Source organism: Mycobacterium asiaticum, assembly GCF_001673635.1.
GTDB lineage: Bacteria > Actinomycetota > Actinomycetes > Mycobacteriales > Mycobacteriaceae > Mycobacterium > Mycobacterium asiaticum_C.
This window is the reverse complement of record NZ_LZMH01000006.1, coordinates 1-57,671: the sequence shown is the minus strand read 5'-3', so window position 1 is coordinate 57,671 and position 57,671 is coordinate 1. Positions and strand designations below refer to the sequence as shown.

Here is a 57,671-nt window from a genome sequence, read left to right as displayed (position 1 = left end):
CGACACCGTTTTCGTGGTGGCACGCGAACCGATGACCGGGGCCGAAGCTGCCACCGCCTTGGAGAAGTTGAAGTAGACCTCAAATAAGCAGCCGCAGGTTCTTGCCGAAGACTCTGCGGCATCAACAAGGAGAAACTGTTCATGTCAGAGCGCGTCATCCTCGCGTATTCGGGCGGCCTGGACACCTCGGTGGCCATCAGTTGGATCGGCAAGGAGACGGGTCGCGAGGTCGTCGCCGTCGCCATCGACCTCGGCCAGGGCGGCGAGGACATGGATGTCGTGCGCCAACGGGCGCTGGATTGCGGCGCGGTGGAAGCCGTCGTGGTCGACGCCCGTGACGAGTTCGCCGAGGGCTACTGCCTACCCACGATCCTCAACAACGCGTTGTACATGGACCGCTACCCGCTGGTCTCGGCCATCAGCCGGCCGTTGATCGTCAAGCACCTGGTCGCGGCCGCGCGTGAGCACGGCGGCGGGATCGTCGCCCACGGCTGCACCGGCAAGGGCAACGACCAGGTGCGGTTCGAAGTCGGATTCGCCTCGCTGGCACCGGATCTCGAGGTGCTGGCACCGGTACGGGATTACGCGTGGACCCGCGAAAAAGCGATTGCCTTCGCCGAGGAGAACGCCATCCCGATCAACGTCAGCAAACGCTCGCCATTCTCGATCGACCAGAACGTGTGGGGCCGTGCGGTGGAAACCGGCTTCCTCGAACACCTGTGGAACGCGCCCACCAAGGACGTCTACGACTACACCGAAGACCCCACAGTCAACTGGAACACCCCCGATGAAGTGATCGTCGGCTTCGAAAAGGGTGTGCCCGTCTCGATCGACGGCAAGCGGGTGACCATGCTGCAGGCGATCGAGGAGCTCAACCGTCGCGCCGGCGCGCAGGGAGTCGGGCGGCTGGACGTCGTGGAAGACCGACTGGTGGGTATCAAGAGCCGCGAGATCTATGAGGCGCCGGGGGCCATGGTGCTCATCACCGCGCACACCGAACTCGAACACGTCACACTCGAGCGCGACCTGGGCCGCTTCAAGCGCCAGACCGATCAGCGCTGGGCCGAGCTGGTGTATGACGGGCTGTGGTACTCGCCGCTGAAGGTTGCGCTGGAGAGCTTCGTCGCCAAGACCCAAGAACACGTCACCGGTGAGGTGCGGCTGGTTCTGCACGGCGGCCACATCGCGGTGAATGGCCGGCGCAGCGCCGAGTCGCTCTATGACTTCAACCTGGCCACCTACGACGAGGGCGACACCTTCGACCAGTCCATGGCGAAGGGCTTCGTCTACGTGCACGGGTTGTCGTCCAAGCTCTCCGCCCGCCGGGACCTGCGGTGACCGTTTCTGCGCGAGCTGGGGGCACCGCCCGCTTGCGGGGGAACGCAAAAGTCCTCGACACGCCGGGCCTAAAGGGGCTTTTGCGTCTGTTCGGCGAAGAAAAATGAGCACCAACCAGGGGTCGCTGTGGGGCGGCCGGTTCGCCGGCGGTCCGGCCGACGCGCTGGCCGCGCTGAGCAAGTCCACCCACTTCGACTGGGCACTGGCCCCCTACGACATCACCGCCTCCCGCGCCCACACCGTGGTGCTCTACCGCGCCGGGCTGCTCACCGAAGACCAGCGCGACGGGCTGCTGGCGGGCCTGGACAGCCTCGCCGAGGATGTGGCCGACGGCAGCTTCGGTCCGCTGGTCACCGACGAGGATGTGCATGCGGCGCTGGAGCGGGGCCTGATCGACCGGGTGGGACCGGACCTGGGGGGTCGGCTCCGGGCCGGCCGGTCCCGCAACGACCAGGTGGCCACGCTGTTCCGCATGTGGCTGCGCGATGCGGTGCGTCGGGTCTCCGACGGCGTATTGGATGTGGTGTCGGCCCTGGCCGACCAGGCCGGCGCCCACCCGACCGCGATCATGCCCGGCAAGACACATATGCAGTCCGCCCAGCCGATCTTGCTGGCTCACCACCTGCTGGCGCATGCCCAGCCGTTGCTCCGTGACGTGGACCGGCTGCTGGACTTCGACAAGCGCGCCGCGATATCCCCGTACGGTTCGGGCGCCCTCGCCGGTTCGTCGCTGGGACTGGATCCCGACGCGATCGCCGCGGACCTGGGTTTCATTGCGGCAGCGGATAACTCGATAGACGCCACCGCCGCCCGGGACTTTGCCGCAGAAGCGGCGTTCGTGTTGGCCATGATCGGTGTGGATCTGTCCCGGCTCGCCGAGGACATCATCATCTGGAGCTCGACGGAGTTCGGCTATGTGACCTTGCACGACGCGTGGTCCACCGGGAGTTCGATCATGCCGCAAAAGAAGAACCCCGACATCGCCGAGCTGGCTCGCGGCAAATCCGGGCGGCTGATCGGCAATGTGGCCGGACTGCTCGCGACGCTCAAGGCGCAGCCGTTGGCTTACAACCGTGACCTGCAGGAAGACAAGGAACCGGTGTTCGACTCGGTGGCGCAGCTGGAGTTGCTGCTGCCCGCGATGGCCGGCTTGGTCGGTAGTCTCACGTTCCACGTCGAGCGGATGGCCGCGCTGGCCCCGGCTGGCTACACCCTGGCCACCGATGTCGCCGAATGGCTTGTACGACAGGGTGTTCCGTTTCGATCAGCACACGAAGCCGCCGGTGCGGCGGTGCGTACCGCCGAGCAGCGCGGCGTCGGGCTGCAGGACCTGACCGACGATGAACTGGCCGCGATCAGTCCCGAACTGACGCCGAGCGTCCGGGACGTGCTGACCATCGAAGGCTCGGTGTCCTCGCGCGATGCCCGCGGCGGCACCGCACCCAGCCGGGTCGCCGAACAACTGACCGTCGTGCGCGAAACGGCCGACCGGCTGCGACACGCGCTGCGGCGTTGACCGGCAGCCCGTTCCTTTGCCGGTCAGATTAGGGCGGACTAAACTTCCAGATCTGAGTAAGCCGGTTGAATCCAAATCAATCGACCCTGCACGTGAACCTGGCGGCCGAGATGTTCGTATCAGAGGGGTGATACCAATGAGCGTCATCGCAGGCGTCTTCGGCGCCTTGCCGCCATACCGGTACTCGCAGGCCGAGCTCACCGATTTCTTCGTCAGCATTCCGGACTTCGAGGGTTACGAGGACATCGTCCGGCAGCTGCACGTCAGCGCCAAAGTCAACAGCCGCCACCTGGTGCTGCCGCTGCACAAATATCCGACGCTGACCGACTTCGGCAACGCGAACCGCATCTTCATCGAAAAGGCGGTTGACCTGGGCTGTGAGGCCCTAACCGGCGCGCTCGACGAGGCGGGCCTGCAACCGCAAGACCTCGATGTGCTCATCACGACGACGGTCACCGGGCTCGCCGTGCCGTCCCTCGACGCCCGGATCGCCAGCCGCCTCGGCCTGCGCAGCGATGTGCGAAGGATCCCGCTGTTCGGCCTCGGCTGTGTGGCGGGTGCGGCTGGCGTAGGGCGCCTGCACGACTATCTGCGCGGCGCCGTGGACGGGGTGGCCGCACTGATCTCGGTCGAGCTGTGCTCGCTCACCTACCCGGGGTACAAGCCGTCCGTGGCAGGCCTGGTGGGCAGCGCGTTGTTCGCCGACGGCGCCGCGGCGGTGGTGGCCGTGGGGGAGCGCCGCGCCGAACAGGTCGACGCACGCGGACCGGCCATCGTGGATTCCCGCAGCCATCTCTACCCCGACTCGCTGCGCACCATGGGTTACGACGTGGGCTCGGAAGGCTTCGAGTTGGTGCTCTCGAAGGATCTCGCGGAGGTGGTGCGGGAGAACATCCGCCACGACGTCACCTCGTTCCTGGACGCGCACGGCCTGAGCATTACCGACATCGGGGCCTGGGTGAGCCATCCCGGCGGCCCGAAGATCATCGAGGCGATCAACGACACCCTGGGGCTGCAGCCCGAGGCGCTGGAACTGACCTGGCGTTCGCTCGGCGAGATCGGCAACCTGTCGTCAGCTTCGGTGCTGCATGTCCTGCGTGACACCATCGGCAAGCAACCGCCCAGCGGCAGCCCCGGCCTCATGATCGCGATGGGTCCCGGATTCTGCTCCGAACTTGTGTTGCTGCGTTGGCACTGATGCACGCCGGCGGACTGTCCCTCGTTCCCTGAACATCGCTTCGGATGTGACGTTGATGGGACCGGTATGAACAGCACGCAGGACGAGCTGGTTCGCGCACTGCGGGCGTCGCTGAAGGAGAACGAACGGCTCAAGCGCGACAATCGCGAATTGCTCTCTGCCGCACAGGAACCAGTGGCGATCGTGGGCATGGCCTGCCGTTATCCCGGCGGGGTGGATTCGCCGGAAGACCTATGGGAGATGGTGAGTCAGGGTCGCGACGTGGTGTCGGATTTTCCGGCCGACCGCGGCTGGGACCTGTCCGGGTTATTCGATCCCGATCCCGACGCGATCGGCAAGTCCTACACCCGCTCCGGCGGATTCCTCGCCAATGCAGCCGATTTCGATGCGGAGTTCTTCGGAATCGCACCCAGCGAGGTACTCGCGATGGATCCCCAGCAGCGCCTGTTGCTGGAGGTGGCGTGGGAAGCATTGGAGCGGGCCGGGATCGACCCCCTAGAACTACGGGGATCGCCGACTGGCGTTTTCGCCGGCATCTTCCACGGCTCGTACGGGGGTCAAGGCCGAGTGCCCGGCGAGCTGGAGAGGTACGGATTGCGCGGCTCCACGCTGAGTGTGGCCTCAGGCCGGGTTGCCTATGTGCTGGGTTTGGAAGGCCCGGCCGTCTCGGTGGATACGGCATGCTCGTCGTCGCTGGTGGCGCTGCACCTGGCGGCGCAGTCGCTGCGGTCGGGGGAATGCGATCTGGCCCTGGCCGGCGGCGTAACGGTGATGGCGACGCCGGCGATGTTCGTCGAGTTCAGTCGGCAGCGAGCGCTGTCGCCCGACGGCAGGTGCAAGGCGTACGCGGGCGCCGCGGACGGCACCGGGTTCTCCGAGGGCGCGGGCGCACTGGTCGTCGAGCGGCTGGCCGACGCGCAGCGCCTCGGGCATCCGGTGCTGGCCCTGATCCGCGGGTCGGCGGTCAATCAGGACGGCGCTTCGAACGGTCTGGCGACCCCGAACGGCCCCTCGCAGCAACGGGTGATCCGTGCGGCGCTGGCCAGCGCCCGGCTGGCATCGGCCGACGTCGATCTGGTCGAGGGGCACGGTACCGGGACCACGCTCGGGGATCCCATCGAGGCCCAAGCGTTGTTGGCGACCTACGGGCAGGGCCGCCCTGCTGATCAGCCGTTGTGGCTGGGTTCGATCAAATCGAACATGGGGCATACCTCGGCGGCGGCGGGAATGGCCGGGGTCATGAAGATGGCGCTGGCGATGCGCCACGAGGTGATGCCCAAGACGTTGCACGTGGATTCACCGACGCCGCACGTGGATTGGTCCGCGGGCGCGGTGTCGTTGCTGACCGAGGGAAGGCCTTGGCCGGCGCGTGAACGCCCCCGGCGGGCGGGCGTCTCGTCGTTCGGGATCAGCGGGACGAACGCGCACGTGATCCTCGAACAGGGACCGCTTGCGGTGGCGACAACCCCTGCCGAGCGGGATACCAGCAAGCCCACCGCGTGGGTGTTGTCCGCTCGCTCTCCGGCCGCGCTGACCGGTCAGGCACAGCGGCTCCTCACTCGGGTTACCGACGACCCGGAGCTGGATCCGATCGACGTCGGCTGGTCGCTGACCACGACGCGGTCGACATTCGAGCACCGTGCCGTCGTTGTCGGGGCGGGCCGCGCGCAGCTGGTTGCCGGGCTGAGCGAGCTCGCTGCAGGTGAACCGGGAGCCGGTGTGGTGGTCGGCCGGACCGGCCATGCCGCAGACCGAACCGTGTTCGTCTTCCCGGGTCAAGGTTCCCAGTGGGTCGGCATGGGCGTTGAACTTTTGGACGCCTCAACGGTTTTCGCCGACCACATGCGGCTGTGTGAGAAAGCACTCGGCGAATACGTCGCGTGGTCGTTGACCGATGTCCTGCGGGGAGTCCCGGGCGTCCCCGGGCTGGACCGGGTGGACGTGGTTCAGCCGGTGCTGTGGGCGGTAATGGTGTCGCTGGCCGAATTGTGGCGTTCGGTCGGTGTGGTGCCCGACGCGGTCATCGGACACTCCCAGGGTGAGATCGCCGCCGCAAACGTCGCCGGCGCGCTGTCTTTGGAGGACGCCGCGAGGGTGGTGGCGCTACGAAGCCAATTGCTGGCGCAGCTTTCGGGCGCCGGCGGCATGGTCTCGCTGGCGTGCGGCCTGCAACGCACCGAGGAGCTGTTGACCGGATTCGGTGACCGGTTGGATATCGCTGCGGTCAACGGTGTTTCGGCTGTGGTCGTCAGCGGTGAGTTGGCCGCTCTCGACGCGCTGGAGCGGCGGTGTGAGGCCGAAAGCGTTCGCGTGCGCAGGATCGATGTCGACTATGCCTCGCATTCCTCGCATATCGACCATATCCGTGAGCCATTGATCCAAGCGCTGTCCGGTATCGCTGGCCGCTCCGCACCGGTGACGTTCTTCTCCACCGTCACCGGTGACCCGATGGACACCGCCGCGCTGACCGCCGACTACTGGTACCAAAGCGTGCGCCAGACGGTGCAATTCGACCGGGCGGTGCGCGCCGCCGCTACGGCGGGCTACCGGGTGTTCATCGAATCCAGTCCGCACCCGGTGTTGATCGCCGGGATCGAAGAGACCGTCCCGGATGCCGCAGTTATCCCCTCCCTCGGTCGCGACGACGGCGGGCCGACGAGGTTCCTGCTGTCGGTCGGTCAGGCCAATGTCGCCGGAGTGCAGGTGGATTGGCGGTCGGTATGCGCGGGTGGGCGCCGCGTCGACCTTCCGACGTACGCCTTCCAGCGACGGCGATTCTGGTTGGGCGGCGCATCCACCGCCGCCGACGCCGACGGCCTCGGAGTGGCCGGCGCCGGCCATGCGATGTTGGGGGCGGTGGTGGAGCGCCCCGATGGCGGCGTCATTCTGACCGGGCAGCTCTCCCTTGCGGCGCAGCCATGGCTGGCCGATCACGCCGTCGCTGGTGTAGTTCTGTTTCCCGGGGCCGCGTTCGTGGAGCTGGCGCTTCGCGCCGGCGACGAGGTCGGCTGCGCAGACGTCGAAGAGCTCACCCTGTCGGCGCCGTTGCTGCTGCCGACCGGCGGCAGCGTCCGCGTGCAGGTCGTCGTGGGGGCTGGGAACGAATCGCAGCGGCGAACGGTCTCGGTGTATTCAGCTGCCGCACCGGACGGTTGGACGCAGCATGCCGAGGGAGTGTTGAGCCCGGGTGCGGTCCAGCCGATCGCCGACCTGTCTACCTGGCCGCCGGCCGGCGCGGTCCCGTTGGACGTGTCGGGTGCCTACCGGCAGCTCGCCGGGCGAGGGTATGAGTACGGGCCGGCGTTCCAGGGCCTGCAAGCGATGTGGCAGCGCGGCGGCGAGGTGTTCGCCGAAATCGCCGTCCCGGCCGACACCGGTGTGACGTTGAGCGATTACGGGATTCATCCGGTATTGCTCGACGCATCCCTGCACGCCATGGGCGTGGTCGGCGAACAGGCCCAGACGATGCTGCCATTCGCCTGGCAGGGGATCGGTCTGCACGCGGCCGGAGCGTCCCGGGCACGAGTCCGCATCGCGCCGGTAGGTGTCGAAGCGGTGTCGATCGAGCTGGCCGACGCGTCGGGCTTGCCGGTGTTGTCGGTGCGCGAGCTGACCGTTCGCCCGGTGTCGACCGGGCACCTGCGGTCGGCGGCTCCGCGTGCCGACAGCGGTCTGTTGCAGGTGACCTGGTCGCCGGTGACGTTGCCCGCCACGGATGCCGACGGCGTGGTGGTATGGGAGCCGGGTGCCCGACCCCCGAGCGTCGAGTCGGTGCACGCCGCAACCCGCGAGGCGTTGACGACGTTGCACTCCCATTTGGGCGCAGCGGAATCCGGGGTGCTGGTGGTGCTGACGCACGGCGCTGCGGGACTGCCCGACGAAGATGTCTGCGATCTCGCCGCCGCGGCGGTCTGGGGATTGGCCCGCTCGGCGCAGGCTGAATACCCGGACCGGGTGGTGCTGATGGATTCGGACGGGTCGGTCGACCCGGCGCGTGCCGCCGGTTGTGGTGAGCCGCAGATCCTCATCCGCGCCGGACAGTTGTACGCGGCCCGACTCACCCCGACGGCAGGGACATCCGGGCTCGAACTGCCTGCCGGGAACTGGCGACTCGTGGTGGGTGCCGGCGGCACGTTGGAGGACCTGATCGTGCAGCCGTGCCCGCATTCCGAGCTGGCAGCCGGTCAGGTGCGGGTCCGGGTCGCCGCTGTGGGTGTGAACTTCCGGGATGTGCTGGTGGCGTTGGGGATGTACCCCGGCGGCGGTGAGCTGGGCGTCGAGGGCGCCGGGGTGGTCGTCCAAGTCGGTTCGGCTGTAACAGGAGTCGCGGTTGGCGATCACGTGATGGGTCTGCTCGGGATCGTCGGGTCGGAGGCGGTCGTTGATGCGCGCCTGCTCACCGCCGTGCCGCGTGGATGGTCCATGCAGCAGGCCGCGGGAGCGTCGGCGGTGTTCCTGACCGCCGTATACGGCCTTTCGGTGTTGGCCGGCGTGAAGTCCGGCCAGCGGGTGCTGATCCATGCGGCGACCGGCGGAGTGGGCATGGCGGCGGTGGCGCTGGCACGCCATTGGGGATTGGACGTCTTTGCCACCGCGAGCCGCGGCAAGTGGGATGTGCTGCGCGCAATGGGCTTTGAGGATTCCCGCATCGGCGATTCCCGCACCCTGGATTTCGCGGAGAGGTTTATGGCGACCACGGGCGGCATGGGTGTCGACGTGGTGCTGAACTCGCTGGCCGGTGAATTCGTCGACGCATCGCTGCGGCTGCTGCCGCGCGGCGGACGATTCATCGAGATGGGCAAGACCGACCTGCGCGACCCGCGGACCGTGGCGCAACACCACCCGGGCGTCGAGTACCAGGCGTTCGACCTCATCGAGGCCGGTCCGGACCGGATCAGCCAGATGTTCGTCGGGTTGACCGAGATGTTCAGCACCGGGGTACTGGATCCCTTGCCGGTCAGAAGCTTTGATGTGCGGTCCGCCTCGTCGGCGTATCGGTTCGTCAGTCAGGCCCGCCACATCGGCAAGGTCGTGCTTTCTCTCCCCGATGCGGAAGGACTGGCCGGTGCCACGGTGCTGATCACCGGAGGCACCGGGATGGCCGGCGCGGCGCTGGCCCGTCACCTGGTGACGCGGTACGGCGTGGCGCATGTGGTGTTGGTCAGTCGGCGCGGCGCTGCCGCTCCCGGCGTCGCGGATGTGATCACTGAGTTGAAAGGTCACGGCGCCGAGGTGTCGGTGCGCTCGTGTGACGTCGCCGACCGCGACGCGGCAGCAGAACTGATCAGGCAACTGCCCGAAGGGTATCCACTGCGCGGGGTGATCCACGCCGCCGGTGTGCTCGATGACGGGTTGTTCGCCGCCTTGACACCCGATCGAGTGGATGCCGTGTTGCGCGCCAAAGTTGACGGCGCGTGGAATCTGCACGAACTGACCAAGAACATGAATCTGGCTTCCTTCGTACTGTTTTCGTCGATGGCCGGCATCATCGGCACCGCCGGCCAGGCCAATTACGCGGCAGCCAACAGCTTTCTGGACGGGCTGGCGGCTTACCGGCGGACCCGCGGCCTGCCGGGATTGTCGATCGCGTGGGGGCTCTGGGAGCAGACGAGCTCGATGACCGAACACCTGGCCGAGCGGGACATAACCCGCATGCGCCGGTTCGGATTGGCGCCGCTGTCGACGGAACTCGCAATGCAGTCCTTCGACGCCGCCCTGCGCACCGATCGCCCCGTGGTGGTGGCCGCGCCCGTCGACCCGGCCGCGCAGCAGACCGACGCCGCCCTGCCGCCGATATTGAGTCAACTGGTCAGTCGTCGGCAACGGCGCGTGGTGACCGATGCCGCCGTGTCGACCCCGTCCGTCACCGGACTGACCGCGCGCCTGCACGCCTTGACCCCCGGGCAGCGGCGTGCCGAACTGCTGTCCGTGGTATGCGGTAACGCCGCGATCGTGTTGGGCCGCTCCAACAGTGCGGATATCGAGGCCGACCGCGCCTTCGGAGACCTCGGGTTCGACTCGCTGACCGCAGTAGAGCTGCGGAACCGGTTGAAGGTGGCAACCGGGCTCACCTTGTCGCCCGGCCTGATCTTCGATTACCCCACGCCGACCGCGCTTGCCGAACACCTCGACTCACGTTTGGCGGTTACTGTCGATCGTCAGCCCGACCGCATCGACCGGTTCAACGACATCACCCGCGAGCTGCAGTCCCTGCTCGGCCAATCCGACTGGACGCCGGAGGACAAAGAGCACCTGGCTTCTCGGCTGCGGACCTTGCTGTCCGTGGTGGAGGTACCAGTCGACCGTGACGACAGCGACGTTGCAGATATCTTCGCCGCCAACGAAAGCCAGCTCTTCGCCATCCTCGACGAAGAACTGGGCTCCTGAGCCATGGCAGGACAGTCAGTGCCCGAAACCGAGAAGCACCTCGATTACCTGAAGCGTGTTACCGCAGATCTACGCCGGACGCGTCGGCGGCTCTCGGAGCTGGAGGGCAAGCTGTCCGATCCGGTGGCGGTGGTGGGAATGGCGTGCCGCTACCCGGGTGGTGTGGATTCGCCGGAAGCGCTGTGGCAGATGGTGACCGAGGGCCGCGACGCGGTCTCGGACTTTCCCACCGACCGCGGCTGGGACCTTGCCGATCTGTACGACCCCGACCCTGACGCCAAGGGCAAGATGTACGTCCGACAGGGTTCCTTCCTCAAAGACGCGGGCGACTTCGACGCCGGCTTCTTCGGCGTCGGCCCCAGTGAAGCTCTGGCCATGGACCCGCAACAGCGGCTCGTGCTGGAACTGTCGTGGGAAGCTCTGGAGCGGGCCGGAATCGACCCCCACGGGTTGCGAGGCTCGGCGACCGGGGTGTTCGTCGGGGTGATCCATGCCGGTTATGGGGGTGAGGTAACCGGTGAATTGGAGGGTTACGGGCTGACCGGCTCGACCCTGAGCGTGGCTTCCGGCCGGGTCTCCTACGTGCTGGGATTACAGGGCCCCGCGGTTTCTGTGGACACCGCGTGTTCGTCGTCGTTGGTCGCGATGCATATGGCGGCGCAGTCATTACGCTCGGGCGAAACGGATCTGGCGTTGGCCGGCGGCGTCACGGTGATGGCCACCATCGGCGCCTTTGTGGAATTCAGCCGGCAACGGGCGCTGGCCGCCGACGGCCGGTGCAAGGTTTACGCCGGGGCGGCCGACGGTACCGCCTGGTCGGAAGGCGCCGGGCTGCTGGTGCTCGAGCGACTGTCTGACGCCAGGCGGTTGGGGCATCCCGTGCTGGCACTGCTGCGCGGCTCAGCGGTAAACCAGGATGGTGCCTCGAACGGATTGACCGCCCCGAATGGTCCTGCGCAGCAACGGGTTATCCGGGCGGCGCTGGCCAGTGCCGGGCTCACCACGGCGGAAGTGGACGTGGTGGAAGGTCACGGGACCGGGACCACCCTGGGCGATCCCATCGAAGCCGAAGCGCTGTTGTCCACCTACGGGCAGGACCGGTCAGCAGATCGGCCGCTGTGGCTGGGTTCGATCAAGTCCAACATCGGTCACACCTCGGCCGCCGCGGGGGTCGCCGGAGTGATCAAGATGGTGCAGGCGATGCGGCACGGGGTGATGCCGAAGACGCTGCACGTGGACGTGCCTACCCCGCATGTGGATTGGTCGGCGGGTGCCGTCTCGCTGCTGACCGAGCCGCGGGCATGGCCGGAGGGGGACACGCCGCGGCGCGCCGGCGTGTCATCTTTCGGGATCAGCGGGACGAACGCGCACGTCATCGTTGAGCAGGCACCGCCCGTCGCGCAAGATGCTCTGCCGCAGGCCGATAGCCAGGGACCCGTGCCGTGGGTGCTTTCCGCGCGCTCAGCCGAGGCGCTGCGCAGGCAGGCCGAGCGGCTGTCGAGGCAGCTGGATGCCCGGTCGACCAATGTCGACATCGGTCTGTCACTGGTCACCACGCGGTCGGCATTCGAGCATCGGGCCGTGCTGGTCGGCGCGGACCGCGATGAGCTGACGGCGCAATTGGCGGGGTTGGCCGCGGGCGACCCGGACGCGGCTACGGCAATGGGCCGCGTCGGCGCCGCGCGCAAGCTGGTCTTCGTGTTTCCCGGGCAGGGATCACAGCGGCCTGGGATGGGCCGTCAGCTTCACGAGCACTTTCCGGTCTTTGCCCGGGCATTCGACGAGGCGGTCGATGTCCTCGACCAATATCTGCGGGTGCCGCTCCGCGACGTGGTTTGGGGCGCTGACCCGAAACTGTTGGAAAGCACCGAGTTCGCCCAACCGGCCTTGTTCGCCGTGGAAGTGGCGTTGGCGGCACTGCTGCAGTCCTGGGGTGTGCTCCCCGACTTCGTGGTCGGTCATTCGGTCGGGGAGATCAGCGCAGCGTGTGTGGCTGGTGTGCTGTCGCTGCCCGACGCGGCGAAACTCGTTGCGGTGCGGGCCCGGCTGATGGCCGGTCTGCCGACCGGCGGAGCGATGCTCGCCGTGGCCGCTCCGGAGGGGGAGGTGGCGCCGCTACTCGGCGCGGGTGTGGACATCGCCGCGGTCAACGGGCCCCAGGCGGTGGTGATTTCCGGTGCCGAGAACCAGGTGAATGCGGCCGAGGCCGAACTGGTGCGGCGCGGTCGCCGCGTGCATCGCCTGGCGGTTTCGCATGCCTTCCATTCGGTTCTGATGGAGCCGATCCTGCCGGAGTTCGCCGGGTCACTGGCCGGGCTCACGCCCGCTCAGCCGCGAATTAATTTGCTGTCCAACGTGAGTGGACAGCTGGCCGGTCCCGGATACGGGTCGCCCGAATACTGGGTGCAGCACGTGCGCCGTCCGGTGCGCTTTCACGACGGCGTCGAGTCCATCATCGCGCAAGGTGCGGTCACCTTCCTCGAACTCGGCCCCGCCGCCGGCCTGACCGCCGCGCAGGAGCACTCGGTGCCGGTAATGCCCAAAGAGCGGCCCGAGACTACCTCGCTGCTGACCGCCCTCGGCCACTTGTACGTCACCGGCTTCGCGGTGGATTGGGCACAGGCCTTCGCCGGGCGCGGCGGGTGCCGGGTCCCGCTGCCGACCTACGCGTTCGTCCGAAAGCGCTTCTGGCTGAGCCCAACCGACGTGGGCCACCGGAATGTGGCTGCCGCGGGTTTGGCGGGGGCCGCACATCCGCTGCTCGGCGCCGTCGTCGAACGGCCGGATTCGGGTGGTGTGGTGCTGACCGGGCGGCTGTCGCTGGCCGAGCAGCCGTGGCTTGCCGACCACGCGGTGGGTGGGACGGTGTTGTTCCCCGGTGCGGGGTTCGTCGAACTGGCGATCCGGGCCGGCGACGAGGTCGGCTGCCCGACCGTGGAGGAGCTGACGTTGTCTGCTCCGTTGGTGTTGCCGGTCGGCGTGGGTGTGCAGTTGCAGGTGGTGGTGGATGCTGCCGGCGAGTCAGGTGCCAATGTGTGGATGTATTCCCGTGCCGCACAGCAGGGATCGGCCTGGGTGCTGCATGCGCAAGGCGTGCTGAGTCCGGCACCGGTGCGGCCGAGTGCGGAGTTGACGGTGTGGCCGCCGGTCGGCGCGACGGCAATCGATCTGACCGGAACCTACGACCGGCTGTCCGACCGCGGTTATGCCTACGGGCCGGCATTCCGTGGCCTGCAGTCGATGTGGCGTGACGGGGCCGAGCTATTCGCCGAGGTCGCACCGCCGGCCAGCGCACAAGTAGCGTTGGGCGGCTTCGGGATCCATCCAGCGATTCTGGACGCGGCATTGCATGCCATGGGCGTGGTGGACGATCAGGATCTGATCCTGTTGCCCTTCTCCTGGCAAGGCATCGCATTGCACGCCGCAGGCGCTGGCCGGCTTCGGGTCCGGTTGGCGCCGGCCGGTGACGGGGCCGTCTCGGTCGAAATCGCCGACGTTCGCGGGCTCCCGGTGCTGACCGTGCAGACCTTGACCATGCGCCCGGTGTCACCCGATCAACTGTCGGTGGCGACCACGCCGGCCGCTGGCGGCGACGGGCTGATCGAACTCGCATGGACACCGATCCAATTGAGCGGTAACAGGACTGACAGGGTGGTCAGCTGGGAGCACAAGCCGACCGGCGCGGACATGACGAAGTCGGTGCATGCCGCCGCTAACGAGGCATTGGGTGTCTTGCAGTCGTGGTTGAGCGGCGACGATGCCGCACCATTGGCGGTGCTGACCAGGGGGGCGGTCGGATTGCCCGGCGAGGCCGCCCCGGATCTGGCGGGTGCGGCGGTGTGGGGCCTGGTGCGCTCGGCACAAGCCGAACACCCGGGCCGGATCGTGCTGGTCGATACCGACGGGTCGCTGGCCGTCGAGGACGTAATCGATTGCGGTGAACCACAAGTGCTCGTCCGTGCGGGGGTGGCCCACGGTGCCCGGTTGACGCCCAGCAACCCTCCGGCGCTGTTACGGCTCCCCGAAGGCGCGTCGCCGTGGCGGTTGGTTGCCGGCGGCGCCGGGACGCTGGACGACCTGATGCTGCAGCCCTGCCCGCAGGTGGAGTTGGGTCCGGGACAGGTCCGCGTAGCGGTTGCCGCGGTTGGGGTCAACTTCCGAGACGTGTTGGTGGCGCTGGGGATGTATCCCGGGGCGGCGGAGGTGGGCGCCGAGGGCGCGGGCGTAGTCGTCGAGATGGGTCCCGGGGTTACCGGTTTCGCCGTAGGGGATCCCGTCATGGGCATTCTGGGTGTTGCCGGGTCCGAAGCGGTGGTGGATCAGCGGCTGATTGTGCCGGTGCCGCCCGGGTGGACGCTGCCGCAAGCCGCAAGCGTGCCGGTGGTGTTCTTGACCGCGTTCTATGCGCTGTCGACGTTGGCCGAGGTGCAGCCCGGACAGAAGGTGCTGGTGCACGCCGCGACCGGGGGCGTGGGCATGGCTGCCGTTCAACTGGCCCGGTACTGGGGCCTGGAGGTATTCGCCACCGCGAGCCGCGGCAAGTGGGACACCCTGCGCGCGATGGGGTTTGACGATTCGCACATCGCTGACTCCCGCACCTTGGCGTTCGAGGACAAGTTCTGGCTGGTCACCGACGGCGCCGGTGTGGACGTCGTGCTGAACTCGCTGGCCGGTGAATTCAACGATGCGTCACTGCGGCTATTGCCGCGGGGTGGTCGGTTCATCGAGATGGGCAAGACCGATATCCGCGACCCGAGTCACATCGCCGAACTCCACCCGGGGGTGTCCTACCGAGCGTTCGACCTGATGGAGGCCGGTCCCGCACACATCGCGCAGATGTTCGGCGATCTGATGGCCCTGTTGGAAGCCGGTGCGCTGCAACGATTGCCGATGAAGACATGGGATATCCGCTCTGCGCCTGAGGCCTACCGATTCGTCAGCCAGGCCCGCCACATCGGCAAGGTCGTACTCAGCCTTCCGGATGGACCAGGTGTGGGCCTGTCGTCGGGCACGGTATTGGTCACCGGCGGTACCGGCATGGCGGGTTCGGTTCTGTCTCGTCATCTAGTGCACCGGTACGGGGTGCGCCGGCTGCTGCTGGTGAGCCGCCGGGGTGCAGCCGCCGACGGGGCCGCCGAGTTGGTTGCCGAACTGGCCGGGGCGGGAGCGGACGTCCGAGTCGCATCCTGCGATGCAGCCGACCGCACCGCGCTGGCTGGGCTGCTGGCCGACCTCCCGGACCAGTATCCGTTGTCCGGTGTCATCCACGCCGCTGGTGTGCTGGACGACGCCCTGCTCGGGTCGCTGACCGAAGAACGCATCGATACGGTGTTGCGCGCCAAGGTCGATGCGGCGTGGAACCTGCACGAGCTGACCCAGGACATGAATCTCGCCGCCTTCGTGATGTTCTCATCCGTGGCGGGGATCGTCGGTTCACCCGGACAGGGGAATTACGCGGCGGCGAACAGCTTCCTGGACGGGCTCGCCGCGTACCGGCGCGACCGCGGGTTGCCGGGAACCTCCTTGGCCTGGGGACTTTGGGAACAGGCGTCGGCGATGACCGAACACCTCGACGACCGGGACAAGGCCCGGATCAGCCGGGTGGGCATCGCGCCGCTGTCCGCCCGGCAAGCCCTCGACCTGTTCGACGCCGCGCTGCTCAGCGATCGCCCATTCGTGGTGGCTGCCCGACTCGATCAGCGGGCGCTCGCAGCCCACCGCGACGCGTTGCCGCCGTTGCTGGCGCAGTTGGTATCTCGTGCACCCCGGCGGGTTATCGCCGAGATCGACACCACGTCGGTCTCCAAATCGGGACTGCTGGCGCAGCTGCACGGGCTGTCCGCCGAGCAGCGACGCCAGGAGCTGGTCGAGTTGGTGTGTGGCAACGCCGCTGCCGTACTGGGCCAGCCGAACGTCGCCGACATCGACCCCGAACGTCCGTTCCAGGACCTGGGCTTCGACTCGCTCACCGCCGTCGAACTCCGCAATCGGCTCAAAAAGGCCACCGGCCTGACGCTTTCGCCGACACTGATCTTCGACCACTCGAGCCCGGCCGGTCTGGCCGCGCACCTCGATGCCCAGCTCGACACCCAGCTCGACGGCGGTGCCCCGGCCTCCGAGCCACCCGACCGCATGGGCCGGTTCAACGACATCACCCGTGAACTGCAGCTGCTGCTCAACCAGCCGCATTGGGATCCCGCGGAGAAGGCACGCCTGGTTGCGCGCATGCAAGAACTGCTCGCCGACCTGACCGGCCAAGCCGGCATCCAACCCGAATATGTAGACGACTTCAAAGATGACATCGAAACCGCCACCGAGCGTCAACTTTTCGCGATCCTTGACGACGACCTAGCGCCGTGAGTTCAACCGAAACCGACCCGTCGGCTATCGCAGTCATCGGGCTGGCATGCCGCTTTCCCGCAGCCGACGGGCCACGGCAGTTCTGGCATCTGCTTCGGGACGGACGTGAAGCCCCAAAGTCATTGGGCGACGCCGTCGCGGAGTTCGATGCCGACTTCTTCAATATCTCGCCACGAGAAGCCACCGCGATGGACCCTCGGCAACGACTCGCCCTCGAACTGACCTGGGAGTTGTTCGAAGACGCGTTCATCTTGCCCGAGACGGTCACCGGCCAGCGGGTCGCGGTCTTCGTCGGCGCGATGAACGACGATTATGCATTGCTGACCCTGCGCACCCCCGGACTGAACCTCGACCATCACTCCTTTCCCGGCACCAGCCGCGCACTGATCGCCAACCGCGTCTCGTATGCCTTCGGAATGCAAGGTCCAAGCCTGACAATCGATTCGGGTCAGTCGTCGTCCCTGCTGGCGGTCCATCTCGCGTGCGAGACGCTGCGTACTGGGGCAGCGCCGCTTGCGGTGGCCGGTGGCATCCACCTGAACCTGGTCGACGAAACGGCGGTACTGGAAACCGAATTCGGCGCCGTCTCCCGAGCGGGCCGCACCTTCGCGTTCGACGAACGCGCCGACGGTTACGTCCGCGGCGAAGGCGGCGGGCTGGTTCTGCTCAAGCCGCTGGCTGCGGCGCTGGCCGACGGTAACCGCATTCACGCGGTGATCCGGGGCAGCGCTGCGGGCAATGCCGGGCACCGCTCGGCCGGGTTGACCGCGCCTTCGGTGTCGGGCGAAGCCGACGTCTTCCGGCGTGCGCTGGGCAGCGCGGGCCTGGGCTGTGAGGACATCGACTATGTGGAAGCCCACGGCACCGGCACGGCGATCGGTGATCTGACCGAGGCCAATGCGCTGGGGGAAATCTTCGGTGAGCGGCGAAGCGAGCCGGTGCGGGTCGGGTCAGTCAAGACCAACATCGGCCACACCGGCGCGGCCGCCGGAGTCGCGGGCCTGATCAAGACGGCGTTGGCGATCGAAAAGGGCCTGCTGCCGGCCAGTCTCAACTATGTGGCGGCGCCGCCCGGCACCGATCTGTCGCGCCTGGGGTTACAGGTCAATACCACCCCGACCGCTTGGCCCAACGATCCGCGGCGGGCGGGAATTTCGTCGTTCGGCATGGGCGGAACCAACACGCACCTGATCCTGGAGCGCACACCGAAGGAGGCAGTGCCCGCGTCGGATAGCCGAATGCCGGTGCCGTGGGTGCTGTCGGCCCGTTCCGCCACGGCGCTGCGAAATCAGGTCGAGCGACTGGTCGCCTGGGTCAGCGAGGACAGCGATTTGGGTGCGGTCGACGTCGGGTGGTCCCTGGCGACGACGAGGACGACGTTCCCGCACCGGGCAGGGGTGGTGGGCACCGGTCGGGTCGAGCTGCTCGAGCGTCTGCGCGAGCTGACCGTCGCGGAACCCGGCGCGCCGGTGGGCAGAGTCGCACTTGTCTTTCCGGGACAGGGTTCACAGTACCTGGGCATGGGTCAGCGGCTGTACCAACGATTTTCGGCCTTCGCACGGGCCTTCGACGATGTGGCCGCAGAACTGGACCAGCACTTGCGGTTGCCCATACGTGAGGTGATGTGGGGTCGGGACGCGGCGCTGCTGGAAAGTACGGAATTCGCCCAACCGGCATTGTTCGCCGTGGAGGTGGCCCTGGCGGCGCTGCTCGGGTCGTGGGGTGTGGTGGCCGAGGTCGTGCTGGGCCATTCGGTAGGGGAGGTCGCGGCCGCACACGTGGCCGGGGTGCTGACGTTGCCTGACGCCGCACGGTTGGTGGCGGTACGGGGGGCGTTGATGGCCGCGCTGCCTGCCGGGGGAGTGATGGTGGCGGTGTCGGCTGCTGAGGACGAGGTGGCACCACTACTGGCGGACGGGGTGGCCATTGCGGCGGTCAATGGCCCTGACGCGGTGGTGGTTTCGGGGCCGGGCGCCGCCGTAGCCGCCGTCGCCGATCGATTGGCGGCACGCGGCCGAAGGGTGCATCGCTTGGCGGTTTCGCACGCGTTCCACTCGGCACTGATGGAGCCGATGCTGACCGAGTTTTCTCGATCACTAACCGGCATCTCGACCGGTCCGCCCCGAATTCCGTTGGTGTCGAATGTCACTGGACAAGTAGCCGGCCCTGGATACGGTTCCGCCGAATACTGGACCGACCATGTCCGCAAGCCGGTACGGTTCGCGGACTGCATCGAGGTCGCTGAATCGCTGGGCGCCAACGTGTTTGTAGAGCTAGGTCCGGCGGCCGGCCTGACCACCTCCGTCGCGCCGTTGAGCCGGGACCGTCCTGAGGTGGAATCCCTGCTCGATGCGGTTGCCGGGATGTTCACCGCCGGAGTCGCCGTCGACTGGCGCGGCGCGTTCGATGGCCTGCCCACCCAGCTGGTGGAACTGCCTACGTACGGGTTCGACCGTCGCCGCTTCTGGGTGGACGCCACCCCGCAGCCCAGCTCACGCCAAGACGCCGTGGGGCTGCCCGAGCGCCTGCGGCGCGCCGAGCCCAAGGAACGGCAGCGGCAACTGGTCGAGTTGGTTCGCCAGCACGTGGCGATCGTCCTGGGTCATCGCGGCGGCCGTGACGTAGACCCGCAACGCCCTTTCCAGGACCTCGGATTCGAGTCGATGACCGGCGTGGAATTACGCAACCGCCTGATAGCAGCAACCGGATTACCACTTTCGCGCACTCTGATCTTCGACTATCCAACACCGGCGAAGTTGGCCGAACACCTGGGCCGGCAACTTTACGATGAGACCCCGGATGAATCCGGCGAGGGCGAAATACGGCGGTTGCTGAGCCACATTCCCATTGGCGAACTGCGCCGGGCCGGCTTGCTCGACAAACTGTTGCTGCTCGCAGACCGGCCACAAGATGCCAGCTCAACGCCCTTTTTGACAGAGGATGCAATCGACGCCCTCAGCCCGGAAGCGTTGATCGCGATGGCGCTCGACAGCGTCGAAAGGAAAGACACAGAAAACTGAATTCTGGTTCCTCGAAACTATATTGGTGATGCTTAGCCCGGCAAATAAGACGGGTGTTGAATAGCGGAATTTTTTGCGGGACCGTCGACCGCCGATTAAACTCGCCCTTTGGGGAGAGTCTGTGCGGGGCGGACGGGCCAGCAGCAACTGAGAAGGCAGGGTCATGAGCGTCGTCGCGGGTGTTTTCGGTGCGTTGCCACCACATCGCTACAGCCAGAGTGAGATCACCGACCTGTTCGTCGAGTTCCCCGGGCTCAAGGAGCACGAAGAAATCGTGCGCCGCCTGCACGCGGCCGCCAAGGTCAACAATCGCCATTTCGCCCTGCCGCTGGAGCAGTATCCGACACTCACCGACTTCGGCGACGCCAACGAGATCTTCATCGACAAGGCTGTCGAACTCGGCATCGAGGCGCTACTGGGTGCGCTCGACGAGGCAGGTCTGCAGCCGCAAGACATCGACATGATCGCCACCACGACGGTCACCGGGGTTGCGGTGCCCTCGCTGGACGCCCGCATCGCCGGGCGGCTGGGACTACGCCCGGATGTGCGGCGAGTGCCGCTGTTCGGCCTCGGATGTGTCGCCGGTGCGGCGGGCGTGGCCCGATTGCATGACTACCTGCGCGGCGCGCCCGACGACGTCGCCGTACTGATCTCGGTCGAGCTGTGCTCGTTGACTTACCCGGCGGTGAAGCCGACCGTGTCGGGTCTGGTCGGCACGGCCCTGTTTGGTGACGGCGCCGCCGCAGTGGTCGCCGTGGGCGACCGGCGCGCCGAACAGCTGCGCGCGGCCGGCCCGCAGATCATCGACTCCCGCAGCCGGCTTTACCCCGATTCGCTGCACATCATGGGCTGGGACGTCGGATCGCACGGCCTGCAGTTGCGCCTCGCGCCGGAGCTGACCGACCTGATCGAGCAGTATCTGCCCGCCGATGTGGACGGATTCCTCGCCTCCCACGAACTCACCAGGGACGACATCGGTGCGTGGGTGAGTCACCCCGGCGGGCCCAAGGTGATCAACGCGATCACCAACAGCCTCGAATTGCCGCCGGAGGCGCTGGAGCTGACCTGGCGCTCCCTGGGCGAGATCGGGAACCTGTCGTCGTCGTCGGTGCTGCACATCCTGCGGGACACCATCGAAAAGCGCCCGCCCAGCGGCAGTCCGGGGTTGATGCTGGCGATGGGCCCAGGATTCTGCGCCGAATTGGTGCTGCTGCGCTGGCGCTGAGTAAGACCGCAGGAAGGAGCTCGCGCACCCTACGTGATCCACTCAAGCCACCTCGACCACCAGACCGGGCCGGGGGCTCAGGGCGGCGAAATTCGCCGCGCGAATCCGTTGCTGCGGCAACCGCAGTCGAGTCCTGGCGACCAGCCGGGCCAGCATCACCGTCATCTCGGTGGTCGCCATCACGGACCCGATGCACCGGTGCAGCCCGCCGCTGAACGGGATGAACTCATGCGGTGCCGGCTTGCGATATCCCGGCGCTTCGGGATCCCACCGCGATGGCAGGAATTCGGTTGGCTGCGGCCATATTTCGGGTATCCGGTGCGTCACGTAGGCGCTGAACACGATCATCCGTCCCGCGCGGATCCGGTGCCCGTCGAACGACAGATCGCGCATCACCCGGCGCGCCGAAATGACGCCCGGCGGATACAACCGAAGCGTCTCGTGCACAACGCCGTTGAGGTAGGTCAGCTTGGCAATATCCCCGGCCGCCGGTGCCCGGTCGTCCAGCACGCGAGCCACCTCGTCGGCGGCGGTGTCCCAGGCGCCGGGCAGCGTCAGCAACGTATACGCAGCCCAGGCCAGCGCGCCGCTGGTGGTTTCGAAACCGGCGGTGATCATCGAGACGATCTGGTCACGAATCTCGTTGTCTTGCAGTATCTGACCCTCGTCGGAGCGACCATTGAGCAGCACCGTCAGCATGTGGTCGTCCGGGCGGGGCCGGGCGCGGGCGTCGGCGATCTCGGCGTCCATCAACTCGTCGATTCGCTTGCGGGCATCCATCGCGCGGCGCCAGCCGGGGGAGTTCAACCGTCGCTGCAGCCGCATCACTTGTGGCGGGCGGTGGGTCAGGTCCAGCAGCGGTTGCAACTGCTCACCGAGGAAGTCCGAATGCGCGGCCATCCGGGAACCGAACAGGCTCTCGGCCGTACTACGTCGCACCGCCGACCGGAATTGCTGATACAGATCCAGGCGTTGCCCGACCCGCCAGCCGTCGATCATGGCGTCGACGGTGTCCACCATGGTCTGCACGTATTCCTGAATTTGCCGGTGCCGCAACCCGGGAGCCACTACGCTGCGCCGTCGGCGGTGGTCCTCGCCGTCGCTGACGATGAGCGCGGTGGGACCGTCGACGGGCGCCAGGGTGTCGAACGTCTCCCGCCAGCTGAAGGCGTCCGCGTTGGCGAACACGAACTTGTTCGCCTCGGCGCCCAGTAGATAGGCGAAGCCGTGCCGGCCGACGCCGGCATTGATCGCCGGGCCACGCCGGTGATACGCGGCGAGCAGCGCTTCCCCGGGCGGGTAGGTCACCGGTTTCATTCCAGCTCCTCTGACAGGTCCAGCCAGCGGCCCTCCGTCGCCGCGACCTCGTCTTCCAGGGACCGTAATTCACCTGTCAAGCGGGTGATGCCGATGTGGTCGGACTGATCGTGCTCGGCGAGTTCGGTGTGCTTGGCCGCGATCCGCTCGGCCAGGCGGGCCAGCTGCCGGTCGAGGGCCGCGAGCTCTTTTTCCGCGGCTCGCCGCTGTGCCCCCGACTTAGCCGCCGGCCTCGGGACCGGTTGCGGCTCAACCGGTTCGGAGCGGTTGGATAGCTCCAGGTACTCGTCGACGCCGCCGGGCAGATGCCGCAACCGGCCGTCCAGAATGGCGTACTGCTGGTCGGTGACGCGTTCGAGCAGGTAACGGTCGTGGGACACGACGATCAGGGTGCCCGCCCACGAGTCGAGCAGGTCCTCGGTCGCGGTCAGCATGTCGGTGTCGACGTCATTGGTGGGCTCGTCGAGCAGCAGCACGTTGGGCTCCGAGAGCAGGGTGAGCATGAGCTGCAACCGCCTGCGCTGACCACCGGAGAGCTCACCGACACGGGCGGAGAGCTGGCCGCGGGCAAACCCGAGCCGCTCCAGCAGCTGCGCCGGGGTGACCTCACGCCCCTCGACCTCATACCCCCGCTGCAGCCGGCCGAGCACATCGGCGATGCGTTCATCGGCCAGCGCGGTCAGTTCGTCCCCCTGCTGGTCCAGCACCGCCAGGCGCACGGTCTTGCCGCGCTTGACGCGTCCGCTGTCGGGCTCGACGGTGCCGGCGATCAGCCCCAGCAGGGTGGACTTGCCGACGCCGTTGGCCCCGACGATGCCGGTGCGCTCACCCGGTGCGATCCGCCACTCGACGTCGCGTAGCACCTGTCGCCCCTCGAACGAGACGGACACGTCGAGCAGATCGATGACGTCCTTGCCCAACCGGGCGGTGGCCAGCTTGGCCAGTTCCACCGTGTTACGCAGCGGCGGAACGTCGGCGATCAGCTGATTGGCGGCCTCGATCCGGAATTTCGGCTTGGAGGTGCGCGCCGGGGCGCCCCGGCGCAGCCAGGCCAGTTCCTTGCGCATCAGGTTCTGGCGCTTTGCCTCGCTGGCAGCGGCTTGCCGGTCCCGCTCGACCCGCTGCAGCACATAGGCGGCGTACCCGCCTTCGAATGGCTCGACGATGCCGTCGTGCACTTCCCACGTGGTGTCGGCCACCTCGTCGAGGAACCAGCGATCGTGGGTCACCAGCAACAAGCCACCGCTGTTGCGCGCCCAACGCTGTTTCAAATGGCCGGCCAGCCAGGTGATGCCTTCGATGTCGAGATGGTTGGTGGGTTCATCGAGCGCGATCACATCCCACTCGCCGATCAGCAACCGCGCCAGCTGCACCCGTCGACGCTGGCCCCCGCTCAACGTGGAAACCGTTGCGTGCCAATCGATATCGGAAACCAATCCGTCGACCACATCACGCACCCGGGCATCGCCCGCCCACTGATGTTCGGGCTGGTCACCGACCAGCGTCCAGCCCACCGTATGGCCGGGATCGAGGTTGTCAGCCTGGCTCAGCGCGCTTACCTGCAGACCGCTGCGCCGGGTCACCCGCCCCGAGTCCGGGCGCAGCCGGCCGGTAAGAACGCCCAGCAGGCTGGACTTGCCATCCCCGTTGCGGCCGACGATGCCGATGCGCGCGCCGTCGTTGACGCCCAGGGTGACCGACTCGAATACCACCCCGGTCGGATATGCCAGGTGTATCGCCTCGGCGCCGAGCAGGTGTGCCACCGGACCGACGCTACCGATCGCACTGAGCGAACCACTTACCGCCGGACCCGGCAAAGTGCAACAATGTCAGCCGTAAGGCAATGACGATGTAGGAAGCCGGTGCGAATCCGGCGCGGTCCCGCCACTGTCATCGGGGAGCGAACCTCAATAGCCACGGCGAATAGCTGGAAGGCGAGGCGAGCGGCGATCCGAGAGCCAGGACACTCGCGTCATCGCGTCCTGCGACCCGGGGCGGTGTACCCCGAGAGAGCTGATCGACGTCAATGTCACCCCTTGATTGGGTGGTCCACACCGTGGCCACCCGTTGACTGCCCCCATCTGGATGGCCGCACCGCCAGAGGTGCATTCAGCGCTGCTGAGCAGCGGCCCGGGACCGGGACCGCTGCTGACCGCCGCGGCGGCGTGGAACGCGTTGGCCACCGAATACGCCGAGGCGGCCCAGGAACTCACTGCCCTGTTGGCGTCGGTTGACGCCGGCGCCTGGGCAGGTCCGACGGCGCAGGCATACGTTGCCGCCCATGCGCCGTATCTGGCCTGGCTGGCGCAGGCCGGCGCGGACAGCGCTGCCACGGCCGCTCAACACGACGCCGCCGCGACCGCCTACACGACCGCGCTGGCCGCCATGCCCACCCTGCTTGAACTGGCCGCCAACCACGCCACGCACGCCGCGCTGACGGCGACGAATTTCTTCGGCATCAACACGATCCCGATCGCCCTCAACGAAGCCGACTACGTGCGGATGTGGATTCAGGCCGCCACCGTCATGAGCACGTATCAGCAGCTCGCTTCCGCGGCGTTAGCGGCGGTGCCGGCAAACATCGCGGCGCCACAAATCGCGAAGGCCGATGCGCTACAGGTCGGTACCGCCGAAGCCGCCCCGCTGCCGCCCGACCGGCAGAACGAGTTCATGCAGTGGCTGCAAGACATCGGGTTCGTCGACTTCTACGACGAGATCGTCCAGCCGTTCATCACCTGGCTTTCCGAGCTGCCCTTTTTCCAGGCCCTGTTTTCCGGATTCGACCCCTACCTGGTCATCCTGGGTAACCCATTGACCTACTTCAGTCCGTTCAACATCGCGTTCGCCCTTGGCTATCCGATGGATATCGGCACCTACGTCCTGTTGTTGTCACAGATGTTCTCGTTCGTCGCGCTGGATCTGACGGCGGCCTTCGCGTCGGGGAATCCGGCGACGATCAGCTTCACCTTGTTGTTCGTCACGGTGGAAATCATCGGCACGGTGATCACCGACACCATCGCGCTGCTCAAGACGCTGCTCGAGCAGACACTGGTGCTGATCACCGTCCTGGTGCCGATGCTGACCGCGCCACTGGTGCCGTTGACGGCGGGCGCGGTGCTGGCGCCGCTCGGCATCAAAGGTCTGGCGGCCCTGGTGGCAGTACCGCCACCGCCACCACCCGTCACACCGGCGACACCGCCATTGGCTGCGCTGGCTCCCAGCGTTCCGACATCACCGCCGTCGCCGCAACCGGCACCGCTGGAAGGGACTGCCCCGGCTACCTCGGGGGCGCCACCACCTCCGCCGGCCACCGCACCGCCGCCGACGACCGGAACGGGCCTCGGATTAGGGCTCGGACTAGGGATGGAAAACCTCGGCTACATGGTGGGGGGCCTGAGCGCAGACGCTCGCCGGGCCGCCAGCAGCGGCGCGCGCAAGAAGGCGCCAGAACCCGACACGGCAGCGGAGCCCGCAGCCGCGGCGACACCGCAGGAGCCGTCCGGCTCGCCGAAACGGCGGCGGGCGAAGGTCGTACAGCCCGGCCGCGGCTACGAATACATGGATTTGGAGCCCGACATCGATACGCCGGCCGCTTCGAATCAGGGCGCGGGCGCCCAGGGGTTCACCGGTACCGCGGCGCGGCACACAGTCTCGGCGGCGGGATTGGCGACCGTGGCCCGCGACGACTTCGGCGGCAGCCCGCAAACACCGATGCTGCCGGGTACCTGGCCCACCGACCCCGCCGAAAGTCCCTGACAACAGGCCAAACGTAAGGAATTTTGCCGCAAACCCAGCCAACGCCGGCTACCCGAGCGGTAGCGTCAGTGTGCGGCGACGTGGCCGCGTGATGGGAGACCACCATGAAGCGCTGCATCTCCGGAGGATTGGTCGCCATGCTGACGACCACAGGGCTGATTGCCGCGGCGCCGCCGGCCGGTGCCGGTTGCATTTATGGGGGACTCGCGACCATCAGCCGTTGCGATGGTCCGGTGGAACCGGACGGGACCTGGCAACGTTGCGTGGTGTTCGACACGCCGAGCACCGGCCCGACCTATCGAGCACCGGACCGACGCTGCGACACGATGGGTCCTGACCTGCACCCTTGGGGTTTCGCATTCAATGACCCGCCGACGCACATCGACGATTGAGGCCTGACGATCTAGGCCGACTGAAGCCTATTGAAGCCTTCAAGCCGTCGGCGCTGCGCGTGGGAAGATTGTGACCCAGACCACCGGTTGAGGCGGATGTGCCATGATTGCCACGCTGGTCAAGGCCCAACTGAGGGAGCGTTGAGGAGCCGTGGTGGATCTCAATTTGTCGATGGTCACGCGACCGGTCGGGCGACTGGTGGCCACCGCTCAGAATGGTCTCGAGGTCCTGCGACTGGGGGGACTGGAAACCGGGAGCGTGCCGTCGCCGTCGCAGATCGTGGAAAGCGTGCCGATGTACAAGCTTCGGCGCTACTTCCCACCCGACAACCGGCCGGGGCAGGCACCGGTGGGCCCACCGGTGCTGATGGTGCATCCGATGATGATGTCGGCGGACATGTGGGACGTCACGCGTGAGGACGGCGCCGTGGGCATCCTGCACGCGAGCGGACTGGACTGCTGGGTGATCGATTTCGGCTCACCCGACAAAGTCGAAGGCGGCATGCGCCGCAACTTGGCCGATCACATCGTCGCGTTGAGCCAGGCCATCGACACCGTCAAGGACACCACCGGGCAGGACGTGCACCTGGTCGGCTATTCCCAGGGCGGCATGTGGAGCTACCAGGTCGCCGCCTACCGGCGCTCGAAGAACCTCGCCAGCATCGTGGCGTTCGGTTCGCCGGTGGACACGCTGGCTGCCTTACCGATGGGCATCCCGGCCAACTTCGGCGCCGACGCCGCCAACTTCATGGCCGACCATGTTTTCAATCGGCTGAACATCCCAAGTTGGATGGCGCGCACCGGTTTTCAGATGATGGACCCGCTCAAGACCGCGAAGGCCCGAGTCGATTTCGTGCGTCAGCTGCACGACCGCGAGGCGCTGTTGCCCCGCGAGCAACAGCGCAGGTTCCTCGAGCGCGAAGGCTGGATCGCCTGGTCCGGACCGGCCATCTCCGAACTGCTCAAGCAATTCATCGCCCACAACCGGATGATGACCGGCGGTTTCGCCATCAACGGTCAGCTGGTGACGCTCACCGACATCACCTGCCCCATCCTGGCGTTCGTCGGCGAGGTGGACGACATCGGGCAGCCGGCATCGGTGCGCGGCATCCGGCGCGCGGCGCCCAATACCGACGTCTACGAATGCCTCATCCGCACAGGCCATTTCGGCCTCGTCGTCGGATCCAAGGCCGCTCAACAGAGCTGGCCCACCGTCGCTCAGTGGGTGCGGTGGATCTCCGGCGGCGGCGACAAACCGGCCAGCATCAATGTCATGGTCGAGCAGCCGGCCGAACACACCGACAGCGGTGTGGCGTTCAGTTCGCGCGTCGCGCACGGGATCGGTGAGGTTTCCGAGGCCGCCCTGGCCATCGCCCGCGGTGCGGCCGATGCCGTCGTCGCGGCCAACAAATCGGTGCGCACCCTGGCCGTCGAAACCGTCCGGACGCTGCCGCGGCTGGCGCGGCTCGGACAACTCAACGACCACACCCGAATTTCGTTGGGCCGCATCATCGATGAGCAAGCGCGTGATGCACCGCAGGGTGAGTTCCTGTTGTTCGACGGCCGCGTGCACACCTACGAGGCCGTCAACCGCCGGATCAACAACGTGGTCCGCGGACTGATCGAGGTCGGGGTACGCCAGGGCGACCGGGTGGGCCTGCTGATGGAGACCCGGCCCAGCGCGCTGGTGGCCATCGCCGCCCTGTCCCGGCTCGGTGGCGTCGCCGTATTGATGCGCCACGACGCCGATCTGGCCGCTCAGGTCCGGCTGGGCGGGGTCAGTGAGATCCTGACCGACCCGGCCAACCTCGAGGTCGCCCGGCAGTTGCCGGGCCAGATCCTGGTGCTGGGCGGGGGAGAGACGCGCGATCTGCACTTACCCGATGACGCGGACGTCATCGACATGGAGCAGATCGATCCCGACGCCGTGCAACTGCCCGCCTGGTACCGGCCCAATCCGGGGTTCGCGCGGGACCTGGCGTTCATCGCGTTCAACGCGGCGGGCGGCGAGCTGGTGGCCAAGCAGATCACCAACTTCCGGTGGGCGCTGTCCGCGTTCGGCACGGCGTCCACGGCCGCGCTGGACCGCAGGGACACCGTGTACTGCCTAACGCCGCTGCACCATGAGTCGGCGCTGCTGGTCAGCCTGGGTGGTGCGGTCGTCGGCGGCACCCGAATCGCACTCTCGCGGGGCCTGCGTCCGGATAGGTTCGTCGCCGAGGTTCGCCAGTACGGCGTGACGGTGGTGTCCTACACCTGGGCCATGCTCCGCGACGTGGTCGACGACCCGGATTTCGCGTTGCACGGCAACCACCCGGTGCGGTTGTTCATCGGTTCCGGTATGCCTACCGGGTTGTGGGAGCGGGTAGAAGACGCGTTTGCCCCCGCCCACGTCGTCGAATTCTTCGCCACCACGGACGGACAGGCGGTGCTGGCCAACGTGTCCGCCACCAAGGTCGGGTCCAAGGGGCGTCCGCTGCCGGGCGCCGGGCGCGTCGAACTCGGTGCCTACGACGCCGAGCACGACCTGATCCTGGAGGACGACGACGGGTTCGTCCAGGTCGCCGAGACCAACCAGGTCGGCGTCCTGCTGGCCCAGTCCCGCGGCCCGATCGACCCGACCGCATCGGTCAAGCGCGGCGTGTTCGCCCCCGCCGACACCTGGATCTCCACCGAGTACCTGTTCTACCGCGACGCGGACGGTGACTTCTGGCTGGCCGGCCGGCGCGGAGCGGTGATCCGCACCGTACGCGGCATGGTGTACGCCGAACTCGTCGTCGACGCGCTGGGCCGCATCGGCGCGGTCGATCTCGCGGTGACCTACGGGGTGTCGGTCGGGGACCGCCAGTTGGCGATATCCGCCGTGACGTTGCGTCCCGGTGCCACCGTCACCGCTGCCGACCTGACCGAAGCCGTGGCCGCCATGCCGGTGGGGCTTGGCCCCGACATCGTGCAGATCGTGCCGGAGCTGACGCTCAGCGCGACCTTCCGTCCGACGGTCAGCGCACTACGGGCGGCCGGGGTACCGAAGTCGGGACGGCAGGCCTGGTATTTCGACGCCGCCAGCAAGGAATTCCGTAAGTTGACACCCGCGGCCCGCACCCAGCTGAGCGGCAAGAAAGCGACCAAGGATGCTTGACGAATGATCGACGACGCCCTGCTTGAAATCCTGGTCTGCCCCGCCGACCGGGGGCCGCTGCTGCTGGTCGACGATGGCCGCGAGCTGTACAACCCGAGGCTGCGGCGCGCCTACCGCATCGACGACGGAATCCCGGTCCTGTTGGTCGACGAGGCCCGCGACGTCGGCGACGACGAGCACAACCGGTTCACGGCGTAAGGTCGTCGGGCAGTTCCCCGGTGAGGTAGCGCTGCAGGTTCGGCGCGATGGTGCGCGCGATCTGGTCGGTAGGCAGTGAGGCGAACGGCTCGATCTTGACGATGTAGCGTGCCATCACCACCCCCATCAACTGGGAGGCGACGAACTGGGTGCGGATCATGCCCGTCCCTGCCGGATTGTCAACGCGGGAACCCACTTCCGCGCTGATCACCTCCTGCAGGAACGAGCGCGCCAGACTCACCTCGTCGCCTGCGATCAATGACCGCAGCGTAGCGATCAGCCCGGCGCCCAACTCGGAATCCCACAGCGGCAACAACAGCGACGGCAGCCGATAGCCGAGGTCTTCGACGGGGATCTCCCGCAGTTGCGCGATCACTATCATCGGGTCGATCGGGAGGCGGATCGCGGCAGCGAACAACTCCTGTTTCGTGCCGTAGTAGTGGTGCACCAGCGCCGCGTCCACCCCCGCGGCCTTGGCCACCGCACGGATCGACGTCCGGTCAATCCCGTTGCGCGCAAACAGTTCTCGCGCGCTTGCCAGTATCCGCTCGCGGGTGTCGGAGTTTCCTGCGGGCCGTCCCGGGCGTTTGCGCTTCGCGGTTTCCGCCACCATCAAGGTGTCCTGCGCCGCAGCGTCGCGGCGGCAAGACACATGGACGCGACGGCGAATCCCAACACGACAGACATGTCACGCACGGTAGTCGCCGTCAGGCCCGAATGCGCACCCACCTGCTGCAAGGCTTCCAGCGCGTAGCTGGCCGGCAGGACGTTGCTGATCCACTGCAGCCAGTCGGGCATCGCCGACCGCGGCACGAGCACGCCGGCCAGCAGCAGCTGCGGCACCATCACCAACGGGATGAACTGCACGGCCTGAAACTCTGTGCGGGCGAACGCGCTGAACAACAGCCCCAATCCGACGCCGAGGATGGCGTTAAAGATGGCGATCACGAATACCCACACCGGGCTGCCCGCGGTGGTGAAACCCAACAGCCAGAACGAGACCGCACAGGCCACCACCGCTTGCGCCACCGCGGCAGCCGAGAAGGCGGTCCCGTAGGCCATCAGCAAGTCGAGACGTCGTAGCGGCGTGGTCAGGATGCGTTCCAAGGTTCCCGACGCACGCTCGCGCTGCATGGTGATCGAGGTGATGATGAACATCACGAACAACGGGAACAGGCCCAGCAGGATCAGGCAGGCGTTGTTGAACGGAGTGGGGCCGCCCGGTCGATGCGGGGCATCCTGAAACATGAAGTACATCAACGAGATCACCACGACGGGGACCACCAGGATCATCGCGACGCTGCGGTGATCGGCAGCCAGTTGGCGGACGATGCGCGTCGTGGTGGCCGCGTACGGTTTCAGCTGCTGCACCGGGCTCAGCCGGCTCTGGGACCCGCCAGCGGCTCGGTGCTGCGCCGGATGACGGACAGAAACGCTTCCTCCAGTGACGTGCATGACGTTTCCTCTCGTAGTTGGGTCGGGGTGGTGTGCGCCACCAGGCGGCCGTCGCGCATCAGCAGCAGGTCCGCGCAATGGTCGGCTTCGTCCATCACATGGCTGGACACGAGCAATGTGGTTCCACCGTCGGCCAGTTCACCGAATTGCCGCCAAAGCTCAACGCGCAGAACCGGGTCCAGGCCGACGGTGGGCTCGTCCAGCACCAGCAGGTCGGGCTGGCACACCAGCGCGCATGCCAGCGACACCCTGGTGCGTTGGCCGCCGGAGAGGTTGTCGCAGACGGCGGTGCGGTGATCGGTGAGCCCGACCCGCTCGATGGCTTCCTCGGCGGCGTGGCCGTCGAATCCGTAGAGCGACGCGAAGTAGCGGACATTGTCGATCACCCGCAGGTCGCGGTAGATGGTCGGGTCCTGAGGTACGTAACCCACCCGGCGGCGCAGTGCGGCCGAGCCGGCGGGATGGCCCAGCACGGTCACCGTTCCCGACGCGACGATCTGGGTGCCGACGATGCTGCGGATGAGCGTGCTCTTGCCGCAGCCGGACGGTCCGAGCAGCCCGGTGATCGTGCCCGGCGCGACGCGCACCGAAAAGTCGTGCAGCGCCGGTCGTTTACCGCGGATCACCCGTAGATGCTCGATGCTCACCGCCGGCTCTGTGATGCGTCGCATTAATTCATCGTGTGATGAAGTCATCATGCGATGAATATTCGACCTGTTGGCGTGCCTTGTCAAGAGGCCGGGCACAATCAGTTCGATGAGCGCATCGGGACCGGCCGCGGAACTGCTGGTGGACCCGCTCACCGCCGCGCGCCGGCTGCTCGGTGCCGCCCTGACCGGCAGGGGCGTGCGCGCCGTGATCGTCGAGGTGGAGGCGTACGGCGGGGTGCCGGACGGGCCCTGGCCGGATGCCGCGGCGCATTCCTACCGTGGGCGCAGCGCCCGCAACTCCGTCATGTTCGGACCGCCCGGGCGGCTGTACACCTACCGCAGCCACGGCATCCACGTCTGCGCCAACGTCTCGTGCGGCCCAGATGGCACGGCTGCGGCCGTCTTGCTCCGGGCGTGCGTCATCGAGGATGGCTTGGACGTTGCCCGGAGCCGTCGCGGTGCGGCGGTTCGCGACGCGGCGCTGGGGCGCGGACCGGGGAACCTGTGCTCAGCACTGGGAATCACGATGGACGACAACGGGATCGACGTGTTCGATCCCGCCAGTGCCGTGACGGTGCAGCTATGCGCGCCGCTGACGGCGACGGCGGGGCCCCGGGTGGGGGTCAGTCAGGCCGCGGACCGGCCCTGGCGACTGTGGCTGGCCGGCCGGCCCGAGGTGTCGGCGTACCGGCGCAGCCCACGGGCGCCGGCGCCCGGTGCCAGCGATTAGGTCCGCTGCCGGTTCGCCGCCCGGTACCCGGGGTCGAGGCGGCGCACGGTGAACACGAATGCCAGCGCGATGAACGGCGCGATCAGCCCGTAAACGGCGGCCGGCGTGGCCATTTCGGCGTTGTTGAGCAGTTGCGGACTCATCGCTATGCCGACCGCCACCACGGCGTTGTGCAGCCCGATCTCCAAGCTGATCGCGATGGATTGGCGAGGCTCCAACCGCATCCAGCGGGGCGCCAGGTAGCCGACCGTCAGGCTGATCGTGCAGAAGGACACGATCGCCAGGCTGAGGACGCCGAAGTTGCGCAGCAACGTCGACCGGCCGCCCGCCACCCCGGCAAACAGGGCCACCACCAACAGGACCGCGGCGACGACCCGGACCGGATTCTGCAACCGCCGCGCCAGATCCGCGAAGCGGTGCCGGATCGCGACCCCGATCGCGGTAGGGATCAGCACCACCCCGAACACCGCGAAGAACTTGTCGAACTGCAGCGGGATGAACCGGCCTTCACCGAGGAACCATGCCATCGAGGCGGCCAGGATCGCCGGTATCGCGAAGATCGACAGCACGGCGTTGACGGCGGTCAGCGTGAGATTGAGGGCCAGGTCGCCGTTCACCAAGTGGCTGAGCACGTTGGCCAGCATTCCGCCGGGGCAAGCCGCCATCAGCATCAGTCCGACCGCCAGGTTCGGTTCCAGATTCAGCCCCTCGGCGATCAGCAAGCACAGTCCCGGCAGCACGACGGCTTGACACACCAGTGCCACCGCCAATGGGCGGCGTAGCTTGGCGGCTCGCTGAAAGTCGGCAACGGTGAGGGTAAGGCCGAGCGCCAGCATGACCGCCACAACCACCAGCGGAAAGAATCGATTGTCCATGTCGTTCCGCAAATTACTCCACGGCCGACCGTCCGGCGCCGTGCCGCGTGAGGGCTCTTGGCCGTTGACCATGCACGCCCCGCTGGAATCATCCTGAGCGGATGGCAGGCATCCGGCGCGCACGGCCCGCCGCGCATCCTGGAAGACTCTCAGCCATGGGAAACGGGATCCTCGACGAGTTGGGCTGGCGTGAGCTGATCGCACAGTCCACCGACCTCGATGCGCTCGCCGCCGAGGCGCAGCGCGGTCCGCTGACCGTCTACGCCGGATTCGACCCGACCGCGGCGAGCCTGCACGCCGGGCACCTGGTGCCGCTGCTGGCCCTGCGGCGCTTTCAACGTGCCGGTCACCGGCCGATCGTGCTGGCCGGTGGTGCCACCGGGATGATCGGCGACCCGCGCGAAGTCGGTGAGCGCAGCCTGCATTCGGCCGACACGGTCGCTGAGTGGACGGAACGAATCCGGGGTCAGCTGGAGCGCTTCGTCGACTTCGACAACTCGCCGACGGGTGCGATCGTCGAGAACAATCTCGAGTGGACGGCCAGCATGTCGGCCATCGAGTTCCTGCGCGACATCGGCAAGCATTTCTCGGTGAACGTGATGCTGGATCGCGACACCGTCCGGCGCCGCCTGGAGGGCGAGGGCATCTCCTACACCGAATTCAGCTACATGCTGTTGCAGGCCAACGACTACGTCGAGCTGCACCGGCGGCACGGTTGCTCGCTGCAGATCGGCGGATCGGATCAGTGGGGCAACATCATCGCCGGAGTCCGGTTGGTACGCCAGAAACTCGGTGCCGCTGTGCACGCACTCACCCTCCCGCTGGTGACGTCCGCCGACGGCAAGAAGTTCGGCAAATCCACCGGCGGCGGCAGCCTGTGGCTGGACCCACAGATGACCAGCCCGTACGCCTGGTATCAGTACTTCGTCAACACCGCCGATGCCGACGTGATCCGCTACCTGCGCTGGTTCACCTTCTTGTCGGCCGACGAACTCGCTGAGCTGGAACAGGCCACCGCCGAGCGCCCACAACAGCGCGCCGCCCAGCGCAGGCTGGCCACCGAACTGACCGTCCTGGTGCACGGCGAGACGGCCACCGAAGCCGTCCAACACGCCAGCCGGGCGTTGTTCGGGCAGGGCGAGCTGGACCGTCTCGACGAAGCCACATTGTCGGCGGCCCTGCGCGAAACCTCGGTCGCCGAACTCAAACCCGGTGAGCCGCAGGGGATTGTCGACCTGTTGGTGGCCACCGGGTTGTCCGAGAGCCGGAAAGCCGCGCGGCGCACCATCGGTGAAGGTGGCGTGTCCGTCAACAACATTCGCATCACGAGCGACGAATGGTCGCCACAGTCAACGGATTTTCTGCACGGCCGCTGGTTGGTGCTGCGGCGCGGAAAACGGAACGTCGCGGGAGTCGAACGGCTGTAGCATTCAGCGGGGTCCCATCGCGAGGGGGAGGGGGCGGCGATGAGACCCCGCTGACAATGTGGGTTGTTATCTCCTTGCTACGAAACCAATTCTGCGGCCCGGCCGCCGCTTCAGCTATCCCACTTCCGGCTGGTGGGCGGGGGAAATTCGGTTCGCCCATCCGGCCAGGTGCGACGTCCACCGATCGGAGGACACGCCTTAGTGTGCAAACCTTTACCTCATCGTGTCGTGTATGTGACAGTCGTTCAGCACTGTTGTCACGATGACCGCACCCGCGATCGCTTTCCGACTGCTGGCGCTTGCCGCAGGCGTGTTCGGTGTTTCGGCCAGCGTGGCGGCGCCGATACACGCCGACATACTGGGGAACGCCTTCCTCAATGGCCTGACCAATGCCGGCATCCCCTACAGCCAGCCGGAGACCGCTATTGCGACGGGGCGTTCGGTCTGCCCGAGGGCGTTCCAGCCGGGCGGCAACTTCGACACGATCGTCTCCGAAATCGCTGAGCTCAACGGCATGTCGCGAGACCGGGCCGCAGCGTTCACCATTGTGGCGATCGCCACATACTGCCCTGCGTTGATAGCGCCGATGCTGCCGCACCGACTGCAGGCCTAACCCACGGCGTTGTTTGTGAGCCTCATGGGCCTACCCGTAACCTCTAGCGGGTGGCCGATGACAGGCGTGGAGGCAATGAGCGGCGACCCCGACCGCCATCCGCCGGCCCCCCCCGGCGCTCCGGGCCGGGCCGGGCGCGCCCTGCCCAACCCCGGCAAGCGCTCGCCGACACCGTCGCGGCCGGACCGCCGATTCCCGACGACATCGACGCCCGGCAACTGGCACCCGATGTCCGTCGGGAACTGAGCACTCTGGACCGGACCACCGCGGACACGGTTGCCCGCCACCTGGTAGCCGCGGGCGGCCTGCTCGACGAGGACCCGGAAGCCGCCCTGAGCCATGCGCGCGCCGCCCGGGTACGGGCCAGCCGGATCGCCGCGGTCCGGGAGGCCGTCGGGATCGCCGCGTACCACTGCGGCGACTGGGGCCAGGCGCTGGCCGAATTCCGCGCCGCACGCCGGATGGGCAGCAAGTCCGCGTTGCTGGCGCTGATCGCCGACTGCGAACGCGGTCTCGGTCGACCGCAGCGCGCCATCGACCTGGCCCGCAGCCCCGAGGCGGCCCAGCTCACCGGCGACGACGCCGACGAGTTGCGCATCGTCGCGGCCGGCGCGCGGGCCGACCTGGGGCAGCTCGAGCAGGCGCTGACCGTGTTGTCCACTCCCGCGCTGGACCCGTCCCGGACCGGCTCGACGGCCGCTCGGCTGTTCTATGCCTATGCCGAAACACTGTTGGCGCTCGGACGCGGGGACGAGGCGTTGCAATGGTTCCTGCGCTCGGCCGCTGCCGACGTGGAAGGCGTGACCGATGCCGAAGACCGGGTCAACGAACTTGGCTGACACGAAACCAATTGCGCAGCAATACGATTGCTTGCTGCTGGACCTCGACGGGACGGTCTTTCGCGGTCACCGGCCCACCGAGGGTGCCGTCGAGTCACTGGATGCGATAGACAGCCGGAAGCTGTTCGTCACCAACAACGCTTCGCGCAGCGCCGACGAGGTCGCCGCGCACCTGCGTGAGCTCGGGTTCGCGGCCGATAGCGACGACGTGGTGACCAGCGCGCAGAGCGCGGCCCACTTGCTGGCCGCGCAACTGCAACCGGACGCCAAGGTGTTGGTGGTGGGCACCGAGGCGCTGGCCGATGAGATCGCCGCGGTGGGTCTGCGTCCGGTCCGACGCTTCGACGACGAACCCGACGCCGTCGTCCAGGGATTGTCGATGGAGGTCGGCTGGTCCGACCTGGCCGAGGCCGCCCTGGCCATTCGGGCGGGGGCGCTGTGGGTGGCCGCCAACGTCGACCCGACACTGCCCACCGAGCGGGGCCTGCTGCCGGGCAACGGATCACTGGTGGCCGCGGTGCGGACCGCCACCGGGGAGCAACCTCAGGTCGCGGGCAAGCCGGGGCCACAGTTGATGAAGGATGCGGTGGGCCGCGGCGAGTTCCGGGCGCCGCTGGTGGTCGGGGACCGGTTGGACACCGACATCGAAGGCGCGAACGCGGCGGGTCTGCCGAGCCTGATGGTGCTCACCGGGGTCAATTCGGCGCGCGACGCGGTGTTCGCGCATGCCGAACAGCGGCCCACCTATATCGGGCATGATCTGCGGTCCCTGCACCAGGATGCTTCGTTGTTGAGGGTGGGGCCGCAGGTGGGCTGGCGGGTCGACGTCGACGACCACACTCTCACCGTGAGTGCGACCGACGAGGACCCCACGGACGAGCTGGCCGTGGTCCGCGTCGTGGCCGCCGCGGTCTGGAACGCGTCCGCCGATGTGGGAATCGAAGCCGGCGACGATCCGGCCCGCGATGCGCTGAAGCGCTGGTCCCTACTAGCGTAGGAGCGCAATGACTATCGATCCTGACGAGATTCGCGCGGAAATCGAATCCTTGGTGGCCCAGTTGCCCGAGGACGCCGACGCGGCCGACGGCCCGTCGCTCGAGCAACTCGAAGACATCGCCCGCCGCCTCTCCGAGGCGCACGACGTGCTGCTGCGTGCCCTGGAGTCGGCGGAGAAGGGCTGAGTGGGCGCATGCCGCGGCGTGCCCGCGTCGACGCCGAGCTGGTTCGGCGGGGTCTGGCACGTTCCCGTCAGCAGGCCGCGGAACTGATCGGAGCCGGCAAGGTGCGCATCGACGGCCTGCCCGCGGTCAAGCCCGCCACCGCCGTCGCGGTGACCGCGGCCCTGACCGTCGCCGACGACGGGGAACGTTCGTGGGTGTCGCGCGGGGCGCACAAGCTGATCGCGGCCCTGGACGCCTTCGGGATTCGGGTCCACGGCCGGCGTTGCCTGGATGCGGGCGCGTCCACCGGTGGGTTCACCGAGGTCCTGCTGGACCGCGGCGCCACCGAAGTGATCGCCGCCGATGTCGGGTACGGGCAACTGGCCTGGTCGTTGCGCAGCGACCCACGCGTAGTGGTCGTGGAGCGGACCAACGCCCGGGATCTGTCACCGGAGGCGATCGGCGGACCCGTCGACCTGGTGGTGGCCGACCTGTCATTCATCTCGCTGGCGACGGTGCTGCCCGCGCTGGTTGGCTGCGCTTCCCCGGACGCGGATATCGTTCCCATGGTGAAGCCGCAATTCGAGGTGGGCAAGGGCCAGGTCGGGCCCGGCGGGGTGGTGCGGGATCCCGCGCTGCGCACCGATGCGGTGCTGACCGTGGCGCGGCGCGCCGAGGAGCTGGGCTGGCATCCGATCGATGTGACGGCCAGTCCGCTGCCCGGTCCGGCGGGCAACGTCGAATATTTCTTGCGGCTGCGCGCTGAGGGCGACCGGGCGCTGGCCGGTGACTCGTTGGTTGACGCGGTACAACGTGTCGTATTTGGGGGCCCACAATGACTACCGAACGCACCGTGCTCATGGTCGTCCACACCGGCCGCGACGAAGCGACCGAAACCGCCCGGCGCGTGGAGAAGGTGTTACAAGACAAGGGGATTGCGCTGCGCGCCCTGTCCGCCGAAGCGGTTGACAAGGGCACGCAGCGGCTTGGTCCCCATGACATGCGGGCCATGGGCGTCGACATCGAGGTCGCCGATGCGGACCCGATGGTCGCCGAAGGGTGCGAACTGGTGCTGGTGCTCGGCGGCGACGGCACCTTTCTGCGTGCGGCCGAACTGGCCCGCAACGCCGACCTTCCGGTGCTGGGCGTCAACCTGGGCCGGATCGGCTTCCTGGCCGAAGCCGAGGCCGAGGCGATCGACGTCGTACTCGAACATGTTGTGGCGCAGGACTATCGGGTCGAAGAGCGGCTCACTCTCGATGTCTCGGTGCGCCAGGACGGCGACATCATCGATCAGGGCTGGGCCCTCAACGAGGCCAGCCTGGAGAAGGGACCGCGGCTCGGCGTGCTGGGCGTCGTGGTGGAAATCGACGGCCGACCGGTTTCGACGTTCGGCTGCGACGGCGTGCTGGTGTCCACACCCACCGGGTCCACCGCGTACGCATTCTCCGCGGGCGGCCCGGTCCTGTGGCCGGACCTGGAAGCAATTCTGGTGGTGCCCAACAACGCTCACGCGTTGTTCGGCCGGCCGATGGTCACCAGCCCCGATGCCAGCATCGCGATCGAGATCGAGGCCAGCGGTCACGATGCGCTGGTGTTCTGCGATGGTCGCCGGGAGATGGTGGTTCCGGCGGGCAGTCGACTCGAGATCACGCGGTGCAACACCCCGGTGAAGTGGGCGCGGCTGGACAGCGCGCCGTTCACCGACCGCCTGGTCACCAAGTTCCGGTTGCCGGTAACAGGTTGGCGCGGACGGCAATAGCTGGTGCTGACCGAAATAAGGATCGAATCGCTGGGTGCCATCAGCGTTGCGACCGCCGAGTTCGACCGTGGGTTGACCGTGCTGACTGGTGAGACCGGTACCGGCAAGACCATGGTGGTGACGGGCCTGCACTTGCTGGGCGGTGCGCGGGCCGACGCCACCAGGGTGCGATCCGGCGCCGAGCGCGCCGTCGTCGAAGGACGTTTCACCACAAGCGATGTCGAAGACGCGGTGACGGCCTATCTCGACGAGATCCTCGACGCCTCGGGCGGCGAGCGCGACGAGGATGGCAGCGTGATCGCGTTGCGCACCGTCAATCGCGACGGGCCGTCCCGAGCGTATTTGGGTGGCCGCAGCGTGCCCGCGAAGTCACTGAGCGGTTTCACCACGCAGCTGCTCGCGCTGCACGGGCAGAACGATCAGCTGCGGTTGATGCGCCCCGACGAGCAGCGCGGTGCACTGGACCGTTTCGCCGGTGCCGGGCCGGCGCTGGAGCGCTACCGCAAGCTGCGCGACGCGTGGCTTACCGCGCGGCGCGACCTCAACGACCGCCGCGACCGGACCCGTGAGTTGGCCCAGGAGGCCGACCGGCTCAAGTTCGCGTTGAACGAGATCCACACCGTCGACCCCCAACCGGGTGAGGATGAGGAGCTGGTCGCCGACATCCTTCGATTGTCCGAGCTCGACACGCTGCGTGAAGCGGCGGCGTCGGCACGCGAAATGCTGTCCAGCTCCTCGGAGGACGGGTTGGGCGCGGCCGATGCGCTGGGCCGCGCCCGGGGCGCGCTGGAATCGGCGGGGGACGCCAGGCTGCGGGCGCTGGCCGATCAGATCAATGGCGCGCTGACCGTGGTGATCGACGCCGCGGCCGAGTTGGGCGACTACCTGGACGGGCTGCCCGTGGACGCCAGCGCATTGGAGTCCAAGTTGGCCCGCCAAGCCCAACTCCGCACACTGACCCGCAAGTACGCCGCCGACATCGACGGGGTGTTGCAGTGGGCCGAGGACTCGCGCAACCGGCTGGCGCAGCTCGACGTCTCGGAAGAGGGTCTGGCCGCCCTGCAACGCCGAGTGGACGACCTGGAACGCGAATTAGCCCAGGCCGCCATCGAACTCAGCAAGGTGAGGCGCAAGGCCGCCAAGAAGCTGGCGAAAGAGGTGACCGCGGAGCTGGCCGGCCTGGCGATGGCCGACGCTGAATTCACCATCGGCGTGGCCACCGATCACGCCGAAGCGGACGATCCCGCCGCGCTGACCCTGCCCGACGGCGAGTCGGTCCGGGCGGGCGCTGATGGCGTCGACGTCGTCGAATTCGGCTTCGCCGCACACCGCGGGATGTCGGTGCTGCCGCTGGCCAAGAGCGCGTCGGGCGGTGAGCTGTCCCGGGTGATGCTGGCGCTGGAAGTGGTGCTGTCGGCCTCGGCCACCGGCACCACGATGGTGTTCGACGAAGTGGACGCCGGGGTAGGCGGCTGGGCGGCGGTGCAGATCGGCCGGCGCCTGGCCCGGCTGGCCCGCACCCACCAGGTCATTGTCGTCACGCATCTACCCCAGGTGGCCGCCTACGCGGATGTGCATTTGGTGGTGCACAGCCAAGGGCCCCAAGGCGCCAGCGGCGTGCGCCGCCTGAGCGATGACGACCGGGTGGCCGAGCTGGCCCGGATGCTCGCCGGCCTGGGGGAGTCCGACAGCGGCCGCGCGCACGCCCGCGAGCTGTTGGAAACCGCGCAGAACGACCGGGCCTGAGCTTCCTGTCATTGCGCGAGCGCGCGCACCTCGCCCGCGAGCGTGCGCAGTTGTACGCGGACACGCCGTTGCGGCTGGCCATCTGCGCACCTTCGGGGGGAACGGGGACCTAGCGGTAGCAGGACGCCCGCGAGCGTGCGCACCTCGCCCGCGAGCGTGCGCACCTCGCCCGCGAGCGTGCGTAGATGTACGCGGACACGCCGTTGCGGCTGGCAATCTGCGCACCTTCGCGCAGACGGGGCCGCGAAGGCCCGCAACAGACCCGCGATACAAATGTGACAGATGTGACGCTTTTAAACTTATGAGGCAGATGTTACGGCGCGCCTCCCCGGCCGCGGCGACCTTCGCCGACAGAATCGGCTCCCATGAAGATGTCAGCGCTTCTAACCCGCAACACCGTCCGGCCCGGTCTGATCGGCACCGCCCGCGTCGACCGCAATATCGATCGACTGTTGCGCAGGGTATGTCCCGGCGACATCGTGGTCCTCGACATCCTGGACCTCGACCGCATCACCGCCGACGCCCTGGTCGAAGCTGACATCGCCGCGGTCGTCAACGCCTCACCGTCCGTCTCGGGCCGGTACCCCAACCTCGGCCCCGAGGTACTGGTCAACAACGGCGTCACCCTGATCGACGAGACCGGGCCGGAGATCTTCAAGAAGGTCAAGGACGGCGCCAAGATCCGCCTCTACGAAGGCGGCGTCTACTCCGGGGACCGCCGCCTGATCCGCGGCACCGAGCGCACCGACCACGACATCGCCGACCTGATGCGCGAGGCCAAGAGCGGGCTGGCCGCTCACCTGGAAGCCTTCGCCGGCAACACCATTGAGTTCATCCGCAGCGAGAGCCCGCTGCTGATCGACGGCATCGGCATCCCCGACATCGACGTCGACATGCGCCGCCGCCACGTGGTGATCGTCTCCGAGGAGCCCAGCGCCGCCGACGACCTCAAAGCGCTCAAGCCGTTCATCAAGGAGTACCAGCCGGTGCTCGTCGGGGTTGGCCAGGGCGCGGACGTGCTGCGCAAGGCCGGCTACCGTCCGCAGCTGATCGTTGGCGACCCCGATCAGATCAGCACCGAAGTCCTCAAGTGCGGTGCCCAGGTGGTGTTACCTGCCGACGCCGACGGGCACGCCGCCGGGCTGGAGCGCATCCAGGACCTCGGGGTGGGGGCCATGACGTTCCCCGCCGCCGGCTCCGCGACCGACCTGGCTCTGCTGCTGGCCGACCACCACGGCGCGGCGCTGCTCGTCACCGCCGGCCACACCGCCAACATCGAAACGTTCTTCGACCGCACCCGTTCGCAAAGCAACCCGTCCACCTTCCTGACCAGGCTGCGCGTCGGGGAGAAACTGGTGGACGCCAAGGCGGTAGCCACCCTCTACCGCAACCACATCTCCGGCGGCGCCATCGCGCTGCTCGCACTGACCATGCTGATCGCCATCATCGTGGTGCTGTGGGTGTCTCGAACCGATGGTGTGGTGCTGCACTGGATCGTCGACTACTGGAACCGCTTCACTCTCTGGGTCCAGCACTTGGTGTCGTAAATAAGGACGTGAGTTCATGATCTCGTTACGCCAACATGCGATCTCGCTGGCCGCGGTATTCCTCGCGCTGGCCATCGGCGTCGTGCTCGGTTCGGGCTTCTTCTCCGACACCGTGCTGTCCAGCCTGCGTAACGAGAAGCGTGACCTCGCTGCCCAGGTCAGCACGCTCAACGATCAGCGCAACGCACTCAACGAGAAGCTGGGCGCGGCAAACACTTTCGACGCGCAGGTGCTCGGCCGCATCGTGCATGACGCGCTGGCGGGCAAGACCGTGGTGCTCTTTAGGACCCCGGATGCCAAAGACGACGACGTCGCCGCGGTGTCCAAGATCGTGGGGCAGGCCGGTGGGTCGGTCACCGGAACCGTGACGCTGACCCACGAGTTCGTCGAAGCCAATTCCGGGGAGAAACTGCGCTCGGTGGTCAACTCGTCGATCCTGCCCGCCGGCACCCAACTGAGCAGCAAGCTGGTCGACCAAGGGTCACAGGCCGGTGACCTGCTCGGCATCGCCCTGCTGGCCAACACCAATCCGCAGACGCCGGCCGTCGACGAGACCCAGCGCAGCACCGTGCTGGCCGCCCTGCGCGAGACCGGTTTCATCACCTACCAGCCCAACGACCACATCGCGGCGGCCAACGCAGCGGTGGTGGTGACCGGCGGCGGGCTGCCCGCGGATGCCGGCAACCAGGGCGTGACCGTCGCGCGGTTCACCGCAGCCCTGGCCCCGCATGGCTCCGGCGCGGTGCTGGCCGGCCGGGACGGCTCCGCCGGCGGCAGTGCCGCTGTGGCCGTGGCGCGTGCCGACGCCGGCATGGCCGCGTCGATCAGCACCGTGGATGACGTCGACAGCGAACCCGGCCGAATCACCGCCATCCTGGCTTTGCACGACCTGGTCAGCGGCGCCCGTCCTGGTCACTACGGCACCGGGCACGGAGCGACGTCGGTGACCGTTCCGCAGTAGCACCCCACTAGGGCGTGTTTGCCGCGGCGTTGCGCGGCGGATGTTAGGGTGGGTTTCCGTGGGTCGGCAGGCCCAGCTGGTAAAGGCTAGACAACTTATGCCCTGCCCGTCTTCACGGAGGTCGCCTCTTTGCGTAAGCATCCGCAAACCACCACCAAGCACCTCTTCGTCAGCGGTGGTGTCGCCTCTTCGCTGGGCAAGGGCCTGACGGCGAGCAGCCTGGGACAGTTGCTGACCGCCCGCGGGTTGGCGGTGACGATGCAGAAGCTCGACCCGTACCTCAATGTCGACCCGGGCACCATGAACCCGTTCCAGCACGGCGAGGTTTTTGTCACCGAGGACGGCGCGGAGACCGACCTCGACGTCGGGCACTACGAGCGATTCCTGGACCGCAACCTGTCCGGTTCGGCGAATGTCACTACCGGACAGGTGTATTCGACCGTGATCGCCAAGGAGCGGCGCGGTGAGTACCTCGGCGACACCGTGCAGGTCATCCCGCACATCACCGACGAGATCAAGCGGCGGATCCTGGCCATGGCGGAACCTGACGCCAACGGCCGCCGTCCCGACGTCGTGATCACCGAGATCGGCGGCACCGTGGGTGACATCGAGTCCCAGCCGTTCCTGGAAGCCGCCCGCCAGGTCCGCCACTACCTGGGCCGCGAGGACGTCTTCTTTCTGCACGTGTCGCTGGTCCCGTACCTGGCGCCGTCGGGCGAACTCAAGACCAAGCCCACCCAGCACTCGGTGGCCGCATTGCGCAGCATCGGTATCAGCCCCGACGCGCTGATCCTGCGCTGCGACCGCGATGTCCCCGAGGCGCTGAAGAACAAGATTGCGCTGATGTGTGACGTCGACATCGACGGCGTCATCTCCACCCCGGACGCGCCCTCGATCTACGACATCCCCAAGGTGCTGCACCGCGAAGAATTGGACGCCTTCGTCGTCCGCCGCCTGAACCTGCCGTTCCGTGACGTCGACTGGACCGAATGGGACGACCTACTGCGGCGCGTGCACGAACCACACGACACCGTGCGGATTGCGTTGGTGGGCAAGTATGTTGATCTTTCCGACGCCTACCTCTCGGTCAGCGAGGCGTTGCGCGCCGGCGGCTTCAAGCACCGCGTCAAGGTCGAAATCCATTGGGTAGCCTCCGACGACTGCGAGACGCCCAGCGGAGCGGCGCACGCCCTGGCCGACGTGCACGGTGTGCTGATCCCCGGTGGATTCGGAATCCGGGGCATCGAAGGCAAGATCGGGGCCATCCGGCACGCGCGTCAGCGCGGACTGCCGGTGCTGGGACTGTGTCTTGGCCTGCAGTGCATCGTGATCGAGGCGGCGCGCTCGGTCGGTCTGACCGAAGCGAATTCGGCCGAGTTCGAACCGGAAACACCCGACCCGGTGATCTCCACAATGGCCGACCAGGAGCAGATCGTGGCCGGGGAAGCCGACCTAGGCGGTACCATGCGACTGGGCGCCTACCCGGCGGTGTTGGATGCGGATTCGATTGTGGCGCAGGCGTATCAGGCCACCAACGTGTCCGAGCGGCACCGCCACCGCTACGAGGTCAACAACGCCTACCGCGAGAAGATCGCCGAGAGCGGCCTACGGTTCTCCGGGACCTCACCCGATGGGCATTTGGTGGAGTTCGTCGAATACCCGCCCGAGCAGCACCCCTTCATCGTCGGAACCCAGGCGCACCCGGAGCTGAAGAGCCGGCCGACCCGGCCGCATCCGCTGTTTGTCGCATTCGTCCGCGCGGCCATCGACTATCAAGAGGGCGAACTGCTCCCGGTCGAGATTCCCGAACATCACGAGCAGCATGCGCCCAACGGCAACGAGCATCGAGACAGCATCGGGCAGTCGCTACCTGAACCCGCCACCCGTGGGTGAGCACGATTTCCAGACAGTCTCGTCTGAAACTCTCTACCAGGGTGCAATATTCGCACTGCGCCGCGACCAGGTGAGCATGCCGGGCGGCAACGTCGCCAAACGGGAAGTGCTCGAGCACTACGGCGCTGTCGCCATCGTCGCGATCAACGACGACAACGAAATCGCGATGGTCTACCAGTATCGGCACACCTACGGTCGCAGGATCTGGGAGTTGCCGGCCGGGCTGCTCGATGCTCCCGGCGAGCCGCCCCACCACACGGCGGTGCGGGAACTCGAGGAGGAGGTCGGGCTGCACGCCGACACCTGGCACGTGCTGCTGGACGTGAACACCGCGCCTGGCTACAGCGACGAGTCGGTGCGCGTCTACCTGGCGACCGGGCTCACCGACATCGGGCGGCCCGAAGCGCACGACGAAGAAGCCGACATGACGATGCAATGGTTCCCGCTCGCCAAGGCGGTCGAACGGGTGATGAGCGGTGAGATAGTCAACTCCATCGCGATTGCCGGGATTTTGGCGGCGCACGCCGTCACCAGTGGCAGCGCCGAACCGCGGCCGCTCGACACCCCGTGGATCGACAAGCCGGAGGCGTTCGCCAAGCGCAAGGCGGGGCAGTGACGGCAGCCCTGACGCTCGATGCGCAGCTGCAGGGATATCTCGACCATCTGGCGATCGAGCGGGGCGTCGCGGCCAACACGCTGAGCTCGTACCGGCGCGACCTGCGTCGTTACTCAAAACATCTGGCGGAGCGCGGGATTCACGACCTGGCCAAGGTCGGCGAAGACGACGTCAGCGATTTCCTGGTGGCGCTGCGGCGCGGAGATCCGGAATCCGGCGCGCCGGCGCTGTCCGCGGTGTCGGCAGCGCGGGCGTTGATCGCGGTGCGCGGGCTGCACCGATTCGCCGCCGCCGAGGGACTGGCCGAGTTGGACGTGGCGCGGGCGGTGCGACCGCCGACCCCGGGGCGGCGACTGCCCAAGAGCTTGTCCATCGACCAGGTACTGGCGCTGCTGGAGGCCGCCGGCGGTGAGGACGCGTCCGACGGCCCGCTGACGCTGCGCAACCGGGCGCTGCTGGAGTTGCTGTACTCGACGGGGGCGCGAATCTCGGAGGCGGTGGGCCTGGACGTCGACGACATCGACACGCACGCCCGCTCAGTGTTGTTGCGCGGCAAGGGCGGTAAGCAGCGGCTGGTTCCGGTGGGCCGACCCGCCGTGGCGGCGCTGGACGCGTATCTGGTGCGGGGCCGTCCGGAGCTCGCACGGCGCGGGCGCGGCACACCGGCGATCTTCCTCAATGCCCGCGGCGGCCGGTTGTCCCGGCAGAGCGCCTGGCAGGTATTGCAGGACGCCGCCGAGCGGGCCGGCATCACCTCGGGGGTGTCCCCGCACATGCTGCGGCATTCTTTCGCCACCCATCTGCTCGAGGGCGGCGCCGACGTCCGGGTGGTGCAGGAACTCCTGGGCCACGCGTCGGTGACCACGACGCAGATCTACACCATGGTCACAGTCCACGCGCTGCGGGAAGTGTGGGCCGGCGCCCATCCGCGCGCCACGTAAGAGGGCGAGCAGACGCAAAGGCCCCCGCACGCACGGCGTGTCGGGGGCTTTTGCGTCTGCTCGCGCAAACCTAGCCCAGGTACGTCGACTCCAGCACCAGGTCGGACACCAGCGACTGATACTCCAAATGCGCCTTGTGCTCAGTGGTGTCGAACAGCTTGCCCTGCTGCTCGCGCATGTACGCGCGATACTTCGGCGCTCCGGGTACCCGGACATTGTCGGCCACAGCGATCGACCCCGGATGCAGCCAACCCCGGTCCAGAATGCTCTTCAGGTCGTCCAGGTAGGCGTCCTTGTCATGATCGAGGAACAGGAAATCCAGTGTGCCGGAACCGAATCTGTGCTCGTCGGCCAAGACGTCCAGGGTGCGGCCGCCGTCCCCGATGGTGCCGACGACACATGTCACCCGGTCCGCCACACCGGCATGAGTCCAGATGCGACGGGCGTTGACGGCGTTCGCATCGGCGAGCTCGACGGAGTACACCTTCGCGTTCGGAGCCGCTCGGGCGATCCGCAGCGCGCCATAGCCGACGTAAGTACCAAGTTCCAGCGCCACCGCTGGATTCGCGCGCCGCACGGCGGCATCGAGGATGGCGCCCTTCTCGTCACCGACGTTGATCAACATCGACTTTTCGTAGGCGAACTGGTCGATCTTGGCCAGCACGTCGTCGATATCGCCCGCCCGCGCGGTACCCAAGACGAAGTCGACGACGGCCGCTTCCCGTCCGTCACCGATCTGTCCGGTCTTGGTGATGTTGCGCGCACCGGTAACCATTCGCCATACCGACCACCGCAGCAGGGGAATGCGTCGCTTGAGGTCCATAGCGACACCATAAGCCCGGGAATCTGAGCACCCGCCACCGCGTTGAAAACCCTAATGACAGCCGCTCGCTCGACCTCCACCCCTGCTCTGAATGCACCGACGCTGTGGAGTCCGGCGCGCGTTCTGGTCACCCGTTCGGCGGCCGACCTGCCGCACGGCGCCGAGATCGTTCGGCGCTGTGAAGCCGCCGGTGTTACCGACATCCAGATTCTCAGGGCCGACCGGTTACCGCCACTGCGCGCCGAGAACGACCGGGCCGCCTATGCGCTGGCCAAGCGCACGCTGGCGGTGGTCGTCGCGCCGCCCAGCAAGCTTCGCCTGCAACCGATTCCACCTAGCGCGGACTGGCGCATCGACCTAGCCGAAGGCTGCCCCGCCCACTGCCAGTACTGCTACCTCGCCGGGTCGCTTTCCGGACCGCCGATCACGCGCGTCTACGCGAACCTGCCCGAGATCTTGGCCCAGATGGACGACCACATCGGACGTGGCAATGTCACCTCCGCATCGCTAGCGCGGGCACAGGAGGGCACCACCTTCGAAGCGTCGTGCTACACCGATCCATTGGCCTTGGAACACCTGACCGGCTCGCTGTCCGCAACAATCACCCACGTCGGAACCCGCGAATGGCCGGCACCGGTCGGATTACGGTTCGCGACGAAGTTCGACGACGTTGCGCCCCTGCTGGAGCTGCACCACACGGGCAGAACCCGGGTCCGGGTCTCGGTGAACGCCGCGGAGATCGCTCGCCGCTTCGAAGGCGGCACCGCCAAACTGCCGCGCCGCGTCGACGCCCTGCGCGCGCTCGCGCTGGCCGGCTACCGCGTCGGCCTGACCATCGCCCCGATCATGCCGATCCCGCACTGGCGTGAGGGATACAGCGCACTGCTACATCAGGTCGCCGACGCCGTCGTCGACATCCCCAACGTCGACCTCACCGTCGAGTGCATCACCCACCGGTTCACCGAGGGCAGCAGAGAAACGCTGTTGGGTTGGTACCCGCGGACCAAGCTCGACATGGACGAGGCCTCACGGACCCGCAAGTTCGGCAAGTACGGATCGGCCAAATACGTCTACCCAAAGGACACGATGGGTGAGCTGCGCTCATGGTTTGAGACCGAGCTGGCCGCGACGCTGCCCGCCGCCCGGACCCTTTACTGGACCTGACTACCGCATCGCTCGGTGCGTTGCCTGCGGGTCTCCCGCCGCAGGCGGGCCCAGCCGTTAGACTTTCCTGCGATGTCCACGCTGACGCCCGCCACCACCTGCTGCAGGCGGGCATGACCGATCACCCCGACAGCGGTCCGGAGCTCGGCCTGACCGGCCGGCCGCCGCGGGCGATTCCTGATCCTCAGCCGCTCGTCGCGCACGGACCGGCCAAGGTCGTGGCGATGTGCAACCAGAAGGGCGGAGTCGGCAAGACCACGTCGACGATCAACCTGGGCGCCGCGCTTGCCGAATACGGCCGCCGGGTGCTGCTGGTGGACATGGACCCGCAGGGCGCGTTGTCGGCCGGGCTGGGCGTGCCGCACTACGAGCTGGAAAAGACTATCCATAACGTACTGGTCGAGCCGCGGATATCGGTTGACGACGTGCTGCTGCACACCCGGGTCAAGAATCTCGATCTGGTGCCCAGCAACATCGACCTCTCCGCCGCGGAGATTCAGCTGGTCAACGAGGTAGGCCGGGAACAGACTTTGGCCCGGGCGCTGTATCCGGTACTCGACCGCTACGACTACGTGCTGATCGACTGCCAGCCCTCACTGGGTCTGCTCACCGTCAACGGGCTGGCCTGCGCCGAGGGTGTGGTCATCCCTACCGAATGCGAATTCTTCTCGCTGCGCGGGCTGGCGCTGCTCACCGACACCGTCGACAAGGTGCGCGATCGGCTCAACCCCAAGCTCGACATCAGCGGCATCCTGATCACCCGCTATGACCCGCGCACCGTCAACTCCCGCGAGGTGATGGCCCGCGTCGTGGAGCGGTTCGGTGACCTAGTGTTCGACACCGTGATCACCCGTACCGTCCGATTCCCGGAGACCAGCGTCGCGGGGGAGCCCATCACCACCTGGGCGCCGAAATCCAGCGGTGCCCTGGCCTATCGCGCGCTGGCCCGCGAGTTCATCGACCGATTCGGCGTGTGAGAAGCGAAAACAAAGGTCACGCGGCACCCGAGAACGGCTCCTCGGATGGCTTTCAAGTTCGGCTGACCAACTTCGAGGGGCCGTTCGACCTGCTGCTGCAGCTCATCTTTGCGCACCGCCTCGACGTCACGGAGGTGGCGTTACACCAGGTCACCGATGACTTCATCGCCTACACCAAGGCCATCGGCCCGCAGTTGGAGCTGGAGGAGACCACCGCGTTCCTGGTCGTCGCTGCGACATTGCTCGACCTGAAGGCAGCGCGGTTGTTGCCGACCGGGCGGGTGGACGACGAGGAAGACCTCGCTCTGCTGGAGGTGCGCGACCTGCTGTTCGCGCGGCTGTTGCAATACCGGGCGTTCAAGCACGTCGCGGAGATGTTCGCCGAACTCGAGGCGACCGCGCTACGCAGCTATCCACGCTCGGTCTCGCTGGAACAGCGTTTCGAGGGCCTGCTGCCCGAGGTGATGCTCGGCGTGGACGCCATGCGGTTCGCCGAGATCGCCGCGGTCGCCTTCGCCCCGCGGCCGGTGCCAACGGTGGCCACCGGACACCTGCACGTGCAGCCGGTATCGGTCCCCGAGCAGGCCAGACACATCCTGACGATGCTGGAAAGCTTGGGCAGCGGCCAGTGGGCCTCGTTCTCCCAGCTCGTCGCGGACTGCACGGTGCCGGTCGAGATCGTCGGGCGCTTCCTCGCGCTGCTCGAACTGTATCGTTCGCGGGCGGTAGCATTCGACCAGTCCGAGCCCCTAGGCGTGCTCCAAATTTCCTGGACCGGCGAGCGACCGACCGCCGAATCCCTGTTAGAAGTGCGAGATCAATGACCGACCCGCGGCGCGACGATGCAGAGCGTAGCGATGAGGAGGAGCGCCGCTCGATGAACGACCTGCGGCGCGACGATGCAGAGCGGAGCGATGAGGAGGAGCGCCGCTCGATGAACGGAAGCTCTGAGCTCGATGCGGGCATCCCGGACATCGCCGAGCCCGCGGAAATGGACCCCGACGAAATCGGCCGGGTTCTCGAGGCGCTGTTGCTGGTGGTGGACACCCCGGTGACTGCCGAGGCGCTGGCCTCGGCCACCGGTCAGCCCGTCTACCGCGTCGCAGCCAAACTGCAGCTCATGGCCGACGAGCTCACCGAACGCGACAGCGGCATCGACCTGCGGCACACCAGCGAGGGATGGCGCCTCTACACTCGCGCCCGGTTCGCGCCGTTCGTGGAGAAGCTGTTGCTGGACGGCGCGCGCAGCAAGCTCACTCGCGCCGCGCTGGAGACGCTGGCCGTTGTCGCCTACCGCCAGCCGGTGACTCGCGCCCGGGTGAGCGCGGTGCGCGGCGTGAACGTGGACGCGGTGATGCGCACCCTGTTGGCGCGCGGGCTTATCACCGAGGTCGGCAACGACGAGGACAGCGGCGCGGTGACGTTCGCCACCACCGAACTGTTCCTGGAACGCCTCGGGCTCAACTCGTTGGCCGATCTGCCGGACATCGCACCGCTGCTGCCCGATGTGGACACCATCGACGACCTCAGCGAATCCCTGGACAGTGAGCCACGTTTCATCAAACTCGCCGGCGGTCAAGCGGCCGATCCTTTACTGACGTTCGACGTGGACCACGACTGATGGTGGAGTTCGCGGAGCCGCAGGGCACGCGCCTGCAGAAGGTGTTGTCTCAGGCCGGAATTGCGTCCCGGCGCGCCGCCGAGAAGATGATCCTCGACGGCCGCGTCGAGATCGACGGGCAGGTGGTGACCGAATTGGGCACCCGGGTCGATCCCGACCAGTCGGTCATCCGCGTCGACGGCGCCCGGGTGGTGCTGGACGACTCGCTGGTTTATCTCGCGCTGAACAAGCCGCGCGGTATGCACTCGACGATGTCCGACGATCGTGGCCGGCCCTGCATCGGTGACCTCATTGAACGAAAAGTTCGGGGCAACAAGAAGTTATTCCACGTCGGGCGGTTGGACGCCGATACCGAGGGTTTGATCCTGCTGACCAACGACGGCGAGCTGGCGCACCGGTTGATGCATCCGTCCCACGAGGTGCCCAAGACCTACCTCGCGACCGTGACGGGTGCTGTGCCGCGCGGACTCGGTAAGCAATTGCGGGCCGGCATCGAGTTGGAGGACGGGCCGGTGCGGCTCGACGATTTCGCCGTAGTGGACTCGATCCCGGGGAAATCGCTGGTGCGGGTGACGCTGCACGAAGGACGTAACCGCATCGTTCGCCGATTGCTGGCCGCGGTCGGATTTCCGGTGGAAGCGTTGGTGCGCACTGACATTGGCGCGGTCACCCTGGGCAAGCAGCGCCCGGGCTCGGTGCGGGCGCTGCGTCGGGATGAGGTCGGTCAACTGTACAAGGCGGTGGGTTTGTGAGCGCGCTCGTCGTGGCCATCGACGGTCCGGCCGGCACCGGAAAGTCCTCTGTCTCCAAGGGTTTGGCCCGCGGCCTGGGGGCACGGTTTCTGGACACCGGAGCGATGTACCGGATCGTGACGTTGGCCGTGCTGCGCGCCGGAGTCGACCCGTCGAATGCGGAGGCCGTCGGCGAGACCGCGTCGGACGTGCAGCTGTCCGTCGGCTACGACCCTGACGACAGCAGCTTTTACCTTGCCGGCGAAGATGTTTCGGCAGAGATCCGGGGTGACGACGTTACCCGGGCGGTCTCGGCGGTGTCGGCAGTTCCGACGGTGCGCACCCGGTTGGTCGACATTCAACGCGAAATGGCCGAGGGCCCGGGAAGTATCGTCGTGGAGGGACGGGACATCGGCACAGTCGTGTTCCCGGATGCACCGGTGAAGATCTTCCTCACCGCTTCGGCCGAAACCCGCGCGCAACGCCGCAACGCCCAGAACGTCCGGGCGGGCCTGGCCGACGATTACCCGGCCGTGCTGGCCGATGTGCGCCGGCGCGATCACCTGGATTCCACTCGTGCGGTGTCGCCGCTGCGCGCGGCCGAGGATGCGATCGTCGTCGACACCAGTGACATGACCGAGAACGAAGTGATCGCCCACCTGTTGGATTTGGTCACGCAGCGAAGCGAGGCGATGCGGTGACGCAGGACGGCACCTGGGCGGACGAAAGCGACTGGGAACTCAGCGCTTTCGAACTGGACGAGCTGGCCGAGGCCGGGCCGGCGCCCGTCGTGGCGATCGTGGGACGGCCCAACGTCGGCAAGTCGACGTTGGTCAACCGGATCATCGGCCGGCGCGAGGCCGTGGTTCAGGACGTTCCCGGCGTGACCCGTGACCGGGTGTCCTACGAGGCGCTGTGGACCGGACGCCGGTTTGTGGTGCAGGACACCGGGGGATGGGAGCCTGATGCCAAGGGACTGCAGCAGCTGGTGGCCGAGCAGGCGTCGGTGGCCATGCGCACCGCGGACGCGGTAATTCTGGTGGTCGACGCCACCGTGGGCGCCACCGCTCCCGACGAGGCCGCCGCTCGTATCCTGCTGCGCTCGGGCAAGCCGGTGTTCTTGGCGGCCAACAAGGTTGACAGTGAGAAGGGTGAGGCCGACGCGGCCGCCTTGTGGTCACTGGGTATGGGCGAGCCGCACGCGATCAGCGCCATGCATGGGCGCGGTGTGGCCGATCTGCTGGACGCGGTGCTCGAGGCGCTGCCCGACGTTTCCGAAGCGGCGCCGCGCGCCGGTGGTCCTCGCCGGGTCGCACTGGTGGGAAAACCCAACGTAGGCAAGAGTTCTCTGCTGAACAAGCTGGCCGGTGACGAGCGGTCGGTGGTGCACGACGTCGCGGGTACGACGGTCGACCCGGTGGACTCGCTCATCGAATTGGGCGGGAAAGTCTGGAAGTTCGTCGACACCGCAGGGTTGCGCCGCAAGGTCGGGCAGGCCAGCGGGCACGAGTTTTACGCCTCGGTCCGCACGCACGGCGCCATTGATGCCGCCGAAGTGGTGATCGTGCTGATCGACGGGTCCCAGCCGTTGACCGAGCAGGATCTGCGGGTGCTGTCGATGGTGATCGAGGCCGGGCGGGCGCTGGTGTTGGCCTACAACAAGTGGGACCTGGTCGACGAGGACCGCCGCGAGTTGCTGGAGCGGGAGATCGACCGGGAACTGGTCCAGGTGCGGTGGGCGCAGCGCGTCAACATCTCGGCCAAGACCGGCCGGGCGGTGCAGAAGCTGGTGCCGGCGATGGAGAACGCGCTCGCGTCATGGGACACCAGGATCGCAACCGGTCCGCTGAACGCGTGGATCAAGGAGGTCGTCGCGGCGACGCCGCCTCCGGTGCGCGGCGGCAAGCAGCCGCGGATCCTGTTCGCGACGCAGGCCACCGCGCGGCCGCCGACGTTCGTGCTGTTCACCTCGGGTTTTCTGGAGGCCGGATACCGGCGCTTCCTGGAACGACGGCTGCGTGAGACGTTCGGTTTCGAAGGCAGCCCGATCCGGATCAATGTGCGGGTGCGGGAGAAGCGCGGGCCTAAGCGTCGCTGATGGTCCCGGTGCGAGGTGGCGTCGCGGGTGCCCGATGGCTCTGCGGTAGGCTGTCGACCTGCTGCTGGTGAATGCCGGCGGCACCGGGCTGTGGCGCAGTTTGGTAGCGCACTTGACTGGGGGTCAAGTGGTCGCAGGTTCAAATCCTGTCAGCCCGACCAGTTCGTGTCTCGGAACATCGTTGACAGGTGTCCCGAGACATGGTTTACACCTATCGGTGATGACGCCGGCTGCGTCGATGACGTCGGTGCGCACGATTCTTGAGCCCCGCTTTGCGCTACCGCACCCACATCGTCCCGATTTCGCAGTAGTGACTCAGTCCCCGAGGCGTTGGTAAGTAGTCGTTGTAGCAGTGTGTCCATCGCACTCGGTACCGCCCGTTGCAGTGTCCCAGCCGCGACCCGTGAGTAAGGTGATGGGATTTTGTGGCGGGTCGGGAAGAGGAAATTCCGCCGACGCTTTTAGCTGTACTTGCTTGTCGTCGAGGTTGCAGCCCACCTTGTAATCGAGGTTCCACGACCATTTACTGTCCACCCACAGAAGAACCTGAGTCTGGCCGGCGGGGTCGCTGACAAAAGAGCTGATGCATCGTGCCCGTGCGCGCAGGCAAGAGGTCAAGACTGGCCCTTCATGCACGGCTGGTATGCCGGTGCCGCGGTTGTATGTCACCCGGTATCGGCCATGAAGCGCATCTGCCGGTGATCCGGTGCGTGGCGGTTGACTCGCCGGATCCGGCACGCTCGCCTCTCCTACTACCGCGATTCGCGCTAGAGACACGGACCGCTTGGCTTGGCAGCCGGTGCTGGCATCGATGATGGTTTCGTAACCGGAAAAAGCCGTGCCGTCGGGCTTTGGGGTTAGCCGGAGGACTTCCCAAAGTTCCGATGTAGCAGTCTCTGGACACGCAATTCGAAAGCTCTGCGGTGCTGACGTCTTGTCGATGATGTCCACACCAACCCACTGAGCGCCAATCTGGTCCAAGACGAGCGACTTCTCGGGATCGGGGCCGCTCAATGTAGCGGTCGCTACGCATCCTGTTGACGGGCAACTGCTGCGGACCGCGTACATCCCCGTTGCCGCGGCTGCGATTTCGCCACCCGACGTGGGCAGCAAAGCACCAAACACGACACTGAACGTGCCCGTAAACGGACCAGTGGGACTGGCGGTGACTGACTCCCGTTTATCTTCGTGCTTCGCAAGGATCAGCGTCACACCCACTGCAACGATCACGAAGGCAGCCACGGTGGCCAAGACGAACCCGCTGCGATTTGGCCGCGCTTTCTTCGCTGGTGAAGCGCGATGTGGGTCCGGCGGCGTGGACGCCCGCCGTCGGGCAGGTGCCGGGATTGTGCTGGCCTGGTCGATGGGCGGGGCGCTGGGAAGGGAATAATTTGTCGGCCGGGCTTCTGCCGGCTTGGGTGGTCCGCCCGGGACTGCACGGTTCGGGGCGGACGGGATTCTTGGTTTGGCGGGTACATCGGCTCGGCGAATCGGCGTAGTCGTGGCGTGGTGTGCGGCGGCGGCGAGTTCGACGGTGGTGGCGTAGCGATGATCGGGCTCCTTGGCCATCCCAGTGGCGATCACAGCGTCGAGTGTGGCGGGCACGTCGGGTTGGGTGGTCGAGGGTTGCGGGGGTGGGGTGTGCATGTGGGCATACATCAAGTTGGCGCTAGTGGACCCGGCGAAGGGCGGCCTGCCGGTCAGGCATTCGTAGAGCACACAGGTCAGGGCGTAGATGTCGGCGCGAGGATCGTCGGTGTTGTCGGTCATCCGTTCCGGGGCCATGTATTGGAACGTGCCTATCGCATTGCCGGTCCCCGTCAGGCGGGTGTCGTCGGTCGCGCGGGCGATACCAAAGTCGATTAGGTAGGCGAAGTCGTCCTTGTCGAGCAATACGTTGGAGGGCTTGACATCTCGATGGACGAGTCCAATCTCATGGGCGGCGTGCAATGCCTTCGCCACCTGTTCGATTATGCGCACCGCGCGATCCGCTCGCAAAGGCCCCTCGGCCAGCACTGCTTGAAGGTCGCGACCGTCAATCAACCGCATGCTGACGTACAGCCGCCCTTCAATTTCGCCGTAGTCGTATATCGGGATAACGTGCGGACTGTTCGTTCGCGCGGCTGTTTGCGCTTCTCGTAGGAATCGCTTCTGAAATTTGGGGTCGTCAGAGTACTGGGCGAGAACGGTTTTGATCGCCACCATCCGGTCGGTCACCGTGTCGTGGGCCCGCCAGACCTCACCCATGCCGCCGCGACCCAATAACGAGATCAGCGCGTACCGCCCGAACGGAGATCCCTCCACGTTTCCCCCTGATCACCTCGGGCAGAAATACCAGGATGCTAACAACGTCGCAGAATCCAGCAACCGCTATCGTCGCGCAGCGGCGGCAACATCTTGAGCCAGGGCAAATCCCAGTGGAAAATTCGACGACCAGAACAGGTCGCAGACCGGCCCCATCCCTGCGCGACTGGTTTCCGCGGCAAACGCACTGGCTTACTGATTGAATACCCTCAGTGAACGACGGAGGGATCGAACTCGTGCGGGATTACCAGAGGCTCAGTCTCGTTCACGGCACAGGCACGACGGTGTGGAGAGGTTTCGACCCCGGTCTGCGCCGCGACGTGGCCCTCAAAAGCGTGAACGGCTCAACAGCGGTGGCCGATGCTCGGCGCACCGCCGAGGCGCTGTCGGTTCTGCGGCATCCGAACATCGTGTCGGTTTACGACGCCTTCGATGACGACGCGGGAACGTGGTTGGTGGAGCAATGGGTGTCGGGAGCGCCATTGCCCTCGGTGCTGTCACGGACGCCCACGCTTCTCGCGGTCGATGCGTTGGCATTGGTACGCGGTGTACTTACCGGGTTGGCTCACGCACACGACCGCGGTGTGGTCCACGGCCGAATATCCCTGGCCAGCATCATGATCGACGAATCAGGGACACCGTTGCTCGGGGATTTCGGAGCGACGCAGACCGGCGCAGAGGGTGCGCTGTACACCTCGCCCGATGTCGCGGCGGGTGCAGCAGCCGATAAGCGCTCCGACGTTTACAGCGTCTGCGTGGTGCTAGTCGAATTGCTGAGTGGTCGAAAGCTTGTCGCTGACCCGCTCCGCGCGGAGCTCACGGCGCCTGACCTGTCAGGCATCGAGGCGCCCATTGCCGCAGTGCTGGCAGATGGGCTCCACGTCGACCCGAG

At 67.2% G+C, this 57,671-nt stretch carries 42 protein-coding genes, 1 tRNA gene and 1 riboswitch (1 of these 44 running past the window's edge); of the genes, 35 read left to right on the top strand and 8 right to left on the bottom strand.

Annotated features, from left to right (window positions below; translation table 11 throughout):
• The 8 genes from A5645_RS01635 to A5645_RS01600 all read left to right on the top strand — a co-directional run.
• A protein-coding gene (locus A5645_RS01635) for an arginine repressor (protein WP_065038015.1) crosses the window boundary here: on the top strand, positions 1-76 show its 3' end. Its footprint begins 431 nt before the window's first position; 76 of the gene's 507 nt are visible here — the last part of the coding sequence; the start codon falls outside the window, past its left edge; the stop codon is at positions 74-76.
• A 65-nt stretch (positions 77-141) separates the two neighbouring features.
• The gene (locus A5645_RS01630; protein WP_065128281.1) at positions 142-1,338 is read left to right on the top strand and encodes an argininosuccinate synthase; all 1,197 of its coding nucleotides are present in this window, start codon (positions 142-144) and stop codon (positions 1,336-1,338) included.
• 103 nt (positions 1,339-1,441) lie between these two features.
• Entirely contained in the window at positions 1,442-2,854 is a 1,413-nt protein-coding gene (gene argH / locus A5645_RS01625) for an argininosuccinate lyase (RefSeq protein WP_065128280.1), read from the top strand.
• 136 nt (positions 2,855-2,990) lie between these two features.
• The gene (locus A5645_RS01620) at positions 2,991-4,052 is read left to right on the top strand and encodes a type III polyketide synthase (protein WP_065038012.1); all 1,062 of its coding nucleotides are present in this window, start codon (positions 2,991-2,993) and stop codon (positions 4,050-4,052) included.
• A gap of 66 nt (positions 4,053-4,118) precedes the next feature.
• On the top strand, positions 4,119-10,439 hold the full coding sequence (locus tag A5645_RS01615) for a type I polyketide synthase (RefSeq protein ID WP_065128279.1): 6,321 nt from the start codon (positions 4,119-4,121) through the stop codon (positions 10,437-10,439).
• A gap of 3 nt (positions 10,440-10,442) precedes the next feature.
• Entirely contained in the window at positions 10,443-16,799 is a 6,357-nt protein-coding gene (locus A5645_RS01610; protein ID WP_065128278.1) for a type I polyketide synthase, read from the top strand.
• Positions 16,796-19,819 (top strand): type I polyketide synthase, encoded by a 3,024-nt coding sequence (locus A5645_RS01605; RefSeq protein ID WP_065128277.1) that lies wholly within the window; start codon positions 16,796-16,798, stop codon positions 19,817-19,819. Before A5645_RS01610 ends, A5645_RS01605 begins: the two co-directional genes overlap by 4 nt.
• Before the next feature lie 163 nt (positions 19,820-19,982).
• A complete protein-coding gene (locus A5645_RS01600) occupies positions 19,983-21,044 on the top strand; it encodes a type III polyketide synthase (RefSeq protein WP_065128276.1) in 1,062 nt (353 codons plus the stop codon).
• A gap of 42 nt (positions 21,045-21,086) precedes the next feature.
• On the opposite strand, the gene A5645_RS01595 is transcribed toward A5645_RS01600, so the two are convergent.
• A complete protein-coding gene (locus A5645_RS01595; RefSeq protein WP_155767804.1) occupies positions 21,087-22,352 on the bottom strand; it encodes a cytochrome P450 in 1,266 nt (421 codons plus the stop codon).
• A 5-nt stretch (positions 22,353-22,357) separates the two neighbouring features.
• A complete protein-coding gene (locus A5645_RS01590; RefSeq protein ID WP_065128288.1) occupies positions 22,358-24,124 on the bottom strand; it encodes an ABC-F family ATP-binding cassette domain-containing protein in 1,767 nt (588 codons plus the stop codon).
• Between the two features lie 36 nt (positions 24,125-24,160).
• Positions 24,161-24,350: riboswitch (cobalamin riboswitch) on the top strand.
• Between the two features lie 78 nt (positions 24,351-24,428).
• Between A5645_RS01590 and A5645_RS01585 the strand changes: the two genes are divergently transcribed.
• The 4 genes from A5645_RS01585 to A5645_RS01570 all read left to right on the top strand — a co-directional run bounded on the left by A5645_RS01585 (position 24,429) and on the right by A5645_RS01570 (position 29,846).
• Positions 24,429-26,117, top strand: coding sequence for a PPE family protein (locus A5645_RS01585; protein WP_065128274.1), 1,689 nt, complete (start codon positions 24,429-24,431; stop codon positions 26,115-26,117).
• A gap of 104 nt (positions 26,118-26,221) precedes the next feature.
• Positions 26,222-26,509, top strand: coding sequence for a CDGP domain-containing protein (locus A5645_RS01580; RefSeq protein WP_065037106.1), 288 nt, complete (start codon positions 26,222-26,224; stop codon positions 26,507-26,509).
• A gap of 151 nt (positions 26,510-26,660) precedes the next feature.
• Positions 26,661-29,648 (top strand): acyl-CoA synthetase, encoded by a 2,988-nt coding sequence (locus A5645_RS01575; protein ID WP_155767801.1) that lies wholly within the window; start codon positions 26,661-26,663, stop codon positions 29,646-29,648.
• Between the two features lie 3 nt (positions 29,649-29,651).
• Positions 29,652-29,846 (top strand): Trm112 family protein, encoded by a 195-nt coding sequence (locus A5645_RS01570; protein ID WP_065037105.1) that lies wholly within the window; start codon positions 29,652-29,654, stop codon positions 29,844-29,846.
• Here A5645_RS01570 and A5645_RS01565 read toward each other — a convergent pair.
• Genes A5645_RS01565 through A5645_RS01555 form a run of 3 tightly spaced genes read right to left on the bottom strand, consistent with a single transcriptional unit; the run spans position 29,836 to position 31,999 of the window.
• Entirely contained in the window at positions 29,836-30,459 is a 624-nt protein-coding gene (locus A5645_RS01565) for a TetR/AcrR family transcriptional regulator (protein ID WP_065037104.1), read from the bottom strand. The two genes, A5645_RS01570 and A5645_RS01565, sit on opposite strands and share 11 nt — an antisense overlap.
• Entirely contained in the window at positions 30,459-31,208 is a 750-nt protein-coding gene (locus A5645_RS01560; RefSeq protein WP_253866829.1) for an ABC transporter permease, read from the bottom strand. Before A5645_RS01560 ends, A5645_RS01565 begins: the two co-directional genes overlap by 1 nt.
• A gap of 14 nt (positions 31,209-31,222) precedes the next feature.
• Complete coding sequence (locus A5645_RS01555) at positions 31,223-31,999, bottom strand: ABC transporter ATP-binding protein (protein ID WP_065128273.1); 777 nt, start codon at positions 31,997-31,999, stop codon at positions 31,223-31,225.
• 58 nt (positions 32,000-32,057) lie between these two features.
• On the opposite strand from A5645_RS01555, the gene A5645_RS01550 reads away from it, so the two are divergent.
• On the top strand, positions 32,058-32,681 hold the full coding sequence (locus tag A5645_RS01550) for a DNA-3-methyladenine glycosylase (protein WP_065037102.1): 624 nt from the start codon (positions 32,058-32,060) through the stop codon (positions 32,679-32,681).
• Here A5645_RS01550 and A5645_RS01545 read toward each other — a convergent pair.
• Positions 32,678-33,556, bottom strand: coding sequence for a bile acid:sodium symporter family protein (locus A5645_RS01545; RefSeq protein WP_065128272.1), 879 nt, complete (start codon positions 33,554-33,556; stop codon positions 32,678-32,680). The genes A5645_RS01550 and A5645_RS01545 overlap by 4 nt on opposite strands.
• 155 nt (positions 33,557-33,711) lie before the next feature.
• Between A5645_RS01545 and tyrS the strand changes: the two genes are divergently transcribed.
• From tyrS to xerD, 13 genes are all read left to right on the top strand, one after another.
• A complete protein-coding gene (tyrS, locus tag A5645_RS01540; protein WP_065037100.1) occupies positions 33,712-34,983 on the top strand; it encodes a tyrosine--tRNA ligase in 1,272 nt (423 codons plus the stop codon).
• A gap of 262 nt (positions 34,984-35,245) precedes the next feature.
• Positions 35,246-35,596 (top strand): DUF732 domain-containing protein, encoded by a 351-nt coding sequence (locus A5645_RS01535; RefSeq protein ID WP_065037099.1) that lies wholly within the window; start codon positions 35,246-35,248, stop codon positions 35,594-35,596.
• A 50-nt stretch (positions 35,597-35,646) separates the two neighbouring features.
• Positions 35,647-36,435, top strand: coding sequence for a tetratricopeptide repeat protein (locus tag A5645_RS01530; RefSeq protein ID WP_081288101.1), 789 nt, complete (start codon positions 35,647-35,649; stop codon positions 36,433-36,435).
• Positions 36,404-37,432, top strand: coding sequence for an HAD-IIA family hydrolase (locus A5645_RS01525; RefSeq protein WP_065128271.1), 1,029 nt, complete (start codon positions 36,404-36,406; stop codon positions 37,430-37,432). The genes A5645_RS01530 and A5645_RS01525 overlap by 32 nt, the downstream gene beginning before the upstream one ends.
• Before the next feature lie 7 nt (positions 37,433-37,439).
• A complete protein-coding gene (locus A5645_RS27480; RefSeq protein WP_099051115.1) occupies positions 37,440-37,616 on the top strand; it encodes a hypothetical protein in 177 nt (58 codons plus the stop codon).
• Between the two features lie 8 nt (positions 37,617-37,624).
• Positions 37,625-38,434, top strand: a complete 810-nt coding sequence (locus A5645_RS01520; RefSeq protein WP_065128270.1) for a TlyA family RNA methyltransferase — start codon at positions 37,625-37,627, stop codon at positions 38,432-38,434.
• Complete coding sequence (locus A5645_RS01515; RefSeq protein ID WP_065037096.1) at positions 38,431-39,357, top strand: NAD kinase; 927 nt, start codon at positions 38,431-38,433, stop codon at positions 39,355-39,357. Before A5645_RS01520 ends, A5645_RS01515 begins: the two co-directional genes overlap by 4 nt.
• A gap of 3 nt (positions 39,358-39,360) precedes the next feature.
• The gene (recN, locus tag A5645_RS01510) at positions 39,361-41,103 is read left to right on the top strand and encodes a DNA repair protein RecN (RefSeq protein WP_065128269.1); all 1,743 of its coding nucleotides are present in this window, start codon (positions 39,361-39,363) and stop codon (positions 41,101-41,103) included.
• A 365-nt stretch (positions 41,104-41,468) separates the two neighbouring features.
• Positions 41,469-42,650 carry a putative cytokinetic ring protein SteA gene (steA, locus tag A5645_RS01505; protein WP_036360545.1) on the top strand — a complete coding sequence of 394 codons (1,182 nt, stop codon included), beginning with the start codon at positions 41,469-41,471 and terminating at the stop codon, positions 42,648-42,650.
• A 16-nt stretch (positions 42,651-42,666) separates the two neighbouring features.
• Positions 42,667-43,611, top strand: a complete 945-nt coding sequence (locus A5645_RS01500; RefSeq protein ID WP_065128268.1) for a copper transporter — start codon at positions 42,667-42,669, stop codon at positions 43,609-43,611.
• Between the two features lie 129 nt (positions 43,612-43,740).
• Positions 43,741-45,504: a CTP synthase gene (pyrG, locus tag A5645_RS01495; RefSeq protein WP_065037093.1), complete on the top strand. Its 1,764-nt coding sequence runs from the start codon at positions 43,741-43,743 to the stop codon at positions 45,502-45,504.
• A complete protein-coding gene (locus A5645_RS01490; protein WP_065128267.1) occupies positions 45,497-46,120 on the top strand; it encodes an NUDIX domain-containing protein in 624 nt (207 codons plus the stop codon). Before pyrG ends, A5645_RS01490 begins: the two co-directional genes overlap by 8 nt.
• An 8-nt stretch (positions 46,121-46,128) precedes the next feature.
• Positions 46,129-47,061: a site-specific tyrosine recombinase XerD gene (gene xerD, locus A5645_RS01485; protein ID WP_155767803.1), complete on the top strand. Its 933-nt coding sequence runs from the start codon at positions 46,129-46,131 to the stop codon at positions 47,059-47,061.
• A 70-nt stretch (positions 47,062-47,131) separates the two neighbouring features.
• Here the strand turns inward: xerD and A5645_RS01480 are convergent, their stop codons facing one another.
• A complete protein-coding gene (locus A5645_RS01480; protein ID WP_065128265.1) occupies positions 47,132-47,884 on the bottom strand; it encodes an O-methyltransferase in 753 nt (250 codons plus the stop codon).
• A 54-nt stretch (positions 47,885-47,938) separates the two neighbouring features.
• Between A5645_RS01480 and A5645_RS01475 the strand changes: the two genes are divergently transcribed.
• The 8 genes from A5645_RS01475 (at position 47,939) to A5645_RS01440 (ending at position 54,636) form a co-directional block, all read left to right on the top strand.
• Positions 47,939-49,048 carry a spore photoproduct lyase family protein gene (locus A5645_RS01475; protein ID WP_065128264.1) on the top strand — a complete coding sequence of 370 codons (1,110 nt, stop codon included), beginning with the start codon at positions 47,939-47,941 and terminating at the stop codon, positions 49,046-49,048.
• 113 nt (positions 49,049-49,161) lie between these two features.
• Complete coding sequence (locus A5645_RS01470; protein ID WP_065037088.1) at positions 49,162-50,025, top strand: ParA family protein; 864 nt, start codon at positions 49,162-49,164, stop codon at positions 50,023-50,025.
• Positions 50,013-50,849, top strand: a complete 837-nt coding sequence (locus A5645_RS01465; protein WP_155767799.1) for a segregation/condensation protein A — start codon at positions 50,013-50,015, stop codon at positions 50,847-50,849. Before A5645_RS01470 ends, A5645_RS01465 begins: the two co-directional genes overlap by 13 nt.
• Positions 50,850-50,959: 110 nt before the next feature.
• Entirely contained in the window at positions 50,960-51,646 is a 687-nt protein-coding gene (gene scpB / locus A5645_RS01460; protein WP_065128287.1) for an SMC-Scp complex subunit ScpB, read from the top strand.
• Positions 51,646-52,398 carry a pseudouridine synthase gene (locus tag A5645_RS01455; protein ID WP_065128262.1) on the top strand — a complete coding sequence of 251 codons (753 nt, stop codon included), beginning with the start codon at positions 51,646-51,648 and terminating at the stop codon, positions 52,396-52,398. The genes scpB and A5645_RS01455 overlap by 1 nt, the downstream gene beginning before the upstream one ends.
• Complete coding sequence (gene cmk, locus A5645_RS01450; protein WP_065128261.1) at positions 52,395-53,078, top strand: (d)CMP kinase; 684 nt, start codon at positions 52,395-52,397, stop codon at positions 53,076-53,078. Before A5645_RS01455 ends, cmk begins: the two co-directional genes overlap by 4 nt.
• Positions 53,075-54,475 carry a ribosome biogenesis GTPase Der gene (der, locus tag A5645_RS01445; RefSeq protein ID WP_065128260.1) on the top strand — a complete coding sequence of 467 codons (1,401 nt, stop codon included), beginning with the start codon at positions 53,075-53,077 and terminating at the stop codon, positions 54,473-54,475. The genes cmk and der overlap by 4 nt, the downstream gene beginning before the upstream one ends.
• Positions 54,476-54,559: 84 nt before the next feature.
• Positions 54,560-54,636 (top strand) — tRNA-Pro (locus A5645_RS01440).
• A 154-nt stretch (positions 54,637-54,790) separates the two neighbouring features.
• Here the strand turns inward: A5645_RS01440 and A5645_RS01435 are convergent.
• On the bottom strand, positions 54,791-56,779 hold the full coding sequence (locus A5645_RS01435) for a serine/threonine-protein kinase (protein WP_065128259.1): 1,989 nt from the start codon (positions 56,777-56,779) through the stop codon (positions 54,791-54,793).
• Between the two features lie 212 nt (positions 56,780-56,991).
• On the opposite strand from A5645_RS01435, the gene A5645_RS01430 reads away from it, so the two are divergent.
• Positions 56,992-57,671, top strand: a 680-nt coding sequence (locus tag A5645_RS01430; RefSeq protein ID WP_155767798.1) for a serine/threonine-protein kinase, incomplete at its 3' end; no start/stop codon positions are given.

Coding starts and splice junctions, on each gene's coding strand:
- A5645_RS01630 (WP_065128281.1), top strand. CDS start 142: ATGTCAGAGCGCGTCATCCTCGCGTATTCGGGCGGCCTGGACACCTCG.
- argH (WP_065128280.1), top strand. CDS start 1,442: ATGAGCACCAACCAGGGGTCGCTGTGGGGCGGCCGGTTCGCCGGCGGT.
- A5645_RS01620 (WP_065038012.1), top strand. CDS start 2,991: ATGAGCGTCATCGCAGGCGTCTTCGGCGCCTTGCCGCCATACCGGTAC.
- A5645_RS01615 (WP_065128279.1), top strand. CDS start 4,119: ATGAACAGCACGCAGGACGAGCTGGTTCGCGCACTGCGGGCGTCGCTG.
- A5645_RS01610 (WP_065128278.1), top strand. CDS start 10,443: ATGGCAGGACAGTCAGTGCCCGAAACCGAGAAGCACCTCGATTACCTG.
- A5645_RS01600 (WP_065128276.1), top strand. CDS start 19,983: ATGAGCGTCGTCGCGGGTGTTTTCGGTGCGTTGCCACCACATCGCTAC.
- A5645_RS01580 (WP_065037106.1), top strand. CDS start 26,222: ATGAAGCGCTGCATCTCCGGAGGATTGGTCGCCATGCTGACGACCACA.
- A5645_RS01570 (WP_065037105.1), top strand. CDS start 29,652: ATGATCGACGACGCCCTGCTTGAAATCCTGGTCTGCCCCGCCGACCGG.
- A5645_RS01565 (WP_065037104.1), bottom strand. CDS start 30,459: ATGGTGGCGGAAACCGCGAAGCGCAAACGCCCGGGACGGCCCGCAGGA.
- A5645_RS01555 (WP_065128273.1), bottom strand. CDS start 31,999: ATGATGACTTCATCACACGATGAATTAATGCGACGCATCACAGAGCCG.
- A5645_RS01550 (WP_065037102.1), top strand. CDS start 32,058: ATGAGCGCATCGGGACCGGCCGCGGAACTGCTGGTGGACCCGCTCACC.
- A5645_RS01545 (WP_065128272.1), bottom strand. CDS start 33,556: ATGGACAATCGATTCTTTCCGCTGGTGGTTGTGGCGGTCATGCTGGCG.
- tyrS (WP_065037100.1), top strand. CDS start 33,712: ATGGGAAACGGGATCCTCGACGAGTTGGGCTGGCGTGAGCTGATCGCA.
- A5645_RS01535 (WP_065037099.1), top strand. CDS start 35,246: ATGACCGCACCCGCGATCGCTTTCCGACTGCTGGCGCTTGCCGCAGGC.
- A5645_RS01525 (WP_065128271.1), top strand. CDS start 36,404: ATGCCGAAGACCGGGTCAACGAACTTGGCTGACACGAAACCAATTGCG.
- A5645_RS27480 (WP_099051115.1), top strand. CDS start 37,440: ATGACTATCGATCCTGACGAGATTCGCGCGGAAATCGAATCCTTGGTG.
- A5645_RS01520 (WP_065128270.1), top strand. CDS start 37,625: ATGCCGCGGCGTGCCCGCGTCGACGCCGAGCTGGTTCGGCGGGGTCTG.
- A5645_RS01515 (WP_065037096.1), top strand. CDS start 38,431: ATGACTACCGAACGCACCGTGCTCATGGTCGTCCACACCGGCCGCGAC.
- steA (WP_036360545.1), top strand. CDS start 41,469: ATGAAGATGTCAGCGCTTCTAACCCGCAACACCGTCCGGCCCGGTCTG.
- A5645_RS01500 (WP_065128268.1), top strand. CDS start 42,667: ATGATCTCGTTACGCCAACATGCGATCTCGCTGGCCGCGGTATTCCTC.
- A5645_RS01480 (WP_065128265.1), bottom strand. CDS start 47,884: ATGGACCTCAAGCGACGCATTCCCCTGCTGCGGTGGTCGGTATGGCGA.
- A5645_RS01475 (WP_065128264.1), top strand. CDS start 47,939: ATGACAGCCGCTCGCTCGACCTCCACCCCTGCTCTGAATGCACCGACG.
- A5645_RS01470 (WP_065037088.1), top strand. CDS start 49,162: ATGACCGATCACCCCGACAGCGGTCCGGAGCTCGGCCTGACCGGCCGG.
- scpB (WP_065128287.1), top strand. CDS start 50,960: ATGAACGGAAGCTCTGAGCTCGATGCGGGCATCCCGGACATCGCCGAG.
- A5645_RS01455 (WP_065128262.1), top strand. CDS start 51,646: ATGGTGGAGTTCGCGGAGCCGCAGGGCACGCGCCTGCAGAAGGTGTTG.